The organism is Acuticoccus sp. I52.16.1 (assembly GCF_022865125.1).
GTDB lineage: Bacteria > Pseudomonadota > Alphaproteobacteria > Rhizobiales > Amorphaceae > Acuticoccus.
In genome coordinates this window covers 2,616,419-2,674,089 of sequence record NZ_CP094828.1, presented here as the reverse complement: position 1 = coordinate 2,674,089, position 57,671 = coordinate 2,616,419, and the positions used below count along the sequence as shown (strand labels likewise).

At 69.7% G+C, this 57,671-nt stretch carries 46 protein-coding genes and 1 pseudogene (2 of these 47 running past the window's edge); 28 read left to right on the top strand and 19 right to left on the bottom strand.

The window, feature by feature from the left end; genetic code table 11:
* The 5 genes from MRB58_RS12095 to MRB58_RS12075 form a co-directional block, all read left to right on the top strand.
* Positions 1–772: the 3' portion of an FAD-binding oxidoreductase gene (locus tag MRB58_RS12095; RefSeq protein WP_244781974.1), read on the top strand. Its footprint begins 509 nt before the window's first position; only the last 772 of its 1,281 coding nucleotides appear in the window; its start codon lies off the left edge, out of view; its stop codon occupies positions 770–772.
* Positions 773–885: 113 nt separating this feature from the next.
* On the top strand, positions 886–1,956 hold the full coding sequence (locus MRB58_RS12090; RefSeq protein WP_244777256.1) for an extracellular solute-binding protein: 1,071 nt from the start codon (positions 886–888) through the stop codon (positions 1,954–1,956).
* A gap of 70 nt (positions 1,957–2,026) precedes the next feature.
* Positions 2,027–3,097 (top strand): ABC transporter ATP-binding protein, encoded by a 1,071-nt coding sequence (locus MRB58_RS12085; RefSeq protein WP_244777254.1) that lies wholly within the window; start codon positions 2,027–2,029, stop codon positions 3,095–3,097.
* Complete coding sequence (locus MRB58_RS12080; protein ID WP_371747174.1) at positions 3,094–3,963, top strand: ABC transporter permease; 870 nt, start codon at positions 3,094–3,096, stop codon at positions 3,961–3,963. Before MRB58_RS12085 ends, MRB58_RS12080 begins: the two co-directional genes overlap by 4 nt.
* 3 nt (positions 3,964–3,966) lie before the next feature.
* Positions 3,967–4,815, top strand: coding sequence for an ABC transporter permease (locus MRB58_RS12075; RefSeq protein WP_244777253.1), 849 nt, complete (start codon positions 3,967–3,969; stop codon positions 4,813–4,815).
* Between the two features lie 43 nt (positions 4,816–4,858).
* On the opposite strand, the gene MRB58_RS12070 is transcribed toward MRB58_RS12075, so the two are convergent.
* Positions 4,859–6,058, bottom strand: coding sequence for a mandelate racemase/muconate lactonizing enzyme family protein (locus MRB58_RS12070; RefSeq protein WP_244777251.1), 1,200 nt, complete (start codon positions 6,056–6,058; stop codon positions 4,859–4,861).
* A 137-nt stretch (positions 6,059–6,195) separates the two neighbouring features.
* Positions 6,196–7,116, bottom strand: coding sequence for a LysR family transcriptional regulator (locus MRB58_RS12065; protein ID WP_244777249.1), 921 nt, complete (start codon positions 7,114–7,116; stop codon positions 6,196–6,198).
* A gap of 103 nt (positions 7,117–7,219) precedes the next feature.
* Between MRB58_RS12065 and MRB58_RS12060 the strand changes: the two are divergent.
* From MRB58_RS12060 to MRB58_RS12020, 9 genes and pseudogenes are all read left to right on the top strand, one after another.
* Positions 7,220–7,770, top strand: a pseudogene (locus MRB58_RS12060) (carboxymuconolactone decarboxylase family protein).
* A 66-nt stretch (positions 7,771–7,836) separates the two neighbouring features.
* Positions 7,837–8,301 (top strand): nuclear transport factor 2 family protein, encoded by a 465-nt coding sequence (locus MRB58_RS12055; protein WP_244777247.1) that lies wholly within the window; start codon positions 7,837–7,839, stop codon positions 8,299–8,301.
* Positions 8,302–8,303: 2 nt separating this feature from the next.
* A complete protein-coding gene (locus MRB58_RS12050) occupies positions 8,304–8,906 on the top strand; it encodes a pyridoxamine 5'-phosphate oxidase family protein (protein WP_244777245.1) in 603 nt (200 codons plus the stop codon).
* Between the two features lie 202 nt (positions 8,907–9,108).
* Positions 9,109–9,963 carry a transketolase gene (locus MRB58_RS12045; protein WP_244777243.1) on the top strand — a complete coding sequence of 285 codons (855 nt, stop codon included), beginning with the start codon at positions 9,109–9,111 and terminating at the stop codon, positions 9,961–9,963.
* Positions 9,960–11,003: a transketolase family protein gene (locus tag MRB58_RS12040; protein WP_371747173.1), complete on the top strand. Its 1,044-nt coding sequence runs from the start codon at positions 9,960–9,962 to the stop codon at positions 11,001–11,003. Before MRB58_RS12045 ends, MRB58_RS12040 begins: the two co-directional genes overlap by 4 nt.
* A gap of 50 nt (positions 11,004–11,053) precedes the next feature.
* Positions 11,054–11,806, top strand: a complete 753-nt coding sequence (locus MRB58_RS12035; protein WP_244777241.1) for an SDR family NAD(P)-dependent oxidoreductase — start codon at positions 11,054–11,056, stop codon at positions 11,804–11,806.
* A 59-nt stretch (positions 11,807–11,865) separates the two neighbouring features.
* Entirely contained in the window at positions 11,866–12,840 is a 975-nt protein-coding gene (locus MRB58_RS12030) for a TRAP transporter substrate-binding protein (RefSeq protein WP_244777239.1), read from the top strand.
* Positions 12,840–13,406, top strand: a complete 567-nt coding sequence (locus MRB58_RS12025; RefSeq protein ID WP_244777237.1) for a TRAP transporter small permease — start codon at positions 12,840–12,842, stop codon at positions 13,404–13,406. Before MRB58_RS12030 ends, MRB58_RS12025 begins: the two co-directional genes overlap by 1 nt.
* Before the next feature lie 6 nt (positions 13,407–13,412).
* On the top strand, positions 13,413–14,669 hold the full coding sequence (locus MRB58_RS12020; RefSeq protein WP_244777235.1) for a TRAP transporter large permease: 1,257 nt from the start codon (positions 13,413–13,415) through the stop codon (positions 14,667–14,669).
* Between the two features lie 7 nt (positions 14,670–14,676).
* Here the strand turns inward: MRB58_RS12020 and MRB58_RS12015 are convergent, their stop codons facing one another.
* The 3 genes from MRB58_RS12015 to tkt all read right to left on the bottom strand — a co-directional run bounded on the left by MRB58_RS12015 (position 14,677) and on the right by tkt (position 18,659).
* The gene (locus MRB58_RS12015; protein ID WP_244777234.1) at positions 14,677–15,651 is read right to left on the bottom strand and encodes a LysR family transcriptional regulator; all 975 of its coding nucleotides are present in this window, start codon (positions 15,649–15,651) and stop codon (positions 14,677–14,679) included.
* Between the two features lie 72 nt (positions 15,652–15,723).
* The gene (locus tag MRB58_RS12010; RefSeq protein WP_244777232.1) at positions 15,724–16,701 is read right to left on the bottom strand and encodes a D-2-hydroxyacid dehydrogenase; all 978 of its coding nucleotides are present in this window, start codon (positions 16,699–16,701) and stop codon (positions 15,724–15,726) included.
* The gene (tkt, locus tag MRB58_RS12005) at positions 16,698–18,659 is read right to left on the bottom strand and encodes a transketolase (protein ID WP_244781971.1); all 1,962 of its coding nucleotides are present in this window, start codon (positions 18,657–18,659) and stop codon (positions 16,698–16,700) included. Before tkt ends, MRB58_RS12010 begins: the two co-directional genes overlap by 4 nt.
* A 125-nt stretch (positions 18,660–18,784) precedes the next feature.
* Here tkt and MRB58_RS12000 point away from each other — a divergent pair, with 125 nt between their 5' ends.
* The gene (locus MRB58_RS12000; RefSeq protein ID WP_371747293.1) at positions 18,785–19,744 is read left to right on the top strand and encodes a LysR substrate-binding domain-containing protein; all 960 of its coding nucleotides are present in this window, start codon (positions 18,785–18,787) and stop codon (positions 19,742–19,744) included.
* On the opposite strand, the gene MRB58_RS11995 is transcribed toward MRB58_RS12000, so the two are convergent.
* Positions 19,717–20,628, bottom strand: a complete 912-nt coding sequence (locus tag MRB58_RS11995) for a LysR family transcriptional regulator (protein ID WP_244777228.1) — start codon at positions 20,626–20,628, stop codon at positions 19,717–19,719. The genes MRB58_RS12000 and MRB58_RS11995 overlap by 28 nt on opposite strands.
* Before the next feature lie 91 nt (positions 20,629–20,719).
* Here MRB58_RS11995 and MRB58_RS11990 point away from each other — a divergent pair, with 91 nt between their 5' ends.
* The 5 genes from MRB58_RS11990 to MRB58_RS11970 all read left to right on the top strand — a co-directional run bounded on the left by MRB58_RS11990 (position 20,720) and on the right by MRB58_RS11970 (position 25,180).
* Positions 20,720–21,871: a mandelate racemase/muconate lactonizing enzyme family protein gene (locus tag MRB58_RS11990; protein WP_244777227.1), complete on the top strand. Its 1,152-nt coding sequence runs from the start codon at positions 20,720–20,722 to the stop codon at positions 21,869–21,871.
* A gap of 19 nt (positions 21,872–21,890) precedes the next feature.
* A complete protein-coding gene (locus MRB58_RS11985) occupies positions 21,891–22,865 on the top strand; it encodes a DctP family TRAP transporter solute-binding subunit (protein WP_244777225.1) in 975 nt (324 codons plus the stop codon).
* Complete coding sequence (locus MRB58_RS11980) at positions 22,862–23,380, top strand: TRAP transporter small permease (RefSeq protein ID WP_244777223.1); 519 nt, start codon at positions 22,862–22,864, stop codon at positions 23,378–23,380. Before MRB58_RS11985 ends, MRB58_RS11980 begins: the two co-directional genes overlap by 4 nt.
* A 10-nt stretch (positions 23,381–23,390) precedes the next feature.
* Positions 23,391–24,668 (top strand): TRAP transporter large permease, encoded by a 1,278-nt coding sequence (locus tag MRB58_RS11975; protein ID WP_244777221.1) that lies wholly within the window; start codon positions 23,391–23,393, stop codon positions 24,666–24,668.
* A 218-nt stretch (positions 24,669–24,886) separates the two neighbouring features.
* On the top strand, positions 24,887–25,180 hold the full coding sequence (locus MRB58_RS11970; RefSeq protein WP_244777219.1) for a hypothetical protein: 294 nt from the start codon (positions 24,887–24,889) through the stop codon (positions 25,178–25,180).
* Between the two features lie 197 nt (positions 25,181–25,377).
* Here the strand turns inward: MRB58_RS11970 and MRB58_RS11965 are convergent, their stop codons facing one another.
* The 11 genes from MRB58_RS11965 to MRB58_RS11915 all read right to left on the bottom strand — a co-directional run bounded on the left by MRB58_RS11965 (position 25,378) and on the right by MRB58_RS11915 (position 47,547).
* The gene (locus MRB58_RS11965) at positions 25,378–28,854 is read right to left on the bottom strand and encodes a hybrid sensor histidine kinase/response regulator (RefSeq protein ID WP_244777217.1); all 3,477 of its coding nucleotides are present in this window, start codon (positions 28,852–28,854) and stop codon (positions 25,378–25,380) included.
* Positions 28,855–28,922: 68 nt separating this feature from the next.
* Positions 28,923–29,876, bottom strand: a complete 954-nt coding sequence (locus MRB58_RS11960; protein WP_244777215.1) for a response regulator — start codon at positions 29,874–29,876, stop codon at positions 28,923–28,925.
* A gap of 1 nt (position 29,877) precedes the next feature.
* The gene (locus MRB58_RS11955) at positions 29,878–31,233 is read right to left on the bottom strand and encodes an HlyD family type I secretion periplasmic adaptor subunit (RefSeq protein WP_244777213.1); all 1,356 of its coding nucleotides are present in this window, start codon (positions 31,231–31,233) and stop codon (positions 29,878–29,880) included.
* Positions 31,230–33,494, bottom strand: coding sequence for a peptidase domain-containing ABC transporter (locus MRB58_RS11950; protein ID WP_244777211.1), 2,265 nt, complete (start codon positions 33,492–33,494; stop codon positions 31,230–31,232). Before MRB58_RS11950 ends, MRB58_RS11955 begins: the two co-directional genes overlap by 4 nt.
* Positions 33,491–35,176, bottom strand: a complete 1,686-nt coding sequence (locus tag MRB58_RS11945; protein ID WP_244777209.1) for an ATP-binding cassette domain-containing protein — start codon at positions 35,174–35,176, stop codon at positions 33,491–33,493. Before MRB58_RS11945 ends, MRB58_RS11950 begins: the two co-directional genes overlap by 4 nt.
* Positions 35,177–35,185: 9 nt before the next feature.
* The gene (locus MRB58_RS11940; RefSeq protein WP_244777207.1) at positions 35,186–39,298 is read right to left on the bottom strand and encodes a hypothetical protein; all 4,113 of its coding nucleotides are present in this window, start codon (positions 39,296–39,298) and stop codon (positions 35,186–35,188) included.
* Between the two features lie 371 nt (positions 39,299–39,669).
* Positions 39,670–42,852, bottom strand: coding sequence for an efflux RND transporter permease subunit (locus MRB58_RS11935; RefSeq protein WP_244777204.1), 3,183 nt, complete (start codon positions 42,850–42,852; stop codon positions 39,670–39,672).
* 3 nt (positions 42,853–42,855) lie between these two features.
* Positions 42,856–44,004 (bottom strand): efflux RND transporter periplasmic adaptor subunit, encoded by a 1,149-nt coding sequence (locus tag MRB58_RS11930; protein ID WP_244777202.1) that lies wholly within the window; start codon positions 44,002–44,004, stop codon positions 42,856–42,858.
* Positions 44,005–44,366: 362 nt separating this feature from the next.
* Complete coding sequence (locus tag MRB58_RS11925) at positions 44,367–45,413, bottom strand: diaminopropionate ammonia-lyase (RefSeq protein ID WP_244777200.1); 1,047 nt, start codon at positions 45,411–45,413, stop codon at positions 44,367–44,369.
* A 151-nt stretch (positions 45,414–45,564) separates the two neighbouring features.
* A complete protein-coding gene (locus MRB58_RS11920; RefSeq protein ID WP_244777198.1) occupies positions 45,565–46,185 on the bottom strand; it encodes a pyridoxamine 5'-phosphate oxidase family protein in 621 nt (206 codons plus the stop codon).
* Positions 46,186–46,254: 69 nt separating this feature from the next.
* A complete protein-coding gene (locus tag MRB58_RS11915; protein ID WP_244777196.1) occupies positions 46,255–47,547 on the bottom strand; it encodes an ArgE/DapE family deacylase in 1,293 nt (430 codons plus the stop codon).
* A 199-nt stretch (positions 47,548–47,746) separates the two neighbouring features.
* Here MRB58_RS11915 and MRB58_RS11910 point away from each other — a divergent pair, with 199 nt between their 5' ends.
* From MRB58_RS11910 to MRB58_RS11875, 8 genes are all read left to right on the top strand, one after another.
* Positions 47,747–48,478 (top strand): ABC transporter ATP-binding protein, encoded by a 732-nt coding sequence (locus tag MRB58_RS11910; protein WP_244777195.1) that lies wholly within the window; start codon positions 47,747–47,749, stop codon positions 48,476–48,478.
* Positions 48,471–49,187: an ABC transporter ATP-binding protein gene (locus tag MRB58_RS11905; RefSeq protein WP_244777193.1), complete on the top strand. Its 717-nt coding sequence runs from the start codon at positions 48,471–48,473 to the stop codon at positions 49,185–49,187. The genes MRB58_RS11910 and MRB58_RS11905 overlap by 8 nt, the downstream gene beginning before the upstream one ends.
* Positions 49,184–50,059, top strand: a complete 876-nt coding sequence (locus tag MRB58_RS11900) for a branched-chain amino acid ABC transporter permease (protein ID WP_244777191.1) — start codon at positions 49,184–49,186, stop codon at positions 50,057–50,059. The genes MRB58_RS11905 and MRB58_RS11900 overlap by 4 nt, the downstream gene beginning before the upstream one ends.
* A 4-nt stretch (positions 50,060–50,063) precedes the next feature.
* Positions 50,064–51,068, top strand: coding sequence for a branched-chain amino acid ABC transporter permease (locus MRB58_RS11895; RefSeq protein ID WP_244777189.1), 1,005 nt, complete (start codon positions 50,064–50,066; stop codon positions 51,066–51,068).
* A 74-nt stretch (positions 51,069–51,142) separates the two neighbouring features.
* On the top strand, positions 51,143–52,369 hold the full coding sequence (locus tag MRB58_RS11890) for an ABC transporter substrate-binding protein (protein ID WP_244777187.1): 1,227 nt from the start codon (positions 51,143–51,145) through the stop codon (positions 52,367–52,369).
* Positions 52,370–52,502: 133 nt separating this feature from the next.
* Complete coding sequence (locus MRB58_RS11885; protein ID WP_244777185.1) at positions 52,503–53,270, top strand: FadR/GntR family transcriptional regulator; 768 nt, start codon at positions 52,503–52,505, stop codon at positions 53,268–53,270.
* 107 nt (positions 53,271–53,377) lie between these two features.
* A complete protein-coding gene (locus MRB58_RS11880; protein WP_244777184.1) occupies positions 53,378–54,457 on the top strand; it encodes a sensor histidine kinase in 1,080 nt (359 codons plus the stop codon).
* A 123-nt stretch (positions 54,458–54,580) separates the two neighbouring features.
* Positions 54,581–55,096, top strand: coding sequence for a PepSY domain-containing protein (locus MRB58_RS11875; protein ID WP_244777182.1), 516 nt, complete (start codon positions 54,581–54,583; stop codon positions 55,094–55,096).
* Between the two features lie 169 nt (positions 55,097–55,265).
* Here MRB58_RS11875 and MRB58_RS11870 read toward each other — a convergent pair whose 3' ends face one another.
* Together MRB58_RS11870 and ctaD are read right to left on the bottom strand one after the other, a co-directional pair.
* A complete protein-coding gene (locus MRB58_RS11870; protein ID WP_244777180.1) occupies positions 55,266–55,589 on the bottom strand; it encodes a hypothetical protein in 324 nt (107 codons plus the stop codon).
* On the bottom strand, positions 55,586–57,671 hold the 3' portion of the coding sequence (gene ctaD / locus MRB58_RS11865; RefSeq protein ID WP_244777178.1) for a cytochrome c oxidase subunit I. Its footprint extends 398 nt past the window's final position; the window shows 2,086 of its 2,484 coding nt (coding positions 399–2,484); the start codon falls outside the window, past its right edge — the gene reads right to left on this strand; its stop codon occupies positions 55,586–55,588. Before ctaD ends, MRB58_RS11870 begins: the two co-directional genes overlap by 4 nt.

The following is a 57,671-nucleotide window of genomic DNA, read 5'->3' as shown; positions in this document are numbered from 1 at the left end:
CCACGGCGGCGCCGTCTTCCACCGCCATGCCGCGCTCGACCCCGGCCTCTACCACGCCGGCCTCCTCGCCAAGGTGCTGGACGCCGGCGCGATTGTACTGCCGCACACCCCCGCGACCGCCATCGACGAGACGGCCGACGCCGTCACCATCGCCACCCCGCGCGGCACGATCACCGCGCGCGACGTGGTCGTCGCGACCAACGGCTACACCGGCGACGCGCTTCCGTGGCACCGCCGCCGGGTGATCCCGATCGGCAGCTACATCATCGCCACCGAACCGCTCGACCCCACGCTGGTGCGGCAACTCTTTCCGACCGGCCGCATCGCCTCGGATTCGCGCCGCGTGGTCTACTACTATCGCGTCTCGCCGGACGGCCGGCGCATCCTCTTCGGCGGCCGCACCAGCGCCGGCGAGACCGGCGCCCGGCAAGGCGGCATGCGCCTGCGCCGGGAGATGTGCGCCCTCTTCCCGGAGCTGGAGAGCGCCGCGATCAGCCACGCCTGGATGGGCTTCGTCGGCTACACGTTCGACGAGCTGGCCCACACCGGGCGCCGCGGCCGCCTCGAATATGCGATGGGCTATTGCGGCTCCGGCGTCGGTATGGCGTCCTACCTCGGCATGAAGGCCGGCCGGCGCGTGCTGGGTGATCCCGCAGGCGCTACCGCCCTGATGCAACCCGACTTTTCCACGCGCCCCCTCTACTCGGGCGACCCGTGGTTCCTCCCTGCCGCGGTCACGGCCTACCGTGTCCTCGACAGGCTCGGACTGTGACCGATCGGAATGCAAAACCGCGCGGAATGGACCTTTCACACCGTCCAAACCTAAGGTCCATTTTCATCGGTGACGGTGATGCCAAAAATTGTCGTCCAATACGGGAGAAGACTATGACGTCGATACTTCGCGCCCTCCTGGGCGGTGCGGCGGTTGCGCTCATGGCCGGGAGCGCCAATGCCGAGACACTGCGCCTTTTGACCTGGGGAAGCTACGCTCCGGACGAGCTGGTCCAGAAGTTCGAGAAGGAATACCCCGACATCGACGTCGAGGTGACGTTCTCCAACAACGAGGAAATGATCGCCAAGCTGCGCGCCACCGGCGGCACCGGCTTCGACCTCGCCCAGCCGAGCCATGACCGCGTCTATGCCGCGCAGCTCGAGTACAACATCTACAAGCCGCTCGATCTGTCGAAGATCGACACCGACGCGATGACGCCGAAGCTCCTCGAAGGCGTGAAGGCCAACACCACGATCGACGGTGAGGTCTACTCCGTGCCGCACCAGTGGGGCACGTCCGGCATCATGGCCAACAAGAAGGAAGCCCCCGACGCGTCGGGCTGGGGCGACCTGTGCGACGACACGTACAAGGGCCGCACCTCGATGCGCCTGCGCCGCACCATCCTCCTCGGCATGGGCTACGCGATGGGCTACGACCCGTTCGCCCTCTACGCCGACAAGGACGCCTACCAGAAGATGCTCGACGAGGTGACCACCAAGCTCATCGAGTGCAAGGACATCATCAAGACCTACTGGACAGGCGGCGACGATCTCTCCTCGCTGATGCTGTCGGGTGAGGTCATCCTGTCCGAGACCTGGGATTCCACCGCGTTCAAGATCTACTCGGAGAATCCGGACATCGTCTTCGTGCCGCCCGAGACCGGTGCGCTCGCCTGGATCGACACCTTCACGATCCCGCGCGGCGGCCAGGCCGACGACGCCGCCTACAAGTGGATCAACTTCGTCCTGCGACCTGAGAACGTGAAGATCATGTCCGCGTCGACCGGGTCTCTCGCCGCGGTGCCGAACGGGATCGAGCTGTTGCCGGACGACAAGCGCGCCGCCGTGGCCGCCGCGTTCGACGATGCGGCGATCAACAATCTGAAGTTCTTCGCCAACATCCCGCCGGGCCTGGAAGACATGGAAGGCATCGCGCTGGAGCGCATCAAGGCCGCCACCAACTGATCCGACGACGACACCGGGACGGAGGCGCCCCGTGCGCCTCCGCCCTCCAACCGCTTCCGAAGGGCCCGCGATGTATGATCTGAGTTGTTCCCGCGTCACGAAGAACTTCGGACCGTTCACCGCCGTCTCGGACGTCTCGCTCGACATCCCGTCGGGCTCGTTCTTCTCGATCCTGGGTCCGTCCGGCTGCGGCAAGACCACCTTGATGCGCATGATCGCCGGGTTCGAAACCCCGACCGAGGGCGACATCAAGATCAAGGGCGAGAGCGTCGTCGCGACACCGCCCAACAAGCGCAACGTCAAGATGGTGTTCCAGCACCTGGCGCTGTTCCCGATGATGAGCGTCGGCGAAAACATCGCCTACGGGCTGCGTTGCCGCGGCGACAAACGCGGCGAGATCGGCGGCAAGGTCGCCGGTATCCTGGAGCGCGTCGGCCTGCCGGGCACGGAAGACAAGCGCATCGACCAGCTCTCGGGCGGCCAGAAGCAGCGCATCGCCATCGCCCGCTGCATGGTGCTGGAGCCGGACGTCCTGCTCCTCGACGAGCCGCTCGGCGCGCTGGACCTCAAGCTGCGCGAGCACATGAAGATCGAGCTGAAGCTCCTCCAGCACCAGTTCGAGACGACCTTCCTCTACATCACCCACGACCAGTCCGAAGCGCTCGTCATGTCCGACCAGGTGGCGGTCATGAACGCCGGCCGCTTCGAGCAGATCGGCAGCCCCAAGGAGCTGTACGACGCGCCCGTCTCCGGTTTCGTCGCCGGCTTCGTGGGCGACGCCAACTGCCTCCCCGGCACCATCGCCGAGGTGCGCGGCGCGGACGTCTCCGTCGCCCTCGAAGCCGGCGGCAGCGTGATCGGCCGCCGCGCCGACGGCAGCGGCGTCGGAGACGAGGTGGAGGTCTTCCTGCGGCCCGAGGCGCTGAGCATCGGCGAGGCGGAGGGCGGCACCAACCTCACCGGCACGGTCGACAGCCTGCTCTTCAACGGCGCCAACTCGCGCATTCTGGTGAAGACGGCCACCGGGCAGATGGTCGAGGTCGCCGACCCCGCCCAGTCCGGCACCCTCGCCGAGGGCGACGCGGTCACTCTCTCCTGGCTCCCCGAACGGGCGCGGGTCTTCGCGCGAAGGGGCGGATGATGGGGCGCGACGCCGGACGCCTCTCGCTCTTCCTCCTCTTCGTCCCGTTCTTTCTCTGGATCGGGCTGCTGATCATCCTGCCGCAGCTCGGCATCGGTTACGTCTCGCTGCGTGAGAAGGTCGGCATCAACGAGTACGAGATCGGCTTCAAGAACTACGCCGACTTCTTCGGCGAGCCGATCTACCGCAACACGCTGCTGCGCACCGCCTGGATCTCCATCCTCGTCACCGCGCTGGCGCTCGTGATCGGCTTCCCGGTCGCCTACTACATCGCCAAGGTCGCCAAGGAGAGGAGCCGTGCCGCGCTCTTCCTGATGTGCCTCATCCCGCTATGGGTGTCGGACCTGGTGCGCGCCTACGGGTGGATCGTGCTGCTGCGCGAGACGGGCGTGATCTCCACCACGCTCCTCAAGCTCGGCATCATCTCCGCACCGATCGAGATGCTCTACAACGACGTCACCGTGATCATCGGCCTCGTCTATACGGTGATCCTCTTCATGATCGTGCCGCTGGTCTCCACGCTCCAGGGCATGGACGACGCGCTGCTGGAAGCCGGCTACAACCTCGGCGGCTCGCGCTTCACCGTGTTCCGGCGGATCATCGTGCCCTACGCGATGCCGGGCATCGTCGCGGGCTGCATCATCACCTTCATGCTCACAGCCGGCAGCTATCTGACGCCCGTTCTCCTGGGCGGCAAGAACTCGAGCTGGTTCACCGAGCAGATCTACAATCAGTTCATCACGCGCTACAATTGGGAGGCCGGCGCCACGTTCGGCGTGCTGCTCCTGCTGTTCACGTCGCTCGTCGTCTGGCTCGGCCTCCGGCTGACAGGGCAGAGCCTCGCGACCACCGTGGCGAAGGAGTAGGCCATGCCGTCGGCGCCGCACCTCCGCTGGATCTACCGCGCTTACGTGGCGATCTTCTTCCTGTACCTGATCGCGCCGCTGATCGCGGCCGGCGCGTTCGCGTTCAACGACTCGGTCTTCCCCTCGCTCCCCTGGCGCGGGTTCACGCTCGACTGGTTCTTCTCGCCGACCGAGCCCAAGCTCGGCCTCATCCACGACGACCGCCTGCTGCGGGGCATGGGCAATTCGCTATATATCGGGCTGCTCGTCTCGGCGCTGGCGGTCGCGGCGGGGACGTCTAACGCCTTCCTGTTCGAGCGCAAGTCCTTCCCGTTCAAGCAGGCGCTCTACATCTTCATGATCGTGCCGCTGGTGATCCCCGGAGTGATCCTCGGCATCTCGATCCTGGTCTTCGCGTCGATGATCGCCAACTTCGCCGACCGGCAGTTCGGCCTCTTCATCACCTGGCTGCGGCCCGGCATTCCGCTGATCGTGCTCGGTCAGGCGGCGTTCCTGACGACGATCACCTCGCTCGTCATCTCCGCCCGGCTGAAGAAGTTCGACATCGCGCTCGAGGAAGCGGCCCTCAACCTCGGCGCCTCGCGGCTGCGCGTCCTGGCGACGGTGACGCTGCCGTTCCTCTTCCCGGCGCTGTTCTCGGCCTTCATCGTGGCGTTCCTGGTCTCGTTCGAGAACTTCAACACGACGCTGATGCTGGTGGGCTCCGACGCCCCGCTGACGATCACCATGTACGATCGCATGGTGAAGGTCGGCTCGACGCCGGTGCTCAACGCGGTCTCGGTGGTCCTGATGCTGGGCTCGGGTCTGCTGGCGCTGGCTTCGGTGCTGATCCAGCGCCCCCGCAAGGCCTGACCCCGACGCGCCGGGGTCGGCGGCCGCGCCGTCGCGGCGACGCTCACCCGATTCGGGCGAGGGCCTCGGGCATCCAGTGCACTTCGCGGCGGCTCGCCCGGAAGTAGCAGGTGCCGTAGTGGGCGAGCTTGTCGGGGTCGATCTCGACACCGAGGCCCGGCTTCCGAGGCATGGCGAACCAGCCCCGGTCGTGCAGCATCGGCTCGGTGAAGAGGCCGTCGCGCCCTTCCGGGACCCAGCCCGGAGGCGCCAGCGGGTACTCGTAGAGTTCCTCGCCCGCAAACCCGCTCGCCGCGAAGACGTGCGCGTTGACGATGAAGCCGTAACAGGTCGACCAGCAATGCGGGGTGAACCGCACCCCCTCCGCGCGACAGAGCTTCGCGACGTCGAGGCACTGCTTCACCCCGCCGGCCCACATCGCGTCGGGCTGGTAGATGGCATAGCTGCGCAGCTTCACCATCCGCTCCAGCTCGGCATAGCCGGCCAGATGCAGCTCGCCGCCGGCGATCGGCACGCGGGCATAGGCGGTCAACTCGGCCATCGCCTCGTGCCATTCGCCCCACAGCGGCTCCTCAACCCAGGCGAGGCCGGCGTCGGCGGCCGCGTCGGCGAAGCGCTTGGCGCGATCGAGCGACCACAGCGGCGCCCCGCCGTTCTGGGTGAGGCGGAAGGCCTGGTTGCAGTCCACCGAGATCTTCATCCGCCCGTCCATATGGCGAGCGACGTCCGTGATCGCCTCGATGTCGACCGCCTCGTCGAAGTCGTGGACGCGGACCTTCATCGTCTCGAAGCCCTCGGCGAAGCGGGCCTCGGCCTCCTCGCGGCGGGCCATCGGGTCCTTCAGCTCGCCGCCCGAGGCATAGAGCTTCAGCCGGTCGGCGCCGCCGCCGAGGAACTCGTAGAGCGGCAGGCCGGCGGTCTTGGCGTTGATGTCCCAGATCGCCGGCTCCAGCCACCAGTTGAAGCTGCCGCCGACGGCCATGATGTGGATGCGCTCGGAGACGAGGTCCAGGTCGGTCGGATCCAGTCCGAGGAAGAGGCTCGCCAGCGGATCGCCGAGTCCGGCGCGCTCGCGGCCCGCGGCGGGAAAGGCGCTCCACCCGTCGACGCCGTCGTCCGTGGTGAAGCGGACCAGCGTGAAGGTGGTCTTCTCGCGGATCGTGCCGGGGATCCAGGACGGGGCGAAGGGCGCCGGCAGCGGCACCGCCACATGGTAGAGTTCGACGCGATCGAGCACCTGCATAGTCGGTCCCTTCTGGTCCGGGTGGGTCGAGGATCGCCCGGCTCCGTCAGGGTGTCGCGCCGGATCGGTCGTCCGACCCTAGCCACGCAATGGACGGCTGATGATATCCAATGCGTTGGATCGGTCAGACCAATATCTCACGCCGCGGCGGTGCCGGCCGTCGCTGTGCGCAGGCTCGCCTCGAGGCGCGGGGCGGCGAAGTCGATGAAGGCGCGCAGCTTCTGCGGCACCATCCCGCCCGGGTAGACGAGGTGCACCGGCCAAGGTTCGGGCTCGTCCTGCGCCATGAGGACGACGAGGCGCCCCCCGGCGACCGCGGCCGCCGCCTGATAGGAGAGGACGCGGGTGATACCGAGGCCGGCCTCCGCCGCCTCGATCGCGGCCTCCGCGGTGTTGACGACGAGGCGCGAGCGGATCGGCACCTGCCGCTCGGCCCGCCCCTCGCCGAAGCGCCACCGGTCGGCCGCCATCAGGTTGGCGAACGTGATGCAGGCGTGCGTGGCGAGATCCTCCGGCCGCTGCGGCGTCCCGCGGGAAGCGAGGTAGTCCGGCGCCGCGCACACCACGCGGCGCACGGCCCCCACACGGCGGGCGCGCAATCCGCTGTCGGGCAGGCGGCCGATGCGGATCGCGGCGTCGATCCGCTCCTCGTGCAGGCTGACGACCCGGTCGGTCTGCTCCAGCCGCACCTCGACGTCCGCGAATGCCTTCAGGAACGCCACCGTCACCGGCAGAACGTGCATCCGGCCGAAGACGATCGGCGCGGTCAGCGTCAGCACCCCGCGCGGCGTGGTGAACTCGCCGGACGCGGTGCGCTCCGCCTCGGCGACCTCTTCCAGGATGCGCCGGCACGCCGCGAGGTAGGTGGCCCCGGCGTCCGTCAGCGCGAGCCCGCGGGCCGAGCGCAGCATCAGCTGCGTGCCGAGCGCCGTCTCCAGCTCGGCGACGCGCCGGCTGACGGTCGCCAGCGGCAGCCCCCGCGCCCGCGCCGCGCCCGACAGGCTCCCCGCGTCGACGGCGGCGACGAAGAGGGACATGGCGTCGAGTCGGTCGGTCATGCTTGCAGATACTGGAAGGACAGTTCCCGGTTTCGCGCACTGCTATCACGCCCAGCAAGGGGTTAGCTAGGTCTCACCGCACCAGACGATAGGAAACGCGACCATGTCCCGCATCGAATACCCCGCCACGATCGACGCCGCCCCCGAGGCCTCCCGCCCGCTCCTCGCCGCGGTGGAAAGCAGCTCGGCAGCGTGCCGAACCTCTTCCGCCTGGTCTCGGTCAGCCCGGTCGCGCTGGAGGGCTATCTCGGCCTCTTCGGCGCGCTTGGCAAAGGCCGGCTGCCGGCGCAGACCCGCGAGCGCATCGCCCTCGCCATCGCCGCGCTGAACGGCTGCGACTACTGCCTCGCCGCGCACACCTACCTCGGCACCCACCTCGCCAAGCTGCCGGCCGAGGAGATCGCCGCCAACCGCGCCGGCCGCTCCACCGACGACAAGGCCGACGCGGCCGTCCGCTTCGCCGTCGCGGTCGCCGAGGCGCGCGGGCATGTCGGCGACGAGGAGCTCGCCGCGGTGCGCGCCGCCGGCTACGACGATGGGCAGATCATCGAGATCGTGCAGCACGTCGCGCTCAACATCTGGACCAACTCGATCAATTCCGTCGCCCGCACAGAGGTCGACTTCCCCGCGGTCGACCCGGCTCTCGCCGCCTGATCGCCGCCCCGCCGGCAGCCTCGTGCCGCCGGCCCGACCCTGTCTCGCGCAACGCCAGGAGCCCCCATGAGCCGCCCCCCGCTGCCCCCCTTCACGGCCGAGACCGCCGCGCAGAAGGTCCGCCTCGCCGAGGACGCCTGGAACGGGCGCGACCCGGAAGCGGTCTCGCGCGCCTACACGCCGGACAGCCGCTGGCGCAATCGCGCCACATTCCTCACCGGCCGGGCCGAGATCGTCGCGTTTCTCAGCCGGAAATGGGAGCGGGAGCTTCAGTACCGGCTCATCAAGGAGCTGTGGGCCTTCACCGCCGACCGCATCGCCGTGCGTTTCGCCTACGAGTGGCAGGACGCGGCCGGCGCCTGGTTTCGCTCCTACGGCAACGAGAACTGGCGCTTCGACGCCGATGGCCTGATGGCCGAGCGGCACGCCAGCATCAACGACCTCTCCATCACCGAGGCGGAGCGGCTGTTCCGCTGGCCCCAGGGCCGGCGCCCGGACGGTCACGCCTCGCTCACCGAGTTGGGACTCTGACCATGACCCGAGTGCCGAGCGACGTCGCCTTCACCGCGGCCGTAAAGGCGCAACAGTCCGCGCGCGGCTCGCGCGATATGTTCGAACGTATGGAGGACACACGCCCCTGGCCCGACCGGATCACCCCGGATCTGGCCGAGTTCGTCGCCGCCCAGCGCAGCGTCTACCTCGGCACCGCGAGCGCCGCGGGGCAGCCCTACATCCAGCACCGTGGCGGCCCGCCGGGCTTCCTGCGCGTCGTCGACGATACGCACCTCGGCTTCGCGGACCTGCGCGGCAACCGGCAGTACATCACGCTGGGCAACCTCGCCGAGAACCCGCACGCCTTCCTCTTCCTGATCGACTACACGAATGCGCGGCGCGTCAAACTCTGGGGCACCGCCAAGGTGGTGGAGGACGACCCGGCGCTCCTCGAAAGCCTCGTTCCCGCCGACGGCAAAGGCCGGCCGGAGCGCGCGATCCTCTTTCAGATCGCGGCGTGGGACGTGAACTGCCCGCAGCACATCCCGCAGCGATTCGAGGCCGAAGACGTCGCCGCCGCGCTCGCCCGCCGCGACACCCGCATCGCCGAGCTGGAGGCCGAAATCGCCCGCCTGAAGGCCTAGAGGCGGCCCGCAGGCGGCCTACATTCGTCACCCTCGCAGATCGCAGCCTAGCGGCGCGCGTCCTGGCCCGCTTCGCCGCGCGAAGTCGCCGACTCGCGCCGGTGAATGAAGTGCAGCTTCATATCTCTTGTGGACTAGTTAAAAGTCATCCTCTCGTCGCCGTGTTAGCACCCCGGTTAAGAACAAGAACCGGGAGGAATGGATGCGGTCGGACCAGCGCCTCGGCGCGATCCCGAACATGTCGCTCGAACGGCGCGCCTGGAACATCCGGCGCAAGGCGCTGCTGATGGGCGAGGTGCAGGGTCAGGGCTATATCGGCCAGGCACTCGGCATCGCCGACGTGCTCGCCGCCAGCTATTTCCACGCCCTCGAGTACCGCGCCGAAGATCCCGAGTGGGAAGGCCGCGACCGCTTCCTCCTGTCGATCGGGCACTACGCCATCGCCCTCTACGCCGTCCTGATGGAGGCCGGCATCCTGCCCGAGGACGAGCTCGCCACCTACGGGATGGACGACAGCCGCATGCCGATGTCCGGCATGGCGTCCTACACCCCCGGCATGGAGATCACCGGCGGCTCGCTCGGCCATGGGCTCGGCATCGCGGTGGGCATGGCGATGGGGCTGAAGCGCAAGAAGAGCGAGGCGTTCGTCTACAACCTCATGTCCGACGGGGAGCTGGGCGAGGGCTCCACCTGGGAGGCCGCGGCGTCGGCCGTACAGCACGGCCTCGACAATCTCGTCTGCCTCGTCGACTTCAACGATCAGCAGGCCGACGGCAAGTCCACGCAGATGCTGGCGCGCGTCCCCGAAGAGCGCAAATGGGAGGCCTTCGGCTGGCACGCCCAGCGCGTCGACGGCAACGACATGGCGGCCGTCGTCGCCGCGTTCGACGCCGCCCGCGCCGTCACCGCCGCCGGCCCGCGCGTCATCATCTTCGACACCACGATGTGCAAGGGCGTCGACTTCCTGGAGGCGCGCGAGATCACCCATTTCGTGCGCGTCGAGGCGGACGAGTGGGAGAAGGCGCTGGCCGTCCTCGAGGAAGGAAAGCCGCAATGACGCTCGCCTCGATGAAGCGCAAGTACGAGCCGCGCACGGTGCCTCGGCCGAAGGACGGCGAGACGCTCACCACCTCGGCGATGATCGCCTCCCTGGCGGCCGAGGGTTACGACACCGTCGCCGCCCCCTTCGGCCACGCTCTGGTGGAGCTGGCGCGGCGCGACGAGCGGGTCGTCGGCCTGTCGGCGGACCTGTCCAAGTACACCGACCTCCACATCTTCGCCCAGGCGATGCCGGACCGGTTCTACCAGATGGGGATGGCCGAGCAGGTGCTGGTGTCGGCCGCCGCGGGTTTGGCGCGCGAGGGCTTCCTTCCGTTCGCGACCACCTACGCCGTCTTCGCCTCGCGCCGCGCCTACGACTTCATCGCGATGGCGATCGCCGAAGAGAACCTGCCGGTGAAGATCGTCTGCGCGCTGCCGGGGCTCACCACCGGCTACGGGCCGAGCCATCAGGCGACCGAAGACCTCGCGATCTTCCGCGGCCTGCCCAACATGACGATCGTCGACCCCTGTTGCGCGGACGACATCGCCGGCATGGTCCCCGCCGTCGCCGCGCACGACGGGCCGGTCTACGCGCGGCTCCTGCGCGGCAAGGTGCCGAAGGTGCTGACGCGTCACAAGCCGGACTACAAGTTCCAGCTCGGCAAGGCGCAGACGATCCGCGAGGGCGGCGACGTCCTCGTGATCTCGACCGGCTTCATGACGATGCGCGCGCTCGACGCCGCCGAGACGCTCGCCGCCGACGGTGTGGACGTCGCGGTGCTGCACGTTCCGACCGTCAAGCCGCTCGACACCGCGGCCATCGTCGCCGAGGCCGGCAAGGGTGGGCGCCTGGTGGTCACGGCGGAGAACCATACCGTCGTCGGCGGCCTCGGCGAGGCGGTGGCGGCCACACTCCTCACTTCGGGCGTCGCGCCCACGTTCCGCATGATCGGCCTGCCGGACGCGTTCCTGGAGGCCGGCGCGCTGCCGACCCTCCACGACATGTACGGCCTGTCGGTCGCCAAGATCGCCGAGCGGATCCGCGGCTGGCTCTGACGCCGGCCGCCATCGCGAGGCATCGCAATTTCACAGGGAGTAGAAGGGCCATGGGCCTTCTGGAAGGGAAAACGGCCGTCGTCACCGGCGCGGCCTCGCCGCGAGGGCTGGGCAAGGCCACCGCGAAGCTGTTCGCCGAGCAGGGCGCCACGGTCGCGATCCTCGACCTCGACGCCGAGGCCGCGAAGGCCGCCGCGGCCGAAATCGGTCCAGGTCACCTCGGCCTCGCCTGCAACGTGATCGACAAGGTCGCCTGCGAGACCGCCGTCGCCGAGGTGGAGAGCGCCTGGGGCCGGATCGACATCCTGGTCAACAATGCCGGCATCACGCAGCCGCTCAAGATCATGGAGATCGAGCCGGAGAACTACGAGGCGGTGCTCGACGTGAACCTGCGCGGCACACTCTACATGGCGCAGGCCGTCATCCCCGGCATGCGGGCGCACAAGGCCGGCGCGATCGTCAATCTCAGCTCGGTCTCGGCGCAGCGGGGCGGCGGCATCTTCGGCGGGCCGCACTACTCTGCCGCGAAGGCCGGCATCCTCGGCCTCACCAAGGCGATGGCGCGCGAGCTGGCCCCGGACGGCATCCGCGTCAACGCCATCTGCCCCGGCTTCATCGCGACCGACATCACCGCCGGCAAGTTGACGTCCGAGATGAAGGACCAAATCGTCGCCGGCATCCCGATGGGCCGTGCCGGGGAAGCGTCGGACGTCGCCGGATGCGCGCTGTTCCTCGCATCGATCCTGTCCTCGTACTGCACCGGGACGGAAGTCGACGTGAACGGCGGCTCGCTCATCCACTGAGCCGCGGGCGAGTCCGGCCGCTGCGGCGGCCCAGCACACAAAGCAACAGGGAGGACGACATGAAAACAATGATGAAAATCGCGCTCGTCGCAACGACGGCGCTGGTCGCGGGCGCCGCCCAGGCCGACGAGGTGATCTTCGCGCACGGCTCCAACCCCGGCAACCCGCGCTATGTCGCGGCCGAGAAGTGGGCCGAGGTCTACGCCGCCTGCACCGACGGGGCCGACACCGTCAACGTCGCCCCGTCCGCGACGATGGGCGACGACGTCGAGATGCTGACCTCGGCGACGGCGGGCGTCATCCAGGTCACCGCCAACAGCCAGGGCGCGATGAGCCAGATCGTGCCGGAGATCGGCCTCCTGGGTCTGCCTTTCCTGTTCCAGGACCTGCCGGCCGCCTGGGCGGTGCTCGACGGCGACGTCGGCGCCATGCTGGACGAGCGGGCGCAGAATTCGGGCCTCAAGATCCTCGGCTTCTGGGACAACGGCATCCGCAACGTCACCCACGTCGAGAAGACGGTGGCCGAGCCGGCGGACCTGAAGGGAATGAAGATCCGCACCCCGCCCGACCAGATGACGATCGACATCTTCGAGGCGCTCGGCGCGTCCCCGGCCCCGCTCGCCTGGTCGGAGCTTCCCTCGGCGCTGCAGTCGGGCGTGTTCGACGGACAGGAGAACCCGCTCACCAACATCTACACCGCCAAGCTGCACACCATCACGCCGTACGTCACTCTGACCGGCCATAAGTACGAATCGACGCCGGTCGTGGCGGGCCTCGCCTGGTGGTCGGGCCTCGACGAGGCGCACCGGCAGTGCCTCCTCGACGCGACGGCCGAGGCGGGCAAGCTCCAGCGCCGCCTCTCGCAGGAGGGCGACGAGACGCTGCGCCCGAAGATGGAGGCGGAAGGCGCGACCTTCGCCGAGGCCGATCATGCCGCCTACGTCGAGGCGACGAAGGCGGTCTACGACAAGTATGCCGAGCAGTATCCGCAGCTGGTCGACGCGCTGCGCAGCGCCACCGCGGCCGGCAACTGATGGCGCGCGGCCGCTCCGAGGCCGCGACCGGGCGGGGGCCGCTGGGCCCCCTCCCGATGCTCGCCGGGTGGGTGACGGCCGCGCTCGACGCCGTCAGCCGCGTCATCGTCGTCACCACGCTGTCGACGTTGTTCCTGGCGCTTCTCGTCAATGTGGTGCTGCGCTACGCGTTCGGCTCCGGCATCGCCTGGGCCTACGAAATCCATGCCGTCCTGCTGCCGTGGCTGGTCGCGGCCGGCATCGTCATCGCCAGCGCGCGCTCGCGGCAAATCACCGTCTCGCTGCTGCCGGACGCGCTGTCGCCGGGGGCGGTGCGCGGTCTCCTGGTCGTCACCTCGGTCATCGTGCTGGCGATCTCGGTCAGCGTCGTGTGGACCAGCCAGCCGATCCTCAAAGCCTCGCAGTTCCAGCGCCTGTCGACCCTCGGGATCACACAGGTTTGGGGCTATTCGAGCCTCGTCTACGCCTTCGCGGGCGTCGCGGTCATCATGGTGATGGACATCATCCGCCTCCTCGGCGCGGGCGCGGCGACGCCGCTCGCCCCCGAGGCGCAGAGCCTGAGCTGAACCTCAATGACGCCGATCCTCACGGTTCTTTTCTTCGCCCTCCTCGCCCTCTCCGTCCCGGTCGCGTTCGCGATGCTGGGGGGCGTCGCCGGGGCGCTGTGGATCGAGGGCAAGCCGATGGCCGTGATGGCCCAGCGGCTCTACACCTCGACGCAGAGCTTCCCGATGCTGGCGATCCCGTTCTTCATCCTCGCCGGCAACGTCATGATGTCCGGCCGGTTCGGGGAATATCTCGTCAACATCGCGCGCCTCCTGGTGGGGCACATGAAGGGCGGGCTGGGGCACGTCTCCGTCATCGGCTCGGTGATGTTCGGGGGCGTCTCGGGCTCGGCGGTGGCGGATGCGCTGGCGCTCGGCAACGCGCTGATCCCGGTGCAGAAGCGCGAGGGCTATCCCGGCGGCTTCGCGGCGGCGATCAACGCCTCCTCGGCGACGATCTCGGTGCTGATCCCACCGTCGATCCCGCTGATCCTCTACGGGCTGATCGCCAACGTCTCGATCGTCGACCTCTTCGTCGCCGGCGTGCTTCCGGGCGTTCTCCTGGGCGGCGGCATGCTCTGCATGGTCGGCGTGGTGGCGCACTGGCGCAACCTGCCGCGAGCGCCGCTGCCGGGCGGTTTCCGCGCCTTCCGCCGCCAAATCCTGACCGCGATCCCGGCGATCCTGATGCCCGTCTTCGTCATCGGCACGCTGCGCTTCGGCATCGCGACGCCCACCGAGGTGAGCGTAATGGCGGTCGCCTACGCGCTGATCGTCTCCGGCCTCGTCTACCGCGACCTCAGCCTCCGCGCGCTGTGGCGCGCGATGGTCGACACCGGGCTGATGACCGGGGCGGTGATGCTCATCATCATGGCCTCGTCCACGGTGCAGTGGATCCTGACCGCCGAGCGAGTGCCGATGGAGCTCGCCGCCTGGGTGACGAGTGCGTTTTCCGAGCCGTGGATGGTGATCCTGGCGATCAACGCCGTGCTGCTGTTGGTCGGCGCCTTCCTCGACATGCCGGCCGCGGTGCTGCTCCTGTCGCCGATCCTGGTCTCGGTCGGCAACGCCATCGGGCTCGACCCGGTGCAGCTCGGCCTCATCATCGTCGTCAACCTGTCGATCGGGCTCTACACGCCGCCGGTCGGCACGACGCTGTTCATATCGGCCGCCATCGCGGGGGTCGGCATCGGGCAGACGGTCAAGGCGCTGCTGCCGTTCTACGCCGTCGCGCTCCTCGTCCTGATGCTGATCTCGTACGTGCCGATGCTGACGATCTACTGACCGCGGCTCAGGCCGCGTCCAGGAAGTCCGGGCCGACCGCCTGCGCGAACGTACAGCCCTTGGCGGCGAGCAGCGTGCGCACCGCCGCCTCGTGGCTGCCGCAGGCGGCGTCGATCCAATCGGTGAAGCGCTTGACGATGCGGCGGGTGTGGTGCCGCGGCGGGCAGACGAGGAAGTAGGCCGGGAAGTGGATCACCCGGAACGCGGGGCTGAACGGCACCAGTTCGCCCCGCTCCAGCTCGGAGAGGCACAGATTGGCGCTGTCGAGCGCGATGCCGCCGTTCTGCTTGGCGAGTTCGATCGACATCGACGACCGGTCGAAGCGGAACGGGTAGCTGAGGTCGGCGAGCGCGATGCGCTTCATCGCCAGCCACACGTCCCACCGGTAGAGCATCTTGACGCTGTCGATCAGGCGGGCGTGGCGCAGCTGCTCCAGCGGGTCGTCCGAGATCGCCTGGAGGGTCGCCAGGTATTCCGGGCTGCACATCGGCAGCACCATGTCGCTCATGATGCGCGTGACCGAGAGGCCGGCCCAGTCGCCGAAGCCGTAGCGCAGGTCGAAGTCGATCGCCTCGGTGTCGAAGTCGGTGAAATCGGGCGTGGCGTCGATGCGGATGTTCCACTCCGGGTTGGCCGAGGAGAAGGCCGCGATGCGCGGGCCGAGCCACCGCACGCCGAAGCTGGGGCTGACGCGGATGGTGAGGCTGCGCACCTGCTTCTGCCGCGAGATGGCGTTGCGCGCGTTGCGCAGGGCGCCGAACGCCTGCGTGGTGGTCTGGAACAGGCGGTCGCCGTCGAGGGTGAGGGAGAGGCGGCGCTTCTCGCGGCGGAAGAGGCGCACGCCGAACTGCGTCTCGAGCGTACGCACCTGCTGACTGACGGCGGACGGCGAGACGCCCAGTTCCTCCGCCGCCAGGGTCACCGAGCCGAGCCGCGCGACCGCCTCGAAGCAGTGCATGGCCCTCAGGTTGATGTCGCGCATGGCCTCGCCATCCTGTAGCCGGGCTACAAGACTACGTTAGCCCCACGAAAATCGCGAGCGTCGGGCGCGGCGCTACTGCGGCGCGGCGACCATCGGCGCGGCGACCATGTTGATCGGCGCGTTGCGGGCGTAGGCCTCCAGCACCTCGACGAGCTGGTCGGCGAGCACCTGCTGCGCCTCGTCCGAGGCCCAGGCGACGTGGGGCGTGACGATGACGTTGGGCCGCTCAGCGAGGCGCATCAGAATATCGTCCGCCGGCGGCGGCTCGACACTGGCGACGTCGATCCCCGCGCCGCCGACCCGGCCGCTGTCGAGCGCCGACTCCAACGCCTCGAGGTCGACGAGGGCGCCGCGGGCGGTGTTGATGACGATGGGGCTGCGCTTCATCGCGGCGAACGCCTCGGCGCCGAGGAGGTGGCGCGTGTCCGGCCGCAACGGGCAGTGCAGCGAGATGACGTCGGCGCGGGCGAGGAATTCCTCGAAGCCGACGCGGTTGCCGGCGGGCGTCTGGTCGCGCCGGGCCGAGTAGAGGACGTTCATGCCGAACGCCGCCGCCAGCTCGCCGACGCGGGTGCCGATGCCGCCGGCGCCGATGACGCCCATGGTGGCGCCGCGCAGATCCCGGATCGGCTGGGCGAAGAAGCAGAACTGCCCCGCCCGCTGCCAGGCCCCGTCCCGCACCTCGCGTGCGTAGAGGGTGAGGCCGCGGCGCAGACCCAGCAGCAGGGTGAAGACGTGCTCGGGCACCGTCGCGGTCGAGTAGCCGCGGATGTTGCACACGGGGATTCCCCGCGCGGTGCAGGCGGCGGTGTCGACGCAGTCGGTCCCCGTCGCGGCGACGACGACGCAGGCGAGGTCGGGCGCCGCATCGAGGACCGCCGTGTCGATCCGCACCTTGTTGGTGATGGCGATGGTCGCGCCGGCGAGGCGCGCGGCGGTCTCCTCGGGCCCGGTGCCGTCGTACTCGATCCAGGTGTGCGGGAAGGCCGGGCGGCCGAGGCGGATCTGCGGGGCGATGGTCGCCCGGTCGAGGAAGACGATGCGTGTCATTGGCCCACCAGCGCGCGTGCGGTCTCGGCGATGCGTGCAGGAGTGATGCCGAAGTGCTCGTAGAGCACCTCGGACCGGGCCGAGGCGCCGAAGCCGGACATGCCGACGAACCGGTCGCCCGGCCGCAGCCAGCGTTGCCAGCCGAACTCCACCGCCGCCTCGACGCCGACGCGCGGCGCCTCGCCGAGGACGGCGGCGCGATAGGCCTCGTCCTGCGCCTCGAACAGCTCCCAGCAGGGCATGGAGACGACGGCCGCGCCGATCCCCTCTGCCGCCAGAAGCCCCGCCGCCTCGACCGCGATGCCGACCTCGGTGCCGCTGGCGAGGAGGGTGACGGCGCGCGTTCCGGCCGGTTCGCGCACCACGTAGGCGCCACGGCCGGTGGGACGGTCGTCGGCGGCGCGGCGCACCGGCAGGGCAGGTTGCCGCGACAGGGCGAGGAGGCTGGGGCCGGCGGTTTGCTCGAGGGCGAGCTGCCAGGCCTCGGCGGTCTCTACCGCGTCGGCCGGGCGGAAGACGCGCATGTTGGGCATCGCCCGGAAGCTCGCCAGGATCTCCACCGGCTGGTGCGTCGGCCCGTTGCTGCCGACGCCGATGGAATCGTGGCTGAAGACGTACGTCACCGGCAGGCCCATCAGCGCCGCCATGCGCATCGCCGCCCGCTCGTAATCGGCGAAGGCGAAGTAGGTGACGTTGATCGGCCTGAGACCGCCGTGTGCGGCGATGCCGTTGGCCATCGCGCCCATCAGGTGCTCGCGCACGCCGCAGTGGACGTAGGCGCCGGCACGGTCGCTCGCGGTGAAGGCGGCGCGGCGGCGCTTGTGGTTGGTCGGCGCCTCGAGGTCGGCGCACAGGACCAGCGTCTCGGGCAGCGGGTCCGCCAGCGCATCGCACACCGCGCCGGAGGCGGCGATCGTCGGCGTCGGCCCGTCGAGGTCGAGGGCCGAAGTTACCAGCGCCTCGCCGATCGCCGGCCAGGCCGCCGGCAGCGTTCCGCCCGTCCAGCGGCGGAACTCCGCCGCCTCCTGCGGGCGGGCGGCGCGGTGGGCGTCGCGCCGTGCCTCCCAGGCGGCTCGCGCACCGCGCCCGCGGGCCATGGCGGCGTGCCAGTCGGCCCGAACGCACGGCGGCACGGCGAAGGGCGGATGCGGCCAGGCGAGGCGGGCGCGCGCCTCCTCCGAGTCGCGTGCCGTCAGCGGCGCGCTGTGGCCGCCGCGCTGCCCCTCCAGCCGCGGGATGCCGCGGGCGATCACCGTGCGGCAGGCGATCAGCGAGGGGCGCGGGTCGGCCGTCGCCGCGTCCAGCGCGGCGGAGACCGCCTCGATGTCGTGCCCGTCGACCTCGACCACATGCCAGCGGGCGGCGCGGAAGCGGGCCGGCACGTCCTCGCTGATCGCGAGCGCGGTGTCGCCGTCGTCGGTGATATGGTTGTCGTCCCACAGGAAGGTGAGCTTGCCGAGCCGGAGGTGCCCGGCGAGCGAGATCGCCTCCTGCCCGATACCCTCCTGCAGGCACCCGTCGCCGACGAAGGCCCAGGTGCGATGGTCCACCAGCTCCGTGCCGAAGCGGGCCGCCAGCCGCGCCTCGGCCACCGCCATGCCGACCGCCGAGGCGATCCCCTGGCCGAGGAGCCCGGTCGTCGTCTCGATGCCGGCCGGCTGGTCGATCTCGGGGTGACCCGCGCACACCGCGTGGAGCTTGCGGAAGTCGCGGATCGCCTCGGTCGGGACGTGCGCGTAGCCGGCGAGGTGCAGGAGCGCGTAGAGCAGCATCGAGCCGTGGCCGTTGGAGAGGACGACGCGGTCGCGGTCGGGCCACGACGGATCGGCGGGGTCGACCTCGATGTGGCGCGCATAGAGCGTGGCGGCGATTTCAGCCATGCCGAGCGGCACGCCCTGGTGCCCCTCGCCCGCGTTCAGGATCGCGTCGATCGCGAGAAAGCGGATCGCGTTTGCCATCTGGCCGATGTCTGCCACCGGTCTCCCCCCACTGTGCTTTGCGCGGAAAGGTAGCGGTGCGGCGGATGAGGCACAAAAGGCGATCTCTCATTGATCGATGAGCTGAGCTCATGCTTCATGGCGTCATGAAGGGTGGGATCACGCTGTCCATGCTGCGCAGCTTCGAGGCGGCGGCACGGCATTCGAGCTTCAAGAGCGCGGCGGACGAGCTGGGCCTGTCGGCGAGCGCGATCAGCCACTCGGTGCGTGAGCTGGAGGGTCTCCTCGGCGTGCGGCTCTTTCGTCGCTCGGGTCGGGGGGTGCACGCGACGATGGAGGGCATCGCCCTCTTCAACCGCCTCGCCCATGCGTTCGACGAGATCCGCCGCGGGATCGAGGACGTCGGCCAGCTGGAGCCGACGGTGCTGCGCCTGCACGCGGCCCCGAGTTTCGCGCTCCTGTGGCTGATGCCGCGGCTCTCCGCCTTCCTGGAGGCCAACCCGAAGGTCGACGTGCGCCTCAGCGCCGACACCGACTATGCCCGCTTCGCCCCGGACGACTTCGACCTCGACATCGTCTACGGCCCCGTCCGTGCCGAGGGGGTGCGGGCCGTCCCGCTGGGGGAGGAGACGGTGACGCCGGTGTGCGCGCCAGACCTCGCCGCCCGGATCGCCGCGCCCGCGGACCTCCTGGCGTTTCCGCTGATCCAGAGCGAGCAGAAGCAGGTGCGCTGGGACGACTGGCTGCGGGCCAACGGCCTGACCCAGTCCGGCAGCCGGCACCTGCGCTTCGACCGCAGCTTCATCGCCCTGTCGGCGGCCGAGCGCGGCATGGGCGTCGCGCTGGAATCGACCCGCCTCGCCGAGGAGGCGATCGGCACCGGCCGCCTGGTGGCGCCTTTGGCGGGCAACGGGCGTGACATTCGCTACGTCGGCCACTCGCTGGTGGTGCCGCGGGCAGTGCCGATGGGGCGCGCGACGCGGACTTTCGCCACCTGGCTCCTCGGCGCGCTCGGGGTGGTGGCGGGCGACGTCACGCGTGGCGACGCGCCGGAATTCGGTGCGGCCGGCGAAGCGGCTCAGTCGCTCGGCAGCGGGCGCATGTAGTTCATGGTGCGCAGCACCTCGCGCACACTCTCGAGCACGGCGCCGACGGCGGGGTTGGGCTGACCCTCGGCGTACTTGGCGCACACCGGCACGTCCTGGATCGGCGGGTCGGTCGCCAGGATGCGCACGCGTCCCGCCTCCGCCGCGCTCTCGGCCATCTTGACGGGGTAGATGCCGGCGGCGGCGCCGGTGTCGATGATGTGGGCCTGCATGGCGACGCTGGAGCAGATGACGAGGCGTGAGGGCGTCAGCTCGGCCGCGCCGAACCAGGCGATGGTCTGCCGGTAGCTCGCCGTGTTGGGCGGGTTGGCGATGACCGGGCGGTCGGCGAGGTCGGCCGGGCGCACGATCTGTGGGAGGTCCCAGCCGGAGCCGGCGATCCACCCCGTCGCCTGCGCGCCGAAGGGGACCAGCGTGAAGCCGGGCGCGGCGGTGGGGCTGACGAGGATGCCGAGGTCGAGGTTGGTCTTGTGCAGCTCCGTCTCCAGCGTCATCGACGTGGCGACGATCAGCTCGGGCTGGAGGCGCGGATAGTTGGTCTGCAACCGCTCCAGGATCTGCGACAGGCACACCATCGCGAACCCCTCCGCGACGCCGATACGGATGGGACCGGCGACGTCGCCGACCTCGCCGTGCTGGGCGATCCGCTCGATGCTGAGGAGGACGCCGTGCGCCTCGGGCATCAGCTCGCGCCCCACGGGGGTCAGGCGCACGCTGCGGCCGGAACGGTCGAACAGCGGCTTGCCGATCGCCTCTTCGAGGCCCTTGAGACGCAGCGAGACGGTCGGCTGGGCGAGGTTCAGCCGCTTGGCCGCGCGCTCCACCGTGCCGAGTGTCGCCGTCCAGTGGAAGGCTTCGAGCTGGGCGATGGTGATGCGACTCATTGTAGTTTCTCATGGGTTAGCCGCAGATATTCTCATTAGATCCAAAAAACACAATGAAATAAATCTGCCCCGAGAAACGATAGGGGGCGACGTGGGAGAGGCCGAACGGATCGTGCGGATCGAGGGGTTCGCACTGGCCTGCGCTATGCCGCAGGAGGCCGGCAACGCATTGCGGACGTTTCGGGAGCGCCAGAGCCTCCTCGTGCGCATCACGACGGCCGGCGGGCTGACCGGCTGGGGCGAGACCTGGGCGTTTCCGGACGCGGCGGGCGCGTTCATCCGCTCGGTGCTGGCGCCGGTGGTGCTCGGCGCCTCGGCGACCCGCCCGCGCACGGTGCAGGCGGCGATGCTGCGGCGCGTCGTGCCGGACCGCCGCGGCCAGGCGCACATGGCCCTCAGCGCCATCGACATCGCTCTCTGGGACGCGTTCGGCCGGGCCGCGGGGCTCCCGATCGCGGCGCTCCTCGGCGGGGCGCTGCGCGACCGGCTCGCCGCCTACGCCAGCGGCCCGCTGATGCCCGCCGGGGCCGACCGGTTCGCCGGCCTCGAGGCCGCGGTGACGGGGTTCGCGCGGGACGGCTTCCGCGCCGTGAAGCTGCGCGTCGGCGCCGGGCTCGACGCCGACGAGGCGGCCATCCGCACCGCGCGGCGCGTCCTCGGCCCGGACGCCGACCTGATGTTCGACCTCAACGAGGGCTCCACCGTCCACGACACGCTGGCGCTCGCCGAGCGGGTCGCCGACGTCGGCATCCGCTGGATCGAGGAGCCGGTGCCGCACGACGACCTCCCCGCCTACCGCGAGATCGCCGCGCGGCTGCCGGTGCCGCTGGCGGGCGGCGAATCCTTCTGCGGCGTCGGCGCCTTCCGCGAGGCGGTGGCGACGCGCGCGCTCGCCATCCTGCAACCCGATATCGCGCTCACCGGCGGCATCACCGAGACGATGCGCGTCGCCGGCCTCGGCGAGGCCTTCGGCGCGACCGTCATTCCCCACGTGTGGGGCGCGGGGGTGAACTTCCTCGCCGGTCTGCAGGTCGCGGCGGTCCTCGCCCCGGCGCCGGGTGCGCGCGGGCTGCCGCTCTTCGAATTCGACACCAGCCACAACCCGCTGCGTGCCGCCGTCATCGACCCCAGGCCGGACGCCGACGGGACCATCCCGGTCCCGGACGGTCCCGGCCTCGGGGTCGACATCACGCCCGACCAGATCGCTCCGTACGTGACGGGGCATTGGGTCGTCGAACAATAATTAGGGAAGGAGACTCGAGATGATCGTACGCACGCTCTTCACCGCCGCCCTCGCCGTGGCGCTCCCCGCGTCCGCCGCGCTGGCGCAGGACATGACACTCAACCTCGGCTTCGTCGGCGGCCCGCAGGCGCCCGAGGCCATCGCCATGGGCCAGCTCGCCGACGAGGTGAAGGAGAAGACCGACGGACGCATCGAGATCCGCCTGCAGGGCGGCGGCGCGCTGGGCGGCGACCGCGAGGTCATCGAGGGTCTGCAGCTCGGCACCGTGGACATGACCGTCTCGTCGACGTCCATCGTCGCCAACTTCGTGCCCGAGCTGAAGATCTTCGACATCCCCTTCCTGTTCCGCGACTTCGACCACGCCGAGGCGGTGCTGGAGGGGCCGACCGGCGAGGCGATCCTCGAGGAGATGCCCGGCAAGGGTCTCGTCGGCCTCGCGTTCGGCGGCATGGGCTTCCGCGAGCTGACCAACTCGGTCAAGCCGGTGAAGACGGTCGAGGACGTGAAGGGCCTCAAGATCCGCACGCAGCAGAACGAGATGCACATCAAGGTGTGGGACGCGCTGGGCGTGCTGCCGACGCCGATGGCGATCCCGGAGGTCTACACCGCGTTGCAGCAGGGCGTGGTCGACGGACAGGAGAACCCGATCGGCGCCATCGTCAACAACCGCTTCGGCGAGGTGCAGAAGTATGTCAGCCTCACCGACCACGCCTTCACCCCGCTGGTGGTGCTGATCTCGCCGATGGTGTGGGACCAGCTCTCGGGCGAGGACAAGGCGATCGTCGAGGAGGCGGCCGTGCACGCGATGGAGCGCAACCGCGCCGAGGTGGAGAAGGCGATCGCCAGCGGCCTCGACACGCTGCGTGAGCAGGGGATGACGGTGATCGCCGACGTCGACAAGGACTCCTTCCAGGAGAGCCTCGGCCCGGTGTTCGACGCGTTCGCCGAGGAGTTCGGCGCCGACCGCATCGCCGAGATCCGCAGCGCCGAATGAGCAGCGCCCTGGCGCATATCCGTCGCGGCGCGCTCACCATCGAGCGCGCCGTGACGTGGACGGCGGTGGCGCTCGGCGCGGTGTGCCTCGTCGCCGCGGTCGGCGTCGGCTTCTACCAGGTGCTGGCGCGGTTCGTGCTGTTCCGCCCGGCCTCCTGGTCGGAGCCGTTCGTGCAGAGCGCGCTGATCTGGATGACCTACCTGGCGCTGTGCGGCGCGATGCGCACCGGCACCCTCATCTCGGTCGACGTCTTGAAGAAGGCGACGCAGGGGGCGGCGCACACGACGCTTCGCCTCGCCGGGGCGGGGGCGATCCTGGTGCTCTTGTGGGTGATCCTGTGGCAGGGCATCGCCATCGTCTGGCGCGTCCGGTTCCAGACCATCGCGGGGCTCGGCGTGCCGGCCTCCTATGTCTACGCGGCGCTCCCCACCGGGGCGGCGCTCTCGATCCTGGCCCTGATCGGCCATGTGATCGACCCGCCGCCGGACCCGTCGGCGCCGGACGCATCGAGCTGAAGGGCCCGTCATGCTCGCGACAATGATCATCGCCATGGTCGGCCTGATGCTGCTCGCGGTGCCGGTGGCGGTCGCCATCGGGCTCGCCGGCGTCATCGGCACGGCCTTCTTCACCAACCTGCCGCTCATCGTGGTGCCGCAGCAGGCGTTCATCGCGCTGGACAAGTTCCCGCTGGCGGCGATTCCGTTCTTCATCCTCGCCGGCAACATCATGGCCGCCGGCGGCATCTCCTCGCGCCTGGTCGACCTCGTCGACAGCCTGCTGCGGGACGTGCGCGGCGGGCTGCCGATCTCGTGCATCATGGTGTGCATGATCTTCGCGGCCGTCTCCGGCTCCTCGGTGGCGACGACGTTCGCGATCGGCGCGATCCTGATCCCGGCGATGACGCGGCAGAACTACCCGATCGGCTTCGCCGCGTCGTTGCAGGCGACCTCGGCTGAGCTCGGCGTCCTCATCCCGCCGTCGATCCCGATGATCCTCTACGGCGTCTCGGCGCAGGCGCCGGTGGGCGACCTCTTCGTGGCGGGTCTCGGCCCCGGCGCGCTCATCGCGGTGGCGCTGACGGCCTACGTCCTGGTGTGGACGCGCATCACCGGGCACGGCAAGGCGGAGGACGTTCCGGCGAAGCCGTTCGGGCGGAGCCTGCGCCGCGCGCTGCTGGCGCTCCTGATGCCCGTCGTCATCCTGGGCGGCATCTACGGCGGCATCTTCACGCCGACCGAAGCGTCGGTGGTGGCGGTGGTCTACGCGCTCGTCGTCTCGATGCTGGTGTACCGCGAGCTGTCGGTCCTCGGCCTGCTCCAGGTCATCCGCGGGTCGACGCTGTCGTCGGCGATCGTGATGTTCATCATCTCGATGGCGGGGCTGTTCTCGTTCGTGATCACCCGCGCGGGGATCCCGGCGATGATCGGCACCTTCATCGCGGAGACGTTCGACGGGCCGATCACATTCCTGCTGGCCGTCAACGCCTTCCTGTTCCTGGTGGGGATGTTCGTGGAGACGGCGGCGTCCATCGTCGTCATCGCGCCGATCCTGGCGCCGGTGGCGGTGGCCTTCGGGATCGACCCGGTGCACTTCGGTCTCATCATGATCACCAACCTGGCGCTCGGCATGATCACGCCGCCGTTCGGGGTGAACCTCTTCGCCGCCTGCGCGGTGGCCAACATCGGCTTGGAGCGGATGATCCGCCACCTGCTGCCGCTGGTGGCGGTGATCCTCGCTTGCCTGATGCTGGTGACCTACGTGCCGTGGATCACCTCGGCACCGCTGGCGCTGATCGGGCGCTGACACGCGAGCCGACAGGGTCGGGCGGTCCCCGTGGCCGCCCGCCCTCTTGAAGAACAGGCTCCTATCGCCGGGTGTTTATTTCAGACTTCGCCCCGAAGAACACGAACCTATACTGATTTGACATCCGCGATCCCTAAGATAATCGAACAAAAACGGCAGGCTTCCTATTGTTTGTGTAACGCCATCGTCGGCACACCGCATCAACGAGGAGAGCCTGCATGATCGGAGCCACGCAAGACCTACTGTCCCTCAACGCCGCGCTTGCCATCACCCGGCAAGGCAACGTCTTGGCTCGCAGCGACACCAGCTCGCTCCTGAGCCTCTCCGCGACGCGCCAGACGGCGACGGTTCCCTCGACCGCCGGCAGCGCCGAGGTGGCCACCGCCTTCGGCAGCGGCTTCGATCTCTACGCCGACGTCTCCGCGCTGGGCGCCGTCGACGCGGCGGTGGGGGTCAACGTCACCGGCGACGGGGTGGCGGTGGAGGCGAGCGCCGACGTGGACCTGTCGTAGGTCGATGCCACCGCGGCGACCGAGGCGACCGTGATCGCCGACGTCGCCGACACGGTCGACGCGACCGCGACCACCGAAGTCGCGCCCGAGAGTTCGCCGATCGACGACCTGATGTCGCTGTTCTTCGGCTTCTTCGGTTGATCGCGGCTGGCGGCCGGTCCGTTCGTCACCGGCCGGCCGCGTCGCGCCTCCGGGCCTCAGGCGGCGTCGGAGGTGCGGTCGGCGGCGGTCAGCTTTTCGATCGCCTGCAGGGTCAGGTCGAAGATGCGGTCCATGTGGACGCGCAACTTGTTGAGGTCCTGGAGGTTGGCGGCATCGCCGGAGCGCGCCCGCGCCTCGAAGCTCTCCGCCAGCGTCCCGAGGCCCGTCGCGCCGACGATGCGGCTCGAACTCTTGATGGTGTGGGCCGGCATCACCGCGTCCTCGATGTTGCCCATCGCCAGCGCCTCGCGGATCGTCTTGAGGTACTCGGCGGTGTCGGTTCGATAGAACTCGAGCAACGTGTCGAATTTTTTCATCGACTGGCGGGTGGCCTTGAAGGCGGCGACGTCCACCAGCGGGACCTTGCCCTTCGCGGCGGGGGCCGGCGCGGGGGCCGGTTGCGGCGCGGGCGGGCTCTCCGGCGTGGCTGCGCGTTGCGGCTGGAGGGCGGCGGTCTTCGCCTGGGCGGCCGCGGCGTTCGCCTGGGCGGCCGCCTTGGCTTGTGCGGCGGCCTTGGCTTGCGCCATCGCCTTCGCCTGGGCGGCTTCCTGCGCCTTTGCGGCGGCGGCCGCCTGCTCGGCCGCCTTGGCCACGGCAGCGGCCTCCGCCTGCGCCTTGGCCTCAGCTTGCGCCTCGGCTTGGGCGGCGGCCTTGGCCTGCGCGGCGGCCTTGGCCTCCGCGTGCGCCCGGTTTGCCGGATGGGCCTGCCTGGCGGGCGGCGCGGCGCTCGGTGCAGGCTGCGCGGCGGCGACCGGCTGCGGCGCGGCCGCGCGTTGCGGTGCGGCGGCGGGCGCCCCTTGGGCCACCGCCTGGATCGCCGCTTGGGCGACGGGCGCGGCCTGGGCGACGGGCGCGGCCTGGGCGACGGGGGCGGCTTGGGCGACGGGGGCGGCTTGGGCGACCGTCCGCGCCTGCACCACCGGCTGGGCCGCAGCGGGCTGCACCTCGGCCACGACCGGGCGCGTCTGGGGCGCGACGGCCGGCGCCGGTTGGGGTGCGGTGTCGCGTCTCGTCGGATCACTCATGGGGGCGGCCTTCCTCTGGGGCGCGGGGGCGGCTTCGGGGGAGTGTTGTGCCGCCGCCTTCGCCGGCCGGCGACGCAGCGACAGGCCGGACAGCGTCGCCTTCAGCTCGGCGACCTTCAGCGGCTTCGTCAGGAAGAGGTCCATTCCGGCGTCGAGGCACCTCTCCCGGTCCCCTTTGAGCGCGTTGGCGGTGACGGCGACGATCGGCACGCGCCGGATCCCGCCTTCCTCCATCAACGCGCGGATCTTCCCGGTCGCCGTGTAGCCGTCCATCACCGGCATCTGGCAGTCCATGAAGATGATGTCGAAGTCGCCCTTCTTGGCGACGTCGATCGCGCGCAGGCCGTTGTTGGCCTCCGAGACCTCGAAGCCCAGATCCTCCAGGACCTCCGACCCGAACATCAGGTTCACGGTGTTGTCGTCCACCAGGAGCGCCTGGAGGCCCTTGTAGCGCGGTCCGTTGGCCAACGCGCTGTCGACCATGGCTTCGCTGGTGACGACCGCCTCCTCCGCACTCTCGCCTCCGGCCAGACGGTGGATCATCGCCAGCAGGACGCGGCAGTCGAACGGCTTGACCAGCACCCCGTCGAACACCGGGTAGGACGCGCACGCCTCCTGCGCCGCCAGGATGACCAGCGGAATCTCGGTCAGCCGCGGGTTGGTCCGCAGCCGCGCCCGCAGCGCCATCGTGTGCTCGATGCTGCGGCCCTCGTCGAACAGGATGACGTCGACCGGCGCCTGCGCGTGCTCCTTGGCGAGCTGATCGAGCGCCGAGCGCCGCGCATCGTAGGCCAGGCACTCCGTCCCGTAGGTCTCGAGGCCGACTTCGACGATGCGCATCAGCGTCTCCGACGAGGACAGAATCGCCACGCGCAGGCCGCTGCCGTCCGGGATACGCGGGCCCTCGAGGGCCGTCAGCGGCAGCGCGAAGGTAAACACCGAGCCTTTGCCGAGCTCGCTGGTGACACCGATCGAGCCGCCCATCAGCTCGCAGATCTGCTTGGAGATGCTGAGGCCGAGACCGGTGCCGCCGTAAAGCCGCGTGGTGCTGTCCTCGGCCTGCGTGAACCGAGAGAACAGCTTGGCGATCGACTCCTCGGCGATGCCGATGCCGGTGTCGGAGACCGCGAACTCGATCACGCAGCGGTTCGCCTCGGGGTCGAGCTTGCCGAGCGTCACTGACACGACGACCTCGCCGGACTTGGTGAACTTCAGCGCGTTGGAGATGAGGTTGCCGAGAATTTGCCGGATACGGATCGGGTCCGCCTCGACGAACTCCGGCAGGCGCGGGTCGAGGTCCATCAGGAGCGGCAGGCCCTTGTGCTGCGCCGAGCCGTTGTAGAAGCGCACGATGTCGGTGACGAGTTCGGGGAGGCCGGTGCGGATCGGGTCGACGGCGAGCTGCCCGCTCTCCAGCTTGGACAGGTCCAGCACGTCGTTCAGCAGCGCCAGCAGCGTATTGCCGGAGGCGACGATCTGCTCGGCATAGCGGCGCTGGTCCCGCGTCATGTCGGTGCGCATCAACAGCTCGGCCATGCCGAGCACGCCGTTCAGAGGGGTGCGGATCTCGTGGCTCATGTTGGCGAGGAAGACCGACTTCGCCTCGTTGGCCGTCTCCGCCTTCGTCAGCGCCGCCGTCAGCTCCCGCGAGTCGCGACGCTGCATGCCGTTGAAGGCGGCGACCATCACGCCCCCCGCGACGAACACCGCCGTCAACCCGCCGAGCATGAAGAGCAGCGACGTCAAGTCGTCGAAGTGCTCGCGCAGGATGATCTGCGCGTCGAGGTTGCGCGTCACCTTGACGTGGGTGACCGCCTCTTCGGCCCCCATCAGCTTGAACAGGAACGACGGCTCGGGATCGAACTCGAGCGTGACGGCGGCGTCGTCGGGCTCCAGGTGGACGCTGACGAGGTCGAGATGGCTGAGGCCCGTCGCCGCCTCGCGCGCCATGCGGGCGATGTCGAGGGCGACGAAGACCACCAGATGCCCACCGTCCTTGATCGGCATCGCCTGCATCAGGACGATCTGGTTCTCCGGCAGCGTCGGCATCACGTCGCGCCATTGCGTCGGGCTGACCGACACGGCGAGACCCATGTGCTGCATCAGCCGGTTCTCGAGGAGCGTCAGCGACTCGCCCCCCTCGCGTAGGTCGACGAAGAGATCGCCGTCGCCGATGAAGGAGCGCACGATGTGGTCGTCGACCGTGAAGTAGCCGAGGTGCGTCAGGCTGGAGGATTGGCGGCTGGCGCGGCGCAGCTTGTCGTGGACCTGGTCGGCCCGTCCCGCGAGGACGAACGCGGCGGCATCCTTGAGGCGAACCATCCCGGTGTCGATCTGCTGGCGCATGGCGCGCTCGTAGCCGCGGGTCTGACCGCGGAACCGCTCGTGAGTCGTCTCGACCAGATCGAGCGTATATTTTCCGAGGATTGCCGCCAGCAAAACGGACATCGAAATAAGCGTAATGACCGGCAGCGATTTCCGGAAGCCTAGTTTCCTGATATTCATCCCATGAACCTCTACCATTGCACACGCGGCGCGCTGGCCACGAAAGCGACAGCCTGGTTTCCTGATTTGTCGTAGTAGAGCTTGTCGAATGCGAAGTTGGCGGCGCGGGCGATACCGCGGCCGCAGGCCGCGCCGGAGCGGCTGGGGTCGGTCGCGAGGTAGGGCCGCCAGTTGAACCCCGGCCCGTTGTCCTTGACGTTGAGGTAGACGCCGTCGTCCCGGCGCATGGCCGTCGCCAGGGCCCAGCCGCCGGCGTAGGCGGGGTCACGGGCCCGCTCGGCGACCGCCTCCGGCCACCGCCCTTCGGCCAGGAGCCGCGACTTGGCCTCCAAGCCGAAGCGCAGCACGCCGTGCTCGATGGCGTTCTGCAGCAGCTCGTAGATGCCCTGGATGGTGCGGTCGGGCGCGTCCTGCATGCTGGCGAGCATGCTCACCACCGAGTCCACCTCCGCCGGCCCGGTGAGGCGGAAGCGCACTACCTCCATGTTGCGAAAGGCGGACTGATGGCCCCGCAGGTCCGCGCGCAGCTTCTTCTGCCGCCGCACCTCCTCCATCGCCGAGCCGATGACCGAGGCGATCAGCTCGGCCGACGAGGGCTTGGTGAGGTAGTAGAACGCCCCCGCCTCGATGCCGGCGCTGACGTCTGCCGGGTCGCGCGCGCCGGTGAGGATGACGATGGGAATGTGCTTGGTCGCCTGCTCGCGCTTGAGGCGGCGGGTGAGGCCGAGGCCGTCGAGCACGGGCATCATCCGGTCGGTGACCACGATGTCGGCGACCGCGGGGTTCTCGCGCAGCAGGGCGAAGGCTTCGCCGCCGTTGCTCGCGGTGACCACCTGGTAGCCCAGATTCTCGAGCTGTCCCTCCATCATCAGGAGGGCGCTGCGGTCGTCGTCGACGAGGAGCACCGTGGCGCGGTCGCTGGCGCGGGCGGCGCGTGACGGGGACGCGTGCGTCACTGCGGTCATCTCACCTCTCCGCGAAGGCGGTTTTCATGGCCCGCGAGATCGGGCTGAGGATGTAGGCCAGGACGGTCTTGTCGCCGGTGATGATGTCGGCATCGACCTGCATGCCGGGGGCGATGCGCGCCGTCGGCACCTGCGGCAGATGGTTGGTGTCGAGCGCGATGCGGACCTTGTAGTAGGGCTCCTGCCCGTCCTGGACGAAGGAGGAGGGCGAGATGTCGGACACCCGCCCCTCGATCCAGCCGAAGCGGGTGAAATCGAATGCCGAGACCTTCACGTGGGCGGAGAGGCCGATCGCCACGTAGCCGATCTCGCTGACGGGGATGCGCGTTTCGGCGGTCAGCTCCTCGCCGACCGGGACGATCGTCGCCAGCGGCTGCCCGCTCTTGACCACGCCGCCGATGGTCGTGACCTCGAGAGACTTCACCAGGCCGTGCACCGGCGAACTGACGGTGAGGCGGTCGCGCCGGCGCTTCTGCTTGCTGAGGTCGCCGCTCATGCGTGACAGCGTCGTCTGCAACTCCTGGATCCGCGTGGCGCGGTCGGCGCGGGTGCGGGCGAGGAAGGCGGCGAGGTTGCCGGTCGCCTCGTTCAGCTTCTCGCGCGCGGCCTGCTTCTTCTCGACGGCGACGGCGGTGGCGTTCTCCACGTCGCTGATCGCCTTGCGCCGCTCGGCGAGGAGAGCGCGCGTGGAGAAGCCCTTCTTCACCAGCGCATCGATGCGGGCGAAATTCTCCTCGGCGAACCGGCGGTCGTCCTCGTAACCGTCGAGCTGGGCCTCGACGCTCTTCAGCATCGAGCGGGCCTGCTCGATGCGGCTGGCGATCAGCGTGTGCTCCTTGTCCAACGCGTCGCGCTGCGACGTGTGGGCGACGCGCATGCTGGCGGCGACGCGCGAGTCGAAGCGGCTGAAGTCCGGCTCGCGGTCCTCGGCGAGGGCCATCAGGCTCTCGATCTCGGCGGCAATGGAGTCCCTCTGGCGGGAGGCGACGGCGAGATCCTCCGCGGTGGCCGCATCGTCGAGCACGAACAGCGGCTGGCCCTGGTAGACCGACTGACCGGCCTCGACCAGGATCTCGGCGACGATCCCGCCTTCGTAGTGCTGGATGATGCGCTCGAAACCGGCCGGCACCACCATGCCTTGCGCACGGGACACCTCGTGGACCGTCGCCAGCGCCGACCAGACGATGAGCGCGATGAAGGCGGCGGCGATCGTCAGCGCCGTGCGCCGCAGGAAGGCCCCGCTGGTCGCCTCCTCGACGAGCACGGGCATCGTCAACCGGCGCAGCGGGTCGATCCGCCGTGGCGGCTCGGGTTCGCGCCGCTCGGGGGCGCCTCCGATGATGGGGACGAGCTTCATTCGAACCTCGCGAGCAGGGTGGCCGGCGTCGAGACCACGGGAACCTTGCCGTAGCGCAGCGCGACGACACGCTCGGCCAGCGCCAGGTAGTCGGTCCGGTGCGACACGAAGATCACGGTCGTACGCTTGCCGCTCTCGCCGACGAGCCGCTTCAGGATGCGGCCGACGGCCCCGTCGAGCAGGGCGTTGGGGATCTCGTCGATCAGCAGCAGGCTCGGCTCGGTCAGGACCGCCTGCGCCAGCGCGAACTTGAACACGAACTCGGGCGTCAGCCCGGCGATGTCCTCGGGGCCGATGGCTTGGTCGAGTCCGCCGGGAAGCTGCGCGATCGCCTCCAGCAGCCCCGTCTGGCGCAGCGCCCGTTTCATCTTCTCGGCCGTCGCCATCGGCCGCGCGAACTGGAGGTTCTCGCGCAGGGTCCCCGGAAAGAGGCGCGGTTGCTGCGGCACGTAGGCGATGCGCCGGCGCAGCTCGTCGAGCGCGAGCTGGCGCATGTCGATCCCGTCGATGCGGATCGCGCCGATCGAGAGGTCGCCGAGACCCATCACCAGCTTCAGCACGGTGGACTTGCCCGACCCGTTGGCTCCGGTGATCGCCACGATGTCGCCCGGCTCGATCTCGATGTCGAGGCCGACGAAGACGGGCCGCGTGTCACTTGCCCGGAAGCCGGCGTTGAGGAAGCTCACCGCGCCGCGCAGCGACTTCAGCTCCACATAATCGCGGTCGGGGTCGCGCTCGGGCACCATGTCCATCAGCTGGTTGATCTGCTGGACGGAGTTGCGCAGCTGCTCGAACCGCCCGATCGACAGGCACAGCGTGTGGAAGGGCGTCAGCGCGCGCAGGCCGAGGATGGTGATCGCCAGGAGCCCGCCCGGTCCGATGGCCCCGGCCCAGACCGCGTGCGCCCCGGCGACGAGAACCATGATCCCGCCGGTCATCAGCACGAAGGTGGAGAGCGCCTCGGCCGCCGTACCGGTCATCCGGAGGCGCACCTGGGCGCGCTGCTGGCGGCGCACCGAATCGACCATGCGCTCGGACCAAAGGTGTTGCAGCCCGGCCTCGCGGATGGCGTCCCGCTTCTCGAACGTCTCGATGGTGATGCGCTGCATCTCGGTCGACTCGTCGGCGGCGATGCTGGTCATGACCCGCGCGCGCCGACGCATCTGGATGAAGACGACGAGGTGCGCCGCGATCGCCAACACCGGCACCACCGCGACCCAGCCGGCGAGCAATCCCATGACCGCGACCGAGGCCAGCGCCGTCGGCGCCTCCAGTATCGACACGAAACCCGGTCCGGTGACGAAGTCGCGCACGTTCTCCACCGTGCGCAGCCGCGCCGCCTGGTCGGTCACTGCGGCGCGCTCGGCGATCGAGGCGCGGATCTTGAGGATGCGCTCGAACGAGAGCGTGCCGATCAGATACTCGATGCGATTGGCGAGGAAGGCGAGGATGCGCTTGCGGCGGGTGAGCAGCATGGCCTCCACCCCCACCACAAGCAACATGCCGACGACGAAGGCCGGCAGCGGCTCGGCCGAGCCGAGGCTGATGACCTGGGCGTAGGTCTGGATGGTGAAGAGCGGCAGCAGGATCGCGGCGCCCGCGGCGGCGAACGAGCACATCAAGAGCGCGATGCCGGCCCGCGGGAACAGCGCCAGCATGGCGCGAAACCAGGTGTCGCCGGTGTGCGTGCGCTGCACCTTGTCGAGCTGGTGCTCCTCGTTGCGGGCGAACGACCAGCTTTCGCCGCGGGCCAGACGCCCGACCGGCACGCTCGGCCCCTCGTCCCCCAGGATCCGCGGGGCACCGGTGTCCGGGCAGGCGAACAGCACCATGGGTGCGCCGCGCCGCGGGATGAAGAGGACCGGCAGCCGCGCCGCCCGCAGATGCGCGCCGCGCCCGCGGGCCCGCGTCGCATGGAACCCGAGGTTCGCCATCGCAGTGACGACGTCGCCGGCGTCCAATGCGCGCGCTTCGGCCGGGAGCGCGGCCGCGAGATGGCGGACATGGAAGTCCGTCTCGGTCAGGAGGCACATGGCACACAGGAGGCGCAACGGTCCCGAGCGCCGCGCCTCGCCACGGCTGGCGCCGAGCATGGCGACGAGACGGTCCAGCGCCAGCTCGAAGCGTTGCAGGTCGGACAGCGGAGTGGCGCTCGCCACGTCGTCCGGCGCCGGGGACGGGGGCGGCGGCGCGGCAGCGGGCGGCGCGATCGCCGGCGGCCGCCCGGCGACGGCCTCGACCCCGACGGCCAGCGCGCTCACAGCTTGAAGTCCCGGTAGGCGACGCGCTCGGTCTGCTCGAATCCCATCGTCGGGCGCAGGCCCTCGCCTTCCAGTGTGAAGCGCTTGTTGGCGTAGCTGAGCAGGTTGGCGTCGTCCGATACGATGATGAACGACGCCTGCCCGTGCACCGCGCCCACGAAGCGGTGGAGCTTGGCGTAGCCCGCCTGGTCGAGCCCACGGTCGACATTGTCGAGCAGGATGAGGCGCGGGCGCGTCGCCAGGGCACGCAGCAGCGTCAGCTGCTGGACGAGGCCGGGCGGGATCGTCTCCGTCGCGCCGCCGAGCACTTCGGTGTCGAGCCCCTGCGGCAACTCTTTGATGAGGTGGTCGATTTCCATGATCGCCGCGACCGCCATGACGGCGTCGTCGTCGACCTCGCCGAACCGGGTGAGGTTGTCGCGGATGGTGCCGCGGAACATCGTCCCGTACGAGGGCACGTAGCCGACCGCGCGGTTGAGGCGCCATTGGGGATAGCGCGTCGGCGGCACGCCGTTGAGCCGCACCTCGCCCTCGCTCGGCACCTCGATGCCGGCGACGAGCTTCAACAACGCGGTGCTGGCGGCGGCCGAGCGCCCCGACAGCGCGACCACCTCGCCCGGCACGATGGAGAGCGACGCGCCGGCGAAGAGGGGCTTCCCTTCACGCTCGAAGGCGACATCGTCGAGCGTGAGCCGCCCCTCGTTCTTGATGTCGATCGTCTCGTCGGGCGCGGCGATCAGCGGCCGGGCGAGCACGCCCTCGATCTTCTTGCGCGCGGCGCCGATGTTCTTCATCTGCACGAAGACGAAGACCGCCCGCTGCACCGGCACCATGATGCGGCTGGCGATGATGACGAGAGCGGAGACGCTGCCCATCGTCATGGTGCCCCGGCTGACCCCCAGCGCCCCGAAGGCGAGGACCCCCGCCACCATCATCTGGCTGGCGACCGAGCCGCTGTTGAGCAGGCGCCCGGTCACCAGCGCCAGCCTGTAGTTGCCGCGTGCGAGGGTCCCGTGCAGTGCCTCGTAACGGCGCAGGATGATGTCCTCGATGCCGAGCGACTTGATCGCCTGCATCGCGCCCAGCATGTTGAACAGGAAGTTGTAGCGGACCTCGCTCTCGGTCTTGATGCGGTCGCCGATGCCGCGCATGCGCACCGCGTCCTGCCAGGTGCGCAGCGCGAAGACGACGAGCGCCAGCGTCACCAGGACACCGGCCGTGGTGGAGATCCAGAAGATCACCGCCACCATCATCGGCAGGAACAGGAGCTCGACGAGGCTGACGAGCACCTGTCCATTGTACTTTTCTTTAAGTTGCCCGATCGCGGACAGGTATTCGAGGCTCTGCGAGGGCGAGGTGCCGGCCGCGCCGGGCCGCGCCAGGAGCACCTGGGCGAGCACCCTGTGCGTCATCGCGCCGGCGAAGTTGGCCCCCGCGCGCGCCAGGATCGCCGCCCGGGCGTAGCGCAGCAGCGCGTCCATGGCACCGATCGCGACGATGCCGACCGCGATCAGCGACAGGGTCGACGTGCCCGGATTGGGGATGATCCGGTCGAAGATCTGCGCCACGGCGATCGGCAGGGCGAGGCCCATGAGGTTGAGCGCCATCGTCAGGACGGCGAGCTGGATGGCCGGCTCGATCCTGCTGATGGCGCTCGAATTCGGGGTCGCAAAGGTCGACATGCATACCTTTTAGAACCCGAGCCCCCCCCAAGGCTTGTCACCCAGCAGGTCCAGGCCAGCGTCCTCGCTCACCGCCGTGTCCAGATCGAGGCTGGCCTCGAGCAAGGCACCGCCATCGAGCGGCGTACCGTCGACGTCGCCGGCGCCGAGCGGGTCGGAGAGCAGGTCGTTGAGCGAGGTCTCGGCGCTACCGGGGTCGGCATGGTCACCGGCGCCCAGGGGATCGAGGGGGTCGTCGACCGGCCCATCCGGGAAGATCGCGGCGACGAGCTCGGCGTCGAGACCGTCGAGCAGGGCCAGCGCGGCGTCCCCCTCGACGGCGGCGCCCGCTTCCGAGAGGTCCAGCTCGACCGCGACGTCGACGTCCCCGACGACGGCCTCGACCGGGTCGAGCGTCACGTCCACCCCGGCCTGGACCTCGTCGACCACAGGCACCTCCACCCCGAGATCGATCACGAGGTCATGGTCCTCCGCCGCCTCGTCGGCCGCCGCCCCGTCGGATCCATCGCCCGCCGGGAGCACGTCAGCCGGATCGCCGTCCGGGAGCGCGTGAGCCGGGTCACCCTCCGGCAGCGCGATGGCCGGATCCTCATCGGCCGCTGCATCCACCTCGGCGACGCCCTCATCGAACTGAAGGCCGAGATCCGCATCGACGTCCAGATCGATGTCCCCCACCAGCGCCTCGACCGGGTCCAGCGGCACCTCGGCATCCACCGTCACCGCCTCGACCAACGGCAGGTCGGCGTCGACGTCCAGCACCACGTCTGTGTCGCCTTCCGGCGAGTCCTCCGCGCCGAGCGGCGGGGAGGCAATCGCCGGGTCGACCGGCACCTCGGGATCGAGCGCGCTCACGGCTTCCACAGGGTCGACCGCGAGGTCAGCGCCGATCTCAACGTCGATGTCGCCCACCAGCGCCTCGACCGGGTCCAGCGGCACTTCGGCATCGACCGTCGCCGCATCGTCCAACGGCAGGTCGGCGTCGACGTCCAGCACCACGTCGGTGTCACCTTCCGACGCGTCCTCCGCGCCGAGTTGCGGAAGGGCGATCGCCGGATCGCCCACCTCGGGATCGAGCGCGCCCACGGCGTCCGTCGGGTCGACCGAGAGGTCGGCGCCGATCTCCACGTCGATGTCGCCCACAAGCGCCTCGACCGGGTCCAGCGGCACCTCGGCATCCACCGCAACCGCCTCGACCAACGGGAGGTCGGCGTCGACGTCCAGCACCACGTCGGTGTCGCCTTCCGACGGGTCCTCCGCGCCGAGTTGCGGGAGGGCCATTGCCGGATTGCCCGGCACCTCGGGATCGAGTGCGCTCACGGCTTCCGTCGGCTCGACCGCGAGGCCGGCGCCGATTTCCACGTCGATGCCGCCTACCAGCGCCTCGACCGGGTCCAGCGGCACTTCGGCATCCACTGCAACCGCATCGACCAACGGGAGGTCGGCGTCGACGTCCAGCACCACGTCGATGTCGCCTTCCGACGAGTCCTCCGCGCCGAGCGGCGGGAGGGCGATCGCCGGTTCGCCAGGCGCCTCGGGATCGATCGCGCCCACGGCTTCCGCCGGGTCGACCCCGAGGTCGGCGCCGATCTCCACGTCGATGTCGCCTACCAGCGCCTCGACCGGGTCCAGCGGCACTTCGGCATCCACTGCAACCGCCTCGACCAACGGCAGGTCGGCGTCGACGTCGAGTGCGACGTCTGTGTCGCCTTCCGACGTGTCCTCCGCGCCGAGCGGCGGGAGGGCGATCGCCGGGTCGACCGGCACCTCGGGATCGATCGCGCCCACGGCGTCCGTCGGGTCGACCGAGAGGTCGGCGCCGATCTCCACGTCGATGTCGCCTACCAGCGCCTCGACCGGGTCCAGCGGCACCTCGGCATCCACCGTCGCCGCATCGACCAACGGCAGGTCGGCGTCGACGTCCAGCACCACGTCTGTGTCGCCTTCCGACGCGTCCTCCGCGCCGAGCGGCGGGGGGGCGATCGCCGGGTCACCCGGCACCTCGGGACCGAGCGCGCCCACGGCTTCCGCCGGGTCGACCGAGAGGTCGGCGCCGATCTCCACGTCGATGTCCCCTACCAGCGCCTCGACCGGGTCCAGCGGCACCTCGGCATCCACCGTCGCCGCCTCGACCAACGGCAGGTCGGCGTCGACGTCCAGCACCACGTCGGTGTCGCCTTCCGACGAGTCCTCCGCGCCGAGCGGCGGGAGCGCGATCGCCGGATCGCCAGGCGCCTCGGGATCGATCACGCCCACGGCTTCCGCCGGGTCGACCGAGAGGTCGGCGCCGATCTCCACGTCGATGTCGCCCACCAGCGCCTCGACCGGGTCCAGCGGCATTTCCGCATCCACCGCAATCGCATCGACCAACGGCAGGTCGGCGTCGACGTCGAGTGCGACGTCTGTGTCGCCTTCCGCCGAACTCTCACCGCCGAGTGGCAAAGGAGCAGCAACCGGATCGCCCGGCACCTCGGGATCGATCGCGCTCGCGGCTTCCGTCGGATCGCCCCCGAGGTCAGCGCCGATATCCACGTCGATGTCGCCTACCAGCGCCTCGACCGGGTCCAGCGGGACCTCGGCATCCACCGCGACCGCATCGACCAACGGCAGGTCGGCGTCGACGTCGAGCGTCATGTCGGTGTCGCCTTCCTCCGGGTCTTCTGTGCCGAGTGGCGGGAGGGCGGCTAAGGAGGGGGCTGGGTCGTCGAGGGTTTCGGTGACCAGGCCGAGGAGGATTTCGGCGGCATCGAGGGACGCGCCGGCTTCGAGCGGGACCTCCTGGGGCTTGATCGGGTCGGGGGTCGGCGTCTGGACCTCGGTGACCGGGTCGACGGTGGGGAGCTCGATGTCCGGGATACCGGCATCGAGTTCGACCTCGAGCTCTATGGTGGGCACATCAACGATCGGGACGTCGACTGCCGGGACGTCGCCTGCCGGGACGTCGAGCGTCGGGACTTCGAGCGTCGGGACTTCGGCCGCCGGAACATCGACGTCCAGGGTGTCGAGATTGGGGACCTCGAGAATGGGGACGTCGATGGTCGGGGTGCCGTTGACGGAGACGTCGACGGAAGGGGTGTCGATCGAGGGGAGGGCGATTTCCGGCGTGGTGAGGGTGTCGGTCGGGATGTCGACCTCGGTGAGCGGGTCTTGGGGGGTGAGCGGGTCTTGGGGGGTGAGCAGGTCATCGAGCGTCGGGAGCCCGACGTCGGTGGTGTCGGGCGTGGGGGTGTCGGGCTCGTCGGCGAGATCGTCGGCGGGCTCCTCGGGGGTGGGGTCGGTGTCCGTGCTGCCGGGGACGTCGCCGGGCGTCACGTCGACAGCCGTCACATCGGCGGGCGTCGTGTCGACGGGCGTCATGTCGGCGGACGGGGTGTCGGCAGGCTCGGCGGCGGGGTCGGATGCGCCGGTGACCGAAGGCGCGCCGGGCGTTCCCTGCGGCGTGGCGGCACCGGGGAACGCGGCGCCGGGCGTCGGCGTGACTGTGGCGAGCGTGTCGGCAGGGACGCCGAGCGGGGCGATCTCGGGTGTCTCGAGCGCGCCGGGCTCGTCGGTGCGGACCGACTCGCCGGCCGGCTCGGTGCCGTCCGGTTCGGCGAGCGGATCGCCGGGAGCTCCGACGTCGGACGCGTCGAGCGGGGTGGACGAGGTGGCGTCGGGCGCGTCGGGATCGGCGGCGACGTCCACCACCACGGTCTGCGGCGCCGCTGCCGCACCGGCGGCACCACCGGCCCGCCCGGCGACCGCCCCCGCGCCGGCGGCAACGGCCGGGCTGTCGATCGCGGCGAAGTCGGCAGGGTCGACGGATACGGTGTCGAGGTCGGCGATGCGCTCGGACCCGGCGGCGGCCGCCGGGCGTTGCTCGCCGGTCCGGGTCCGCTCCAGATCGACGGACGGATCGGCCACCGTCTCGGCCGCGTCCGAGGCGACGCCGGTGACCGTTGTCGACGAAAACTCCTGTCGGATCGCCTGGCCGGCTTCGGCGGGGTTCGCGGTCTCGGTCAGGTCGGGGTCGGCGAAGACGTTGTTGGTCTCGCCGGCGACGGCGTTTGCGGGATCGAACGCGTCGATCGTCTCATAGAGCTTCGACTCCAGCGGTGACCCCGATTGATCGTTCGACTGCGCCATGTCCCATCCCTCACACAAGCCCACGGATACGAGCGTGAAGAATTACGAAGACCGCGGACAGTCTGTAGCGGCTCGCGCTCAATAACTGGTACGCTTGAGCGCCCAGGACATCGCTGGCCAACAACAATCGGCGGAATCGGCCGAGATTATCTGCAACATCCGACGGACGTCGCAGATTCTATACTTTCGCCGGGCTTGCCACTCGATCCGGCACCGGTGTCCCCTTCCAACGGATGCGACCTGTCCTGCCGCAGGAGGAACGCGATCCGTCGGGATCGTGCCGCCGCGCGCGGGGGCCGGAAAACAAAAGAGGCGCCCGGACGGCCGGGCGCCTCTCATTTGGTGGACCTCCGCGGCGGAGGAGTGGGCCGTCAGGCGGCCGGGTTCGGCTCCGGGGTCGGCTCGGCCGGGGCCTCGTGCCGCCGGGCGCCGGTCAGGCGGCGCAAGGCGACGTAGAAGACCGGGGTGAAGAAGAGGCCGAAGACCGTCACCCCCAGCATGCCGGAAAACACCGCGGTGCCGAGCGAGATGCGCATCTCCGCCCCCGGCCCCTCCGCCAGCACCAGCGGCACCACGCCGAGGATGAAGGCGAAGGCCGTCATCAGGATGGGCCGCAGGCGCAGGCGGCAGGCGTCGACCGTCGCCGCGACCAGAGACTTGCCCGCCTCCTCCCCCTGCCGCGCGAACTCGACGATCAGGATCGCGTTCTTCGCCGCCAGGCCGACCAGCACCACCAGCCCCACCTGGGTGAGGATGTTGTTGTCGAGCCCGCGCAGGTTCACCCCGACGAGGGCCGCCAGGATCGACAGCGGCACGATCAGGATGATGGCGATCGGCAGCACCCAGCTCTCGTAGAGCGCGGCCATCGCCAGGAACGCGAAGAGCACCGCGAGGCCGAAGATAAAGACCGCCGAGTCGCCCGTCGCCCGCTCCTGGAAGGCGAGCTCGGTCCACTCAAACGAGACGCCGGCCGGCGCGACCGCGCTCACCGCCCGCTCCATGGCCTCGAGCGCGGTGCCGGTCGCGGTGCCCGGCGCGGCGTTCCCCTGCAGCGGGACGGAGACGTACATGTTGTAGCGCTGGACCAGCGCCGGACCCGCCGCGTCCTGCACCGACATCACCGTGCCGAGCGGCACCAGCGCGCCCGTCGCCGAGCGGACCTTCAGGCGTAGCAGGTCCTTCACGGTGGCCCGGAAGGGTGCGTCGGCCTGGGCGCGCACCTGGAAGACGCGGCCGAAGGCGTTGAAGTCGTTCACGTAGGCCGTGCCGAAGTTGTTGCTCAGCGCGTCGAAGATGTTGGGGATCGGCACGTTGAGCATGCGCGCCTTGTCGCGCTCGATGTCGAGGTAGACCTGCGGGCTGGAGGCGGAGAAGGTGGTGAACACGCCGGCGAGCCCCGGCGTCTCAGCCGCGATGCCCATCGCCTCGTAAGCGGCCGCCAGCACGCGGTCGACGTCGGCGCCGTCCCGGTCCTGCAGCTGGATCTTGAAGCCGCCCTGCTGGCCGATACCGCGCACCGAGGGCGGCGGCACGGCGATGATGAACGCCTCCTCGATCGACTGTAGCCGCCCGTAGAGCGCGCCGATGATCTCGTCCGCGCTATGCCCCTCCTCCAATCGTTCCTCGAAGGACTTGAAGCTGGCGAAGATCGCCGCGGAGTCCGACTGGTTGGTGAACGTCGCCGCCGAGAAGCCGGCGAACGCCACCGCGTCCTTGACCCCCGGCGTCTCGCGGATGATGTCCGACGCCTCGCGGGTCACCGCGTCGGTGCGCGACAGCGACGCGCCGTCCGGCAGCTTCACCACGATGATGGCGTAGCCCTGGTCCTGGCTGGGGATGAAGCCCTGCGGCGTGGTCGACAGCATCCACCACGTCGCGAACAGCAGACCCGCGAAGGCGGCGACCATCACGGTCAGCATCGCCGCGGTGGACACCAGGAAGCGCACCACCGCCGCATAGCCGCGCGCCAGAAGGTCGAACCCGCGGTTGAAGCCGCCGGCGAGCGCGGCACCGACGCGGCCGATCCCGCGCGGCTCGCGGTGCTCGTGCCGCGCCTTGAGGAAGAGCGCGGCGAGCGCGGGCGACAGGGTCAGCGAGTTGAGGCCCGACAGCGCCGTCGCCGCCGCGATGGTGACCGCGAACTGCTGGTAGAACTGCCCCGAGATGCCGGGGATGAACGCCGTCGGCACGAACACCGCGATCAGGACGAGCGTGATCGCGATGACCGCCGAGCCGACCTCGTTCATCGTACGGTGCGAGGCGGCGCGGGGCCCCAGCCCCTCGTCGATGTTGCGCTCCACGTTCTCGACCACGACGATCGCGTCGTCGACGACGATGCCGATGGCGAGGACGAGGCCGAACAGGGTGAGGAGGTTCAACGAGTAGCCGAACGCCAGCATGATCGCGAACGCGCCGATCAGGGAGACCGGAATCGCGATGATCGGGATGATCGCCGTGCGCCACGACTGGAGGAAGACGATCACGACGAGGATGACGAGCAGCATCGCCTCGATGATCGTCTTGTAGACCTCGTTCACCGACTCGGCGATGTACTCGGTCGGGTTGTAGACGATCCGGTACTCGAGCCCCGGCGGGAAATCGGCCGCGAGCTCGGTCATCGTCCCCTGGATCTCCTCGGCGGCGTCGAGCGCGTTGGTGCCGGGCCGCTGGAAGATGGCGAGCGCCACCGCCGGCTGATTGTTGAGGTAGGAGTTGGTGACGTAGTCCTGCGCGCCGAGCTCGATCCGGGCGATGTCCTGGAGCTGGATCAGCCGCCCGTCCTCGGTGTTCTTGACGATCACGTAGCGGAAATCGCGCGCGTCGTCGAAGCGGCCTTGGGTGGTCACGGCGAGCTGGAAGTCGTTGCCGTCCGGCTCCGGCGGCGCGCCGATGGTGCCGCCCGAGACCTGCACGTTCTGCTGGCGCAGCGCCTCGACGACGTCCGACGCCGTCATCCCGTAGGCCGACAGCCGCTCCGGGTTGAGCCAGATGCGCATCGCGTAGCGCCGCTCGCCGAAGATGATGAGATCGCCCACCCCGTCCAGCCGGGTGAGGATGTCGCGCACGCGGCTGCGGGCGTAGTTGGAGATGTAGAGCTGGTCGTAGGTGTCGTCCGGCGAGAGCATGTGGACGACCATCATGAGGTCGGGCGAGGACTTCAGCGTCGTGATGCCGAGGCGGCGCACCTCCTCCGGCAGCCGCGGTTCGGCGATGGCGACGCGGTTCTGCACCAGCACCTGCGCCTGATCGAGGTCGGTGCCGAGACGGAATGTGATGGTCAGCGCCATCGACCCGTCGGCCGTGGAGTAGGACGACATGTAGAGCATGTCCTCCACGCCGTTCACCTCCTCCTCGATGGGGGTGGCGACGGTGCGGGCGACCGTATCGGCGTCGGCGCCCGGGTAAGACGCGCGCACCACGATGGTCGGCGGCGCGATCTCGGGATACTGCGCCACGGGGAGCTGCGTGTAGGCGAGCCCGCCGAGGATGACGATGAGCACCGACACGACCGTCGCGAAGATCGGCCGGTCGATGAAGAAGTGCGAGAACGACATGGCCTACCCCTCGGTCGGAAGGTTGGTGGGCGGCAGCTCGGTCGGCTTCGGGGTCACCGTCACGCCCGGCCGCACGCGCATCAGCCCGTCGATGACCACCGTCTCGCTGCCGTCGAGGCCGGAGCGGATGACACGGTAACCGTCGATCCGCGGGCCGGGCCGCACGGGCTTGGCGGACACGGTGTTGTCGCCGTCGACGACGTAGACGATGCGTTGGTTCTGGTTGGAGGAAACGGCGACGTCGGGCAGCAGCACGCCGTCGTGCGGCAGCGACGCCGGGACGTTGACGCGCCCGAACATGCCCGGCTGCATGATGAAGTCCGGATTGGTCAGCCGCGCGCGCAGGCGGATCGTGCCGGAAGCGTCGTCGATCCTGTTCTCGGCGAAGTCGAGATTGCCGGTGAAGGGACCATCGGTCTCGTCGGCGAGGCGCACCTTCACCTCGAGGCCGCCGCCCTGTTGCAGGTCGGCGCCGCGGGCCCGCGCATCGCGCGCGTAGCCGAGCAGCGAGCGCTCGTCGATGTCGAAGTAGATGTCGATCGGGTCGAGCGAGACGATGCGGGTCAGCAGCGTCTGGTCCGGCTGCACCAGGTTGCCGACGGAGACGAACCGCCGGTCGATGCGGCCCGAGATGGGGGCGTGGATCTCGGTATAGTCGTAGTTGAGGCTGGCGGTGCGGGTGGCGGCCTTCGCGGCCTCGGCGTTCGCCTGCGCGGCGAGGTGGGCCTGCATCCGCTCGTCGTACTGCGACTGTGGGATGGTGCCGCGTTTGACGAGGTCGGCGCCACGGTCGAACTGCTGCTTGGCGTAGTCGAGCTGGGCGGCGGTGACGCGCTCCTGCGCTTCGGCCCGCTCCTTCTCGGCGGCGTAGGGACGTTGGTCGATGGTGAAGAGCAGGTCGCCCTCCCTAACCATCTGACCGTCGGTGAAGTGGATCTGAGCGAGGTAGCCGGCGACGCGCGCCCGCACCTCCACCTCGTTCACCGCCGCGAAACGGCCGACGAACTCGTCGTCCTCGACGATCTGGCGGGTGACGGGCTTGGCGACGGTGACTTCGGGCGGGGGCGGAGCGGCGGCGCTCTGCGCCTCGGGTTCGCAGGCCGCGAGGCCGAGGGCGGCGACGCCGAGGATGACGATGGCGATGCGGGACAAGGGCGCCTCCTGTTGGGCAAGCCAAGGCGACGCCGAATATGGACACCGTGTAATCTCGCACAATGGGTGGCAATGCACATATCTTTGTATGATCGACCTATGCCTGGAGCCAATACCCTCGGCCGCCGACGTTCCGCCCGGCGAGCCGCGAACCGGACAGTGCGTTGATCACACTGGGACAAACGCCGGCGAGGTCAGGAGGCGTCGGCCGGGGTCCTGCGGTCGTGCATAGCGCCATGCGTCGGACGCGGGGCTCGTGAGGACCCTCGTCTCGTATCCCGCGGGCTCCCCGCTCGCCGCTCCCCGGCTCCCCGTCCCCGCGCGCGGTTGCCGGCGGTCGCCTTCGAGACCGGCGTCTCGCTTCAGTCCTCCGGCCCTTCGGATGCGATCAGCAGGACGCGCGCGTCCGCCGGGAGGTCCAGCGCCTTCAGTGCCGCGAGCCCCGCCGCACCGCTCGGCGTCGTGCGGATGCCGTGGCGGGCGAAATCCGCGGCAGCCTCGGCGGCGGCCGCGTCGCCGACGGTCACGAACGCGTCGGCGTCCCGCCGCAACGCCTCGAAGGCGATCAGCGAGGCGTCCTTGCAATCGAGCCGCCCCATGTCGGAGTGCGGGCCGCTCACCGGCGTCAGGCGACCGGCCGCGACGCTCGCCCGCAAGCACGGCGCGGCCTCCGGTTCGACGACGGTGATCGCGGGCGCCCCCTGCCAATTCAGCCGCGCATGCGTCGCGACCGCGGCCGCGAGCCCGCCGACGCCGGCCTGCAGGACGATGTGACTCGGCCACACTTCAATCGCGGCGAAGGCGGCGCGGCACTCTTCGGCCAGCACGGTATAGCCCTCCATCACCAGCGCCGGGCGATCGACATATCCCTGCCACGACCCGTCGGCGAGGAGGAGCCAGCCGCGCCGTTCGGCCTCTCGCCGCGCCACCGCGACGCTCGCCTCATAGTCCCCGTCGACGCGCAGGATCCCGGCACCCTTGGCGCGGATGCGGGCGGCGAAGCTCTCCGGCACCGTCGCCGCCAGGACGATCACCGACCGCGCCCCGAAGCGTCCCGCCCCTGCCGCCACAGAGAGGCCGTGATTGCCGGCGCTCGCGGTGATGAAGGTCATCCCGGATGCCACGGCGCGCGCGCGCGGGCCGGCGAGATCCTCGGTGCCGGCCGCGTCGCAGATCATCCGCGCCACGGCGAACGCACCGCCCAGCGCCTTGAAGCTGCCGAGCCCCATCCGCGTGCTCTCGTCCTTGACGAAGAGCACGCCGGCGCCGGCCTCCGCGCCCAGCCCATCCATGCGCCGCAGCGGCGTCGGCGCATAGGCCGGACATTGGCCGAGCAGCGCGAGCGGCCGGTCCGCGGACGGAACGAACAGCGTGCGGCCGGTGGGCCGCGTGGGATCATCGGTCGGCATGTCCCTCAATATCGCGAGATCGCGCGACATGCACACGGCACCGTGTCCGGCACCGGCGACTGCCGTTGTCGTCCCGCCCCACCGCGTCGCCCCTTCGCCGCGGCTTCACGCCGTGCGCCGACTTGCGCGGGCCCGGCCTCCGGACGGGGCGTCAATAGAGGGTCTGCTTGATGCGCTCCTGCAGCCACGGATCGTACTCGGAGGCCAGCATCTCCGCGTTCGTCGCCTCTTCGAGGAGTTGGCCGGCGGTGGGCAGGCTGTCCCGCGGGACTTGCGTCGCCGGGTCCCAGATCTTGGAGCGGATGATCGCCTTCGAGCACTGGAAGTAGACCGTGTCGATATGGACGATCAGCACCGTGATCGGCTGCTTGCCCTTGATCTCGAACAGGGCGAGGTGCTCCGGGTCGGTCGAGATCTCGGCACGGCCGTTGATGCGCAGCGTCTCGCCGAGGCCGGGGATGAGGAAGAGCAGCGCCACTCGCGGGTCGACGAGGATGTTGCGCATCGTGTCGACGCGGCGGTTGCCCGGCCGGTCTGGCAGCATGATCGTCCGCTCGTCGGCGACGTGGACGAACCCCGCCGGGTCGCCGCGCGGCGAACAGTCGAGCCCGCCGTCCGGGGCGGAGCTGGCGATCGCGACGAACGGCGACGCCTCGATCATCGCGCGGTAGCCCGGCATCAGAGCGGGCAATTCCTTCTGGATCGCCGCCGTGGCCGGCGGGCCGTAGCGCTCGTCCAGCTCGTCGAGCGTCGTAATGCGATGGGTCGTCATCGTCACGTTTCCTTCCGGACGCAAGTTGTTGTCTTAGCGAGAGGAACCCGGCGCGCGCCGGATCGCGGCTCAAGCCTTGTCGATGGGTTTCACCCCGCACCAATGGGCGATGAACAGCGCCATGGCGGTGGTGATCCGTTGGACCGAGGAGAGGCTGACGCACTCGTCGAAGCCGTGGATGTTGCGCGAGATCGGCCCGTAGCACAGCGCCGGGATCCGGTCGTAGAGCGCGTAGACCCGGGTATCGAGATAGCCGGGCGTGGTGAAGCTTTGCAGCGGCGTGCCGATCGCCTCCTCGTGGGCCCGGCCGAGCACCGCCTCGGCCTCCGATCCCGCCTCCAGCACGTAACCCTCGGCATGGAAGCCGTCGAAGGTGACGACGGGGGGGTTGTTGGAGAGGTAGGGGTCGGCGCGCGAGAACTGGGCGAGGCAGTCCCGGATCTCGGACGCCGCGGCGCCGGCGTCGGTCCCCGGATAGATGGCGATGCGGCAGTCGATCGCGCACCAGCACGGAACCGACGAGGCCCAGTCGCCCCCCTCGATCCGGCCGACATTGAGGTTGATCGGGTGATCGAGGTCGGCGAAGTGCGGATGGTCCGCCTTCTTCGCGTTCCAGCGCGCCTCCAGCTCACGCAGCGCGCCGACGAGGCGATAGGCGGCGTCGATCGCATTGGTCCCGCTGCCCATTTCGCGCACATGGACCGGCAGGCCCGAGACCTCGACCCGGAACCACAGGACGCCGGTGTTGGCCCGCACCAGCATCTCGTCCTCCGGTTCCGGAATCAGCACCGCGTCGGCCTGATAGCCGCGCAGGTGCGTCATCAGCGCGCCGTTGCCGGTCGACTCTTCCTCGACCACCGACTGGATGTAGACGGTGGACGCCGGCTCCAGGCCGATCCGCCGCAGCGCGTCGAGGGCGAAGATGTTGGCCGCCGCGCCGGCCTTCATGTCCGCCGCGCCGCGGCCGAACATCCAGTCTCCCTCGATCCGCGCCACGTAGGGGTCGCTGGCCCACATCGCGCGGGGCCCGGCGGGCACCACGTCGAGGTGCGATTGCAGGATCAGCGAGCGGCCGGCCTCCGCGCGCGGGCGGTGGATGCCGACGACGATCGGCGCCTCCGAGTGGGTATCGGACCAGGGCGCGCCGCCCGGATGCCGCGCGATCGCCTCGGGATCCATCGCGAAGCGGTCGCGCGCATACCCGCGGTCGCCGAGGGCGCGATAGATGAAGTCCTGGATGGTGTGCTCTTCGCCGCGATTGCTCCGGAATCCGACCAGTGCCCCGGTGAACTCCACCTGCGCGGCGAACCCGTCCTCGACCGAGCGGACGATGTCATCGCGCATCTGGGCAGTCAGGGTCATGGTTCGATCTCTCTCGTTTTCGGGCGGCTCGGCCGGGGATCCGCGGGGAGCCTCGCGGGTGGACCGAGCATGCCACCGATGCGCGCAAGGCTCATGCACAAATGTCACGCGGCCGGTGACGTCAATTCGAGCGGTTCAGTCGGTTGATTATCATAAATAGGCCACATAGCCTCCGTCCACCGCAATCTGGGAAGGCGTGATGGCCCATCCTCTCCTCAGCATCGACCAGGTGAGCGTCCGCTTCGGCGGACTCGTCGCCCTGCAGAAGGTCGATCTCGTCGTCGAGACCGGTCGCACCACGGCGATCCTCGGCCCCAACGGGGCGGGCAAGACGACCTTGTTCAATGCCGTGGCCGGCGTCGTGCGGCCCAGCGCCGGAAGCATCTCGTTCGATGCGCGGGACATCACCGCGGCGCTGCCGAGCTGGCGTTGCCGCCAAGGCATCGCCCGCACCTTCCAGATCACGCAGCCCTTCGCCGACCTGACGGTGCGCGAGAACGTGATGGTCGCCGTCACGTCGCGCGGCGTGTCGATGCGCGCAGCCCGCGCGGAGGCCGAGGAATACGTCGACTTCGTGGGCCTCGGCGGGAAGATCGACGAACCGTCCCGCACTCTCTCCACCGGTCAGCGCAAACGGCTGGAGCTGGCCCGCGCCCTCGCCACGAAGCCGCGCCTCCTGCTGCTGGACGAGGTGACCGGCGGCGTCGACCGGCCGAGCATCCCCGACATCCTCGACGTGATCCGGCGCCTGCGCGAGGAGCGCGGCATCACCATCCTCGTCGTCGAGCACAACATGGAAGTGCTGTTCGGCCTGGCGGACGACGCGATCTTCCTTAACCGCGGCGAGGTCGTCGTCGCCGGCCCGATGGCCGAGGTGGCCGAGCACGAGGCCGTGCGGCGCATCTACCTGGGGGGCGACGACGATGCTTAAGCTCGAGAACGTCAACGTCCACTACGGCGCGACGCAGGTCCTGTGGGACGTTTCGATGGAAGTCGGGGCCGGCGAGATGGTCGCCGTGATGGGACCGAACGGCTCCGGCAAAAGCACCGTGCTGAAGGCGGCGATGGGGTTGAAGAAGGCCTCCTCAGGCGCCGTCCTGTTCGACGGCGAGGACCTGCGGGCCAAACCGGCGACGGTGCGCCCGCGCCGGGGCATGAGCATCGTCCTGGAGCGCCGCCGCCTGTTCCCGCGCATGAGCGTGCGGGAGAACATCATGCTCGGCGGCTATGCCCGGCCGGCCGGCGAGGCGCGGGGGTCGTTCGCCTGGGTGCTCGGCCTGTTCCCGGAGATCGAGCCGCATCTGGACGCGACGGCCGGGAAACTCAGCGGCGGGCAGCAGCAGATGGTGGCGATCGCCCGCGGGCTGATGGCGCGGCCGCGTGTCCTCCTCATGGACGAGCCCTTCCTCGGCCTGTCGCCGGCGATGGTGAAGAATGTCTACGGCATCATGAAAACGATCAATTCCGAAGGCGTGGCGGTGCTGTTCAACGAGCAAAACGCCAAGCTCTCCTTCGCCATGAGCCACCGCGGCTACCTGCTGGAGAGCGGCCGCGTGGTCCTCAGCGGGTCCGGCGAGGAGATGCTGGAGCATCCCGAGGTCAGGCGCGTCTACCTCGGCGTCCGGGAGAGCGCGGCGTGACGCTCTCCTATCTCCTCGAACTCGTCATCAACGGGCTCATCACCGGGTCGATCTACGCTCTGGTGGGCTCCGGTATCGCGCTCGTCTACGGCACGACGCGGGTGCTCAACTTCGCCCACGGCGAGCTGTTGATGATCGCCGGCTACCTCGTCCTCTTCTTCGCGGTGACGCTGGGCTGGAACGTCCTCCTCGCCTCGGTGCTGACGCTCGTGCTGGTCGCGGCGATCGGCGCACTGATCCAGCGGGTGACGGTCGCGCCGCTCCTGGCGCGGGGAGACTGGGCCTTCCGCGTGATCGCGGCGACGATCGGCCTGTCGATCTTCCTGCAGAGCGCCGCGCAGCTCGTCTGGGGCGAGCAGTTCCGCACCCTGCCCTACTTCTTCCACGGGGTAGTCGTCATCGGCGAGCTGCGCATGCCCTGGCAGCGCATCGCCATCCTGCTGATCGCGCTCGCCATCATGGGGCTGTGCGCGCTCGTCCTCTACCGCACGCAGCTCGGGCGCATCGTCCGGGCGACGGCGCAGGACGCGGAAGCGGCACAGGCCGTCGGCATCCCCGCCGGCCTCGTCCACACCGCGGTGTTCGCGATGTCGGCGGCCCTCGCCGGCGCGGGGGCGATCCTTCTGTCGCCGCTGGTCACGGTCAATCCGTGGATGGGGGTGTCCTACCTGCTGAAGGGCTTCGCGGTCGTCATCCTCGGCGGGCTCGGCTCGTTCGGCGGCGCGGTGGCGGCGGGCTTCCTGCTCGGCATGATCGAGTCGTTCAGCGTGTTCTTCGCGCCGACCGAATGGCGCGACGTCATCGCCTTCACCTTCCTGATCGCCGTCATCTGTGTGCGCCCCAGCGGGCTCTTTGCCGGGCGGGAGGCCTGATCCGATGAACGAGGTCTTCGGCCGCCGGCCCTTCCTCATGCTGCTGGTGTTCACCGCCCTCCTGGCGGCGGTGCCGTTCCTGCCGGTGAACGACTACATCTTCCACGTCCTGACCCTGTCGCTGATCTTCGCCGTCTTCGCGACGGGGTGGAACATCACGCTCGGAATCCTCGGCCTGAAGACGCTGGGTCACAACGCCTTCTTCGCCATCGGCGCCTACATCTCGGCGATCGTCGCCTACTACGGCGGCGTCAGCCCTTGGTTGACGATCTGGGTGGGCGCGGCGGCGGCGGCCGCGGCGGGCGTGCTGATCGGCTTCCCGATCCTGCGGATCCGCTCCATGCCGCACGTGGCGATCGTCACGCTCGCGTTCGCCGAGATCGTCCGGCTGATCTTCTCCAATCTCAAGAGCATCACCCGTGGCGAGCTCGGCTTCTGGGGGATCCCGCCGTTCGACCCGATCGCCATCGGCGACACGACGATTCGCTTCGGCATCGGCAACGCGCTGGGCTCGTACGGGCTCGCGGCCGTCTTCTTCGTCGCCGTGCAGCTGGCCCTCCTGCTGTTCCTGACCTCACGGCCGGGGCTCACCTTCCTCGCCATCAAGGACTCCGAGGCGGCCGCGGAAAGCCTCGGCATCCGCCTGGCGTGGTGGAAGCTCCTGGCGTTCGGCGTCAGTGCGGCGGTGGTCGGCCTCAGCGGCGCGATCTACGCCCACTACGTGATGATCCTCACGCCGACCTCCGTCGCCGGGCCGGAGATGCTCATCACGCTCCTCGCGATCATTATCGTCGGCGGCGTCGGCCGGTTCTACGGCCCGCTCTATGGCGCCTTCCTGCTGACCATCGTGTCGGAGCTGCTGCGCGAATTCGGCGACTTCCGCATGCTGCTCTACGGCGCGCTGATCATCGCCTTCGTCTTCGTCGCGCCGCGCGGCATCGCCGGCCTGACGATGCGCCTGCCCCGCCGGCGGACCGCGCCGGTCCCCGATGCCGCCGAGGCGACATGACCCTTCGAACGCGGCCCGCGCGAGCGGCGGACCGGCGAGCGAGACACCGAAACACCAGTGAGAGGTGCAACGACATGACGACACGTAAGACCCACGGCCTCCTCGCAGGGGGCCTCATGATGGCGGGCCTCATGGTGAGCGCGTCCCCGCTTCACGCCCAGGACACGGTGAAGCTGGGCGTCATCGCCCCGCTCACCGGCCCCGCCGCCAATACCGGCGCGGCCCACCGCGAGGGCATCGAGCTCGCCGTCAAGGACTGGAACGACGGCAAGGAGCACGCCACCGACGACGCCCCGACCGCCACCGTGGTGTTCGAGGACTCCAACTCCAAACCCGAGGTCGCGATCAGCGCCGCGCAACGCCTGATGACGCGCGAAAGCGTCGACCTCATCATCGGCGACACCTTGCACAGCCACGTGACGCTGGCGTTGATGGAGATGGCCCCGCAGTACGGCGTGCCGATCCTGTCCGCCGAGCCGGTCTCCTCCGCGATCGCCGACAAGGTCCTGTCCGATCCGGAGCGCTACAAGCTCTACTACAAGGGCAACTACAACTCCGACGGGTACGGCCAGGCCGTGCACGGCTTCTACCGCTGGGCCTTCGAGAACGACGTCGTGCCCGAGGGCGACAAGAAGATCGCCTTCGTGGTCGAGGACACCGACTACGGCATCGCCAATGCCGAGAAGATCGGCGCGCTGTTCGAGGCGGACGGCTGGGAGGTCGTCGCCACCGAGACCACGCCGACCGGCACCACCGACTTCTACCCGCAACTGTCGAAGCTGCGCGGCCTGGACCCGGACGTTCTGGTGTCCGTCTTCACGCTCGCCAACTCGGGCACGTCGTTCGTCCGCCAGCTCGACGAGCAGGCGCTCGAGGCCTCGCATCTGGCGATCTTCTACCCGACGCGGCCCGAGTTCCAGGCCGAGGCGCCCGAGATCGCCGACGGCCTCTTCTGGGCGGCCCTGCAGTTCAGCCCCGAGATCACCCCGGCGCACAAGGCGTTCGCCGACAGGATCGAGGCCGAGTACGGCCACCCCGGCAACTACAGCCACGCCCACGCCTACTGCACCGCGATGGTGGCGCTGCGCGCGATCGACGAGGCCGGCGGGACCGACGCGGACGCCGTCGCCGAGAAGATCGGCGCGACGTCCTACGATTGCCTTGTGGGCACAATGGAATTCGGCGACGATCACACGGTCAAATCGGGCGCCGAGTTTATTCCGATCCCGGTCGCGCAGCAGCAAGGCGATATGAACCAGATCGTCTGGCCGGAAAACGTTGCCACGGCCGAGCCGAAGTAACACGGCGAATACGGGCCGGGGACGTGGCGTTCCCGGCCGACCCCGCCAAGGGAGGCATCGCTTCGTGAGCGCGTCGGACGGCCGCAGGCCCAGAACGGTTCCGGATGGGCAGGAGCGGCGCGGGAAGGCGCAGTTGAGCAGCCTTCTGGCCCGCTCGCCGAAGCTTTCGTCCGTGGTGGCCGGCGAGATCCGCGCCTCGATCATCGCCGACGGCCTGCAACCGGGCGACAACCTGCCGATCGAGAAGGAGATGATCGAGAGCTTCGGCGTCAGCCGGGCGACGATCCGCGAGGCGCTGAAGGAGCTGGAGGTCCAGGGCCTCATCCGCATGAAGACCGGGCCCACCGGCGGCCCCATCGTCGCCGGCAGCGGCTCGCAGGAGGCGCTCCAGGCGATCCAGAACTTCTGCTACTTCGAAAAGGTGACGATCGACGACGTCTACGAGTTGCGGACCCTGCTCGAGGTGCGCCTGGTCCGCTCCGTCGTCGGCCACATCGACGAGGAGTCGTTCGCCAGGCTCCAGGAGCTGGCCGACCTTTCCGCCGTCCCCGCCCGCAACGAGGACGCCCGACGGCGCCAGCGCGAGGCCGAGTTCGAGTTCCACACCGCCATCGCCGGCTGCTCGCCCAACCGCCTGCTGACGATGATGATCGAGGTGCTCGCCGCGATCCTGGTCCACGCGACGGCGCGCGAGAGTTCCCGCCACCGCATGCACAGCGAGTGGTCGTGCGAGAACGCCCGCTACCATTCCGACATTCTCGATGCGCTGCGGCGTGAGGACGAGGAGGCCGCCGCCGCGCTCATGGAGGAGCACATGGCCCAGGCCCACGGCCACCTTCAGCTCATGTACGGCCAGGTCTCCCTGGAAGACATCGCCCTCGGGACCAATCGCGGAGCCTAGGCGCGCCGGTTCCAGGACCGAATCCAGGTGACAAGATCATTTGTCTTCGCTTTGATCACCGCTGATGAATTGCCACGCATTCCGGCGTGCACCGATGAGACCTTTCCATGATGCGCCGCGTGCCGGACCTGAGCGACAAAGTATCCCCGCAGCCCGACGTCTTCCCGCTGACGTCGCCGGCCGATCTCAACCGCGCCTACCAACAGCTCGCCGCGATCGTCCAAGGGTCCGACGACGCCATCCTCACCAAGGACCTGAACGGCGTCATCACGAGCTGGAACCGCGGCGCCGAGCGGATCTTCGGCTATACCGCCGACGAGGTGGTCGGCCAGTCGGTCACGCTGCTCATCCCGCCGGAGCGACACGACGAGGAACCCGAGATCCTCGATCGAATCCGCCGCGGCGACCGGATCGACCACTACGAGACCATCCGGCGCCGCAAGGACGGCGAAGAGATCCACATCTCGCTCACCGTCTCCCCGCTGCGCAACGAGGACGGGGTGATCGTCGGCGCGTCGAAGATCGCGCGTGACATCACCGAACGGCACCGCGCGCACGAGCAGCAGCAGCTCCTGCTGGCGGAGATGCAGCACCGGATCAAGAACGTCTTCGCGCTGGCCGAGAGCATGGTGCGGCTCTGCGCCCAGGAAGCGCAGACGCCGGAGGAGCTGGCGAGCGCCGTGCAGAGCCGGCTGCACGCCCTCGCCAGCGCCCACGCGCTGACCGTCTCCAAGCTGGGCGCCGGAGCCCAAGCCTCTCCGGCCACGACGGACCTCCACTCGCTCATCGCCGCATTGGTCGCCCCCAGCATCGGCGAGCAGTCGCACCGGCTCCAGATCGGCGGTGACAATCCGCAGCTTCTGGCTGCCGCCATCACCCCGATGGCGCTCGTGCTCAACGAGCTGGTGACCAACGCCACCAAGTACGGCGCACTCGGCGACCCGTCCGGGCGGCTCTCGATCCGATGCGACCGGAACGGGGAGCGGTTCATCCTCGCGTGGACCGAGCATGCGCCGGGCGCGCCGGCGCCACGGCAGACCGCAGCCAGCGGATTCGGCGCGCGCATGCTCGACATGTCCGTGCGCCTGCAATTGGACGGCACCATCACCCAGGTCGCCGGCGACGAGACGCTGGAGATCACCCTCGATCTCAACCCCGCCCGCTTCGAGGAGCCCAGCGCGACGTGACGCGGGCCGATGCGCCCCGGCTGCCGGTGCCGGCCGCCCGCCGGTGCGCCCTCATTGCCGCACCTTGAAACCATAGCGTGGGGCTGCGGATTTGTGTCGTGAACCACCCAGGAGGGAAGCTTCATGACGATATTCCGCAACACCCTGATCGCCGCAGCGATCGTCGCGAGCCCGGTCGCGCTGGCGCAGACGGCGACGACGATGCCGGACGGCCGGATCGGCGTCGCAGCCGCGCTCGACGCCGCCAAGGCGCAGGTGAACGGCGGCATCCTCGAGGCCGAGCTGGAGACCGAAGGCGGCGAGCTGGTCTGGGAGATCGACATCGTCGTCGGCGAGACGATCCAGGAAGTGAAGGTCAACGCGATGAGCGGCGAGGTGATCTCCGCCGACGAGAAGACCATCGAGGGCACCTGGCGCGGCTGGTTCGACGAAGACCGCCTCGCGGCCGCCCAGCAGCTCAGCGGCGACCTCGGCGGCATGATCACCAAGGCCGAGACCGAGGCCGGTGGACAGATCGTCGAGCTTTCGCTCGAAGAGGAAGACGGGCGCCTGCTGTACGAGGTCGAGTTCGACATGCCCTCCGGCGACCGCGAGATGCTGCTCGACCCGCAGACCGGCGCGCTGATGCCCGACGACTGATCCGCGCTCCGACGCCGCCGCGGCGGCGGACGGGCGGGCACGGTGTCCGGCCAAGCCCCCCTCGGGCGGCCGTCACACCGCAATCATGATCGACATGCCGAAGCCGGCGAGCCTCCCGCTCGCCGGCTTTTTTCACGTCTGCCGGGCCGCGCGGCCGAGCCGCCGCCGGTCACCGGCACAGCGACGTCGTCAGCACCGGCATCAGCGTCCACGCCGCCGCGACGAGGCCGACCCAGCCGGTCGCCACGCTGATGCACCGGATGACGTGCGACGACGATGCGAGCCCCGGCCGGTGGAGGGCGACGAGGATCGCCACCTGCAGGGCCAGCGCGACGCCGTATGCGCCGACGAGGAGGGCGCGCGGCAGCGACAGCGGGTCGGCCGCCGGCTCCGCCAGCCCGTGTCCGCACAGGAGGCCGTGCAGCCCGTAGACCGCGCTGAAACTGGCAAGCCACACCAGCGGGGCGACGAGGATGCGCACGACATCGCTCATGCGAGGAACCCCGGCAGATGGCCTGCTGCCAGGACGAGCGCCGTCGTCAGGGCGAGGTACCACGTCCAAAGGTCGACGATGGGGAAGTCGGCCCGGCGCGCCGGGGAAGTGAAGCCGGCGCCGACGCGGGCCATCAGGAAGGCGATCATCAGCCCCACCAACACCGCGTGGAAGAGGGCATAGCCGGCGAGGACGAAGAGCGTCGCATCATAGGCGTGGCCCGTCGGCGCGGGGATGCGCAGCATCATCGCCGCACACACGGCGGCGACGGCGAGCACGCCGGCGAACCCGGCGGCGAGCGCCGGCAACGGCCCACGACCGGCCCGGTTGGCGCGGCCCGCGACGCCCGTCGCGACGACCGCGACCGCCACGCCGAAGAGGCCGACCGCCACCTCCGGCACCGACGCTTCGAACCATGCGGGCGGCGGCCAGCCGGGCGCCACGGTCCACAGGAAGGCGAAGCCGAACAGCAGCGAGCCGAAGAAGGTCGCGTTCGCCACCAGCAGGAAGGACGACCCCCACCATCCGGGCGACCGATCCGTCGCACCCGCGTGCGGCAGCGTGATGCCATGGCCGATCGCCTCGGCCGGCGCGTCGGTCCGCGCGCCCAGTTGCCAGACCCACCGCCATGCCAGCGCCGCCACACCGGCTAGCGCGAACGGCACGAGCCAGTAGAGCTTGAGGAGCAGCGCGAGGAAGAACAGCCCCGTCACCGCGGCCATCGCGATCGGCAGGCGCGTGTTCGCCGGGTAGACGACGAGCGCGTCCGGGGCGCCGCTCGCAACGTCCACCATCAACGTCTCCCGCCGGTTCCCGCGCGGCTCGCCGAGGTAGCCCTCACCCCGCGCCAGGCGCACCGCCAGGGCGGGATCGTCGGCCAGCGGCTCGCGCGAGACGACCTGCGGCAGGCTGGCGAAGTTGTAGGCGGGAGGCGGCAGCATCATCGCCCACTCCAGCGTGCCGGCGTGCCACGGGTCGCGTCGCCCCCGTGAGGCGGTCAGAACATGGACGATCACGTCGAGGATCACGATGGCGATCCCCATCGCCATGATGAAGCCGCCGACCGAGGAGACGAGATTGATCGCCGTCCACCCGTCCTCCGGCAGATAGGTGGAGATGCGGCGGCGCTGGCCGAGCAGCCCCACCCAGTGCATCGCCAGAAACGTGACGTGGAAGCCGACGAAGATGAGCGCGAAGGCGACCTCGCCGAGGCGGAAGAAGCGCTTGCGCCCGGTCGCCTGCGGCAGCCAGTAATAGAGCCCGGCGAGCATCGGGAAGACGAACCCGCCGAAGAGGACATAATGGAGGTGCGCCGTCACGAAGGCCGTGTCGTGAACCTGCCAATCGAACGGCACGACGGCGACCATCACCCCCGTCAGCCCGCCGATGACGAACGTCGCGAAGAAGCCCAGGATGTGCAGCATCGGCAGGCGCAGCTCCGGCCGCCCCTTCCACATGGTGCCGATCCACGCGAAGATCTGCACCCCGGTCGGCACCGCCACCAGCGTCGACGCGGCGGAGAAGAAGGCGAGCGACATGTGCGGGATGCCGGTCGTGAACATGTGGTGGACCCAAAGCCCGAAGGACAGGAAGGCGAGCGCCACCGCGGCGGCGACGATCCATCCGTAGCCGAGCAGCGTCGTGCGGCACATGACCGGGAGCACCGTCGAGATCACGCCCGCCGCCGGCAGGAAGATGATGTAGACCTCCGGGTGCCCGAACAGCCAGAAGAGGTGCTGCCACAGCAGGCTGTCGCCACCGAGATCGGCCTGGAAGAAGGGCAGACCGAAGGCGCGCTCCAGCTCCAGCAGCACCGACCCCAGGATCAGCGGCGGGAACCCGGTCAGGATCATCAGCGCGGTGACGAGCGCGTACCAGGCGAAGATCGGCATCTTGTCCAACGACATGCCGGGCGCACGGTACTTGAGGATCGACACGCACAATTCGACGGCCGCCGCCATCGCCGAGATCTCGACGAAGGTGATGCCGATGAGCCAGAAATCGGTGTTGATGCCGGGCGAGTAGATCGGGCCGGTCAGCGGCGGGTACATGAACCAGCCGCCGTCGGGCGCGATGCCCAGC

What these genes read in the sequence shown, in the direction of transcription:
- MRB58_RS12065 (WP_244777249.1), bottom strand. Translation starts at nt 7,116, where the DNA reads ATGACCGACCGACTCGACGCCATGTCCCTCTTCGTCGCCGCCGTCGAC.
- MRB58_RS11925 (WP_244777200.1), bottom strand. Translation starts at nt 45,413, where the DNA reads ATGCCGACCGATGATCCCACGCGGCCCACCGGCCGCACGCTGTTCGTT.
- MRB58_RS11920 (WP_244777198.1), bottom strand. Translation starts at nt 46,185, where the DNA reads ATGACGACCCATCGCATTACGACGCTCGACGAGCTGGACGAGCGCTAC.
- MRB58_RS11940 (WP_244777207.1), bottom strand. Translation starts at nt 39,298, where the DNA reads ATGGCGCAGTCGAACGATCAATCGGGGTCACCGCTGGAGTCGAAGCTC.
- MRB58_RS11910 (WP_244777195.1), top strand. Translation starts at nt 47,747, where the DNA reads ATGGCCCATCCTCTCCTCAGCATCGACCAGGTGAGCGTCCGCTTCGGC.
- MRB58_RS12025 (WP_244777237.1), top strand. Translation starts at nt 12,840, where the DNA reads ATGGCGCGCGGCCGCTCCGAGGCCGCGACCGGGCGGGGGCCGCTGGGC.
- MRB58_RS11890 (WP_244777187.1), top strand. Translation starts at nt 51,143, where the DNA reads ATGACGACACGTAAGACCCACGGCCTCCTCGCAGGGGGCCTCATGATG.
- MRB58_RS11905 (WP_244777193.1), top strand. Translation starts at nt 48,471, where the DNA reads ATGCTTAAGCTCGAGAACGTCAACGTCCACTACGGCGCGACGCAGGTC.
- MRB58_RS12050 (WP_244777245.1), top strand. Translation starts at nt 8,304, where the DNA reads ATGACCCGAGTGCCGAGCGACGTCGCCTTCACCGCGGCCGTAAAGGCG.
- MRB58_RS12030 (WP_244777239.1), top strand. Translation starts at nt 11,866, where the DNA reads ATGAAAACAATGATGAAAATCGCGCTCGTCGCAACGACGGCGCTGGTC.
- MRB58_RS12080 (WP_371747174.1), top strand. Translation starts at nt 3,094, where the DNA reads ATGATGGGGCGCGACGCCGGACGCCTCTCGCTCTTCCTCCTCTTCGTC.
- MRB58_RS11935 (WP_244777204.1), bottom strand. Translation starts at nt 42,852, where the DNA reads ATGTCGTTCTCGCACTTCTTCATCGACCGGCCGATCTTCGCGACGGTC.
- MRB58_RS12045 (WP_244777243.1), top strand. Translation starts at nt 9,109, where the DNA reads ATGCGGTCGGACCAGCGCCTCGGCGCGATCCCGAACATGTCGCTCGAA.
- MRB58_RS11870 (WP_244777180.1), bottom strand. Translation starts at nt 55,589, where the DNA reads ATGAGCGATGTCGTGCGCATCCTCGTCGCCCCGCTGGTGTGGCTTGCC.
- MRB58_RS12010 (WP_244777232.1), bottom strand. Translation starts at nt 16,701, where the DNA reads ATGACACGCATCGTCTTCCTCGACCGGGCGACCATCGCCCCGCAGATC.
- MRB58_RS12085 (WP_244777254.1), top strand. Translation starts at nt 2,027, where the DNA reads ATGTATGATCTGAGTTGTTCCCGCGTCACGAAGAACTTCGGACCGTTC.
- MRB58_RS12015 (WP_244777234.1), bottom strand. Translation starts at nt 15,651, where the DNA reads ATGCGCGACATCAACCTGAGGGCCATGCACTGCTTCGAGGCGGTCGCG.
- MRB58_RS11945 (WP_244777209.1), bottom strand. Translation starts at nt 35,176, where the DNA reads ATGTCGACCTTTGCGACCCCGAATTCGAGCGCCATCAGCAGGATCGAG.
- MRB58_RS11895 (WP_244777189.1), top strand. Translation starts at nt 50,064, where the DNA reads ATGAACGAGGTCTTCGGCCGCCGGCCCTTCCTCATGCTGCTGGTGTTC.
- MRB58_RS11970 (WP_244777219.1), top strand. Translation starts at nt 24,887, where the DNA reads ATGATCGGAGCCACGCAAGACCTACTGTCCCTCAACGCCGCGCTTGCC.
- MRB58_RS11975 (WP_244777221.1), top strand. Translation starts at nt 23,391, where the DNA reads ATGCTCGCGACAATGATCATCGCCATGGTCGGCCTGATGCTGCTCGCG.
- MRB58_RS12035 (WP_244777241.1), top strand. Translation starts at nt 11,054, where the DNA reads ATGGGCCTTCTGGAAGGGAAAACGGCCGTCGTCACCGGCGCGGCCTCG.
- tkt (WP_244781971.1), bottom strand. Translation starts at nt 18,659, where the DNA reads ATGGCAAACGCGATCCGCTTTCTCGCGATCGACGCGATCCTGAACGCG.
- MRB58_RS11955 (WP_244777213.1), bottom strand. Translation starts at nt 31,233, where the DNA reads ATGAAGCTCGTCCCCATCATCGGAGGCGCCCCCGAGCGGCGCGAACCC.
- MRB58_RS11995 (WP_244777228.1), bottom strand. Translation starts at nt 20,628, where the DNA reads ATGAGTCGCATCACCATCGCCCAGCTCGAAGCCTTCCACTGGACGGCG.
- MRB58_RS11985 (WP_244777225.1), top strand. Translation starts at nt 21,891, where the DNA reads ATGATCGTACGCACGCTCTTCACCGCCGCCCTCGCCGTGGCGCTCCCC.
- MRB58_RS12000 (WP_371747293.1), top strand. Translation starts at nt 18,785, where the DNA reads ATGAAGGGTGGGATCACGCTGTCCATGCTGCGCAGCTTCGAGGCGGCG.
- MRB58_RS12070 (WP_244777251.1), bottom strand. Translation starts at nt 6,058, where the DNA reads ATGCAGGTGCTCGATCGCGTCGAACTCTACCATGTGGCGGTGCCGCTG.
- MRB58_RS11960 (WP_244777215.1), bottom strand. Translation starts at nt 29,876, where the DNA reads ATGACCGCAGTGACGCACGCGTCCCCGTCACGCGCCGCCCGCGCCAGC.
- MRB58_RS11875 (WP_244777182.1), top strand. Translation starts at nt 54,581, where the DNA reads ATGACGATATTCCGCAACACCCTGATCGCCGCAGCGATCGTCGCGAGC.
- MRB58_RS12040 (WP_371747173.1), top strand. Translation starts at nt 9,960, where the DNA reads ATGACGCTCGCCTCGATGAAGCGCAAGTACGAGCCGCGCACGGTGCCT.
- MRB58_RS12075 (WP_244777253.1), top strand. Translation starts at nt 3,967, where the DNA reads ATGCCGTCGGCGCCGCACCTCCGCTGGATCTACCGCGCTTACGTGGCG.
- MRB58_RS12020 (WP_244777235.1), top strand. Translation starts at nt 13,413, where the DNA reads ATGACGCCGATCCTCACGGTTCTTTTCTTCGCCCTCCTCGCCCTCTCC.
- MRB58_RS11915 (WP_244777196.1), bottom strand. Translation starts at nt 47,547, where the DNA reads ATGACCCTGACTGCCCAGATGCGCGATGACATCGTCCGCTCGGTCGAG.
- MRB58_RS11880 (WP_244777184.1), top strand. Translation starts at nt 53,378, where the DNA reads ATGATGCGCCGCGTGCCGGACCTGAGCGACAAAGTATCCCCGCAGCCC.
- MRB58_RS12055 (WP_244777247.1), top strand. Translation starts at nt 7,837, where the DNA reads ATGAGCCGCCCCCCGCTGCCCCCCTTCACGGCCGAGACCGCCGCGCAG.
- MRB58_RS11965 (WP_244777217.1), bottom strand. Translation starts at nt 28,854, where the DNA reads ATGTCCGTTTTGCTGGCGGCAATCCTCGGAAAATATACGCTCGATCTG.
- MRB58_RS11980 (WP_244777223.1), top strand. Translation starts at nt 22,862, where the DNA reads ATGAGCAGCGCCCTGGCGCATATCCGTCGCGGCGCGCTCACCATCGAG.
- MRB58_RS12090 (WP_244777256.1), top strand. Translation starts at nt 886, where the DNA reads ATGACGTCGATACTTCGCGCCCTCCTGGGCGGTGCGGCGGTTGCGCTC.